Here is a 57,671-nt window from a genome sequence, read left to right on the forward strand (position 1 = left end):
ACCCGCTCCCCCGGCAACACCGGATCCAACGGCACAAACCCCGCCCCAGCCCGCCACACCCCCAACAACGCCACCACCAGATCAACCGAACGATCCAGCAACACCGCCACCGACGAACCCACACCAACCCCCCGCGAACGCAACACGCCCGCCAGACGATCAGCCCGATCCACCAACTCACCGAACGACAACGACCGCCCCGCCGCCTCCACCGCCACCACACCCGGCGACTCCACCCCACGCACAGCCACCAACTCCGGCACCGACAACCCCGGCACCACAACCCCCGTGTCATTCCACGCCTTGAGCAGCCGGCGTTCCTGGACGGAGCTGATGTCGACGGCGGACAGGGCGGTGTCCGCGTCGGCGGCCACGGCTTCGAGGAGCTGGACGAAGTGGTGGGCCAGACGCTCGACCGTCTCGCGGTCGAAGAGCGAGGTGGCGTATTCGAAGGCGCCGATCAGAGAGCCGTCGTGCTGTCGCCAGACGAAGAGAGTGAGGTCCGTCTTGGCGACCCGCCAGGCGCCCTGGAAGGCGTCCATCAGGACGTCGTCGGCGGCGACCGAGGTCGCCCCTTCGTCCTGGAGGTCGAAGGCGACCTGGTAGAGCGGGGTGCGTGAGAGGTCGCGGGTGGGCTGGAGCTCGTCCACGAGGCGTTCGAAGGGCAGCTCCTGATGTGCGAATCCGGCCATCACGGTGGCACGGACCCGCTGGAGCAGCTCGGCGAACGTGGGGTCACCGGTCAGGTCGCAGCGCATCACGAGCGAGTTGAGGAAGAAGCCGACCGTGTCCTGGGTCTCCGGACGGGTCCGGCCGGTGACGGGGCTGCCGATGCCGAAGTCGTCCTGCCCGCTGTAGCGGCCGAGCAGCGCGCCGAAGGCCGCGAGCAGGGTGACGTACGGGGTCGCGCCGTGCCGGCGTCCGATGCCGGTGAGGGTGTCGGCGAGGGAGGCCGGCACGGAGAATCTGACGCCGGAGCCGTGCGCGTCGCGCCGGGCGGGCCGGGGCCGGTCGGTGGGGAGCCGGAGCTCGGGCAGTCCCGCGAGGGCCTGCTTCCAGTGGTCGAGTTCGCGCGACGAGGAGACGTCGGCGGCGTGGGACGCCTGCCAGGCCGCGAAGTCGGCGTACTGCACCTGGGGTTCGCCGAGCTCGGGGGGACGGCTCTCGGTCGCCGCGGCGCACAGTTCGCGCAGTTCGCGGTCGAGCAGGACGGTCGACCAGCCGTCGGTGGCGATGTGATGGGCCGTCACCAACAGGACCGGGCCGCCCTTCGGCACGCGGACCATCAGGGCGCGCCACAGCGGGCCCTCCGTGAGGTCGAAGCCGCGGGAGAACTGCTCCGCGAACAGGCCCTCCAGGTGGGCCTCCGAGGCCTCCTCGACGCGCAGTTCGACGGTGCCGGGCGCGGCGATCACCTGGCGGGGCTCCTCACCCCGGACCACGTACCGGGTGCGCAGGGACTCGTGGCGGGCCTCCAGCGCGTCGAGGGCGGACTGCACGACGTCACGCGTGGTGCCGGCGGGCAGCCGCAGGAAGAACGGGGCCACCCATTCGGGGCTGCCCGGGTGCATGCGGTCCAGGAACCACAGCCGGTGCTGGCCGAAGGAGAGCGGCAGCGGCTCGTCGCGGCCGACGGCCGTCACCCCGGGGACGGCGGGCCGCGCGTCCTCCAGCAGCCTCGCCTGCGCCTCGACGGTGAACGCGCCGAAGAGACCGCGCAGTTGGATGTCGTCGCCGGATGCCCTGCGCAGCGCGTCCGCCAACCGGGTCAGGACCAGGGAGGAGCCGCCGAGCGAGAAGAAGTCGTCGTGGGCGCCGACGCGTTCGACCTGGAGGAGCTGTTCCCACACCTGCGCCACGAGGCGCTCGGCGGGGGTACGGGGTTCGACGTGCTCGGCGGAGTCCTTCGCCGGCTCCAGGGCCGGGTCGGGCAGGGCTGCACGGTCCACCTTGCCGCTGCTGGTGAGCGGGAAGGCGTCCAGCGGCACGAACAGCGAGGGGATCATCGGTTCGGGCAGCCTGCCGCGCAGGAAGGTGCGCAGTTCGTCGCGGGGGATGCGGCGGGACGTGGTCAGGTAGGCGACGAGCCGCTTGCCGTCGCCCAGGACGCGGGCGTCGACGACGGCTCCGCGGACGTCGGGATGCGCGTTCAGTGCGGCCTCGACCTCGGCGGGTTCGATGCGGACGCCGTTGACCTTGACCTGGTGGTCGGCGCGGCCGAGGAAATCCAGGGCGCCGTCGGACCGCCAGCGCACCAGGTCGCCGGTGCGGTACATGCGGCTGCCGGCGGGGCCGTGGGGGTCGGGCAGGAAACGCTCGGCGGTCTGCGCGGGCCGGCCCGCGTAGCCGCGCGCCGTGCCGTCGCCGGCGGCGTACAGCTCGCCCACGACCCCGACGGGCACCGGGTCGAACTCGGCGTCGAGGACGTACACCCGCATGTGGTCCAGGGGCCGCCCGATGGGAACGGCCTCGGCGTGCCGCTCCGGGTCGTAGAGCTGGGCGGTGACGTCGATGGAGCACTCGGTGGGGCCGTAGGTGTTCCAGACGCGGGCGGCGCCCGGTTCGGCGAGCGCCCGGCACAGTTCGCCGTCGAGGGGTTCGCCCGCCGAGCACACCAGTCGCAGGTCGGCGCAGTCCGTCCAGCGCGGCTCGGCGACAAGCAGCCGCAGCACGGACGGCACACCCTGGAGGACGGTGATGTGCTCGTCGGCGACCGTCGCCACGAGCAGGGTGGGGTCGGCCTGGGCGCCGGGCGGTGCCATGACGACGGTGGCACCCGCGGCGAGCGGGGTGAACACTTCCCAGCCGGCGGCGTCGAAGGTGAGGACGGTCTTCTGGAGCACGCGGTCCGTGCCGGTCACTCCCTGGTTGTCGAGGGACCAGGCGACCCGGTCGGCGATGCCGCCGTGCTGCACGAGGACGCCCTTGGGACGTCCGGTCGAGCCCGAGGTGTAGGTGAGGTAGGCGGCGTGGTCGGCGGTGACCTCGGTCTCGGGTGCCGTGTCGGGCAGTGCGGCCAGGGCGTCGCACTCCCGGTCGAGGTCCACGACTTCGCCGGGCAGGAGTTCCGCGAAGGTGTCGGCGTCGTCCCCGCTCGTCAGCACCGTGCGCGCACCGCTGTCCCCGACGACCCAGGCCGTGCGCTCCTGCGGGTGCCCCGTGTCCAGCGGCACGTAGGCGGCGCCCGCCTTCCATACGCCGAGCAGGGCGGCGACGAGGTCGTGGCCGCGCGGCAGGCAGACGACGACCCGGTCCTCTGCGCCGACGCCTCGGGACGCGAGGAGCCGCGCGATCCGGTTGGCGCGCCGGTCGAGCGCTTCGTAGCTCAGTGGCCCCTCGGCGCCGTCGACCGCGACGGCGAGCGGAGTCGACACGGCCTGGTGGGCGATGAGTCGGTGCAGCGGGACTGTCATCTCTTCTCTTCTCCAGGGAAGTGAGCGCGTACGGCGGTGCGACGGTCCTCGGCGGCGCCGCCGGCGATCCGGCGGTTCGCGGCGGCGCGGCCGGCGGTGTACGGGAGGGCGGGCGGCCTACGCGGCGGGCGGCGGCAGGAAGTCCGCGACGTCGGTGCCGAGTCCGCCGGCGCGGGCCCGGTCCCGTACGAAGCGGGCGAGCGCGAGGTCGAGGACACCGAGCCCGAACGGCGAGTACACGAGCCGTCTGCCGGGGCGCGCGTCGAGCGTCGCGGTGCCGCGCAGCAGAGCGCCGATACTCGCGTCGATGAAGTCCCGTGCGCCGGAGGCGAGTTCGGCGAGGTGGACCGAGGTGTTCTCGCGGCACACGTGGTCGGGGTCGTCGACGACGTTGTGGGAGTCGAGGACGGCCGGGACGGTGACGTCGCGCAGCGAGAGGTGCAGCACCACCGCGCCGGGCGGGCAGGCGTCGAGAGAGGTGTGCGGGGTCGCGGCGGTGGTGGCGAAGGACACCAGGTCGTGGGCGGCCAGGGCCTCGTCGAGGGTGTCGCAGTGGCGGACGCCGGCCGACGGCAGCAGCCGCGCGTTGTCCAGGGTGAACCGCCTGGCACGCTCGGGGTCGGTGTCGTACACGGTGAGCCGGTCGAGGCCGGGGTGTTCGGCGGCGAGGAAGCGCAGCACCTCGCGGTTGATGACGCCGCAGCCGATGAGTGTGATCCCGGAGGGCCTGCGGCCCGCGAGCAGTACGCGCGCGCCCACCGCGGCGGACGCGGCGGTGCGCCGGGCGGAGATCAGGGAGCCCTCGATGAGCGCTTCGGGCTGTCCGTCGCGCAGCGAGTTGAGCAGGATCGCCGCGCTGGCGCGCGGCACTCCGGAGGCGATGTTGCCGGGGAAGGAGGCGATCCACTTCATTCCGGCTATGTCGTCGTCGCCGGTTTCGGTGCTGCCTCCGAGATAGGCGGGCAGTCCGATGATGCGGTCCCTGGGGCGGTCGGGGAAGCGGAGGAAGACGGAGTGCGGCAGGCTGGTGCGGCCCTCGTCGTGGCGCCGGTAGGCCTCGGCGACGAGGTCGACGACTTCCTTCTCGCGGCCTTCGAGAAGGCCCGCCACCGTCTGGTGGCCGATGATCAGCATGTTCCCACCGCCATGGTGTGCTCCGGTTCCTTCCACAGGTGGCTCACTTCGCCGAAGTGGCGGCGCACCCATTCGTCGTCGTAGATCGTGTCGAGGTAGCGGTCGCCGCGGTCCGGGAAGACCAGCACGCAGGTGCTGCCGGCGGGGATGCGGTCGGCGAACCGGCCCAGGGCGGCGGTGACGGCGCCGGACGAGCCGCCCGCGAGGATGGCCTCGCGCTGGGTCAGGGTCCGGCAGCCGACCACGCAGTCGAGGTCCGAGACGAGCACCACTTCGTCGGCGCGTGCCGGATCGAAGAGGGCCGGCTGGACGGCCGCGCCGTGCCCGGGGAGCAGCCTGAGCCCGGCCGGGCCGCCGAACAGCACGCTGCCGAGCGCGTCGACGCCGACCAGCGTCGTGGACAGACCGTGGTCACGGATGTAGTCGGCGCATCCGGTGAGGGTGCCGCCGGTTCCGGTGGCGCAGAACAGGTAGTCGACCCGGCCGTCCAGCGCCTCGGCGATCTCCCGCATGGTCCGGGTGTGGGCCCGCGGGTTGAGCGGGTTGGCGTACTGGTTGGGCCAGTACGCGCCGGGGAGTGCGGCCACCAGCTCGCGGACCCGGGCGAGCCGGGCGGGGAGGTAGGCGCCGGTGTCGGGGTCGGGTTCGGTGACCATGTCGACCGTGACCTGGTAGGCCCGCAGAATCTTCAGGTTCTGCCGGGTGGTCTTGGGGTCGACGACGCAGATGAAGTCGATCCCGTAGTAGCGGCAGATCTGGGCGATGCCGATGGCCAGGTTGCCGGAGCTGGACTCCACGACCGTGGAGCGGCCGGGGACGAGTTCGCCGCCTCTGATCCGGCCCAGCAGCATCGACAGCGCGGACCTGTCCTTGACGCTGCCTCCGGGATTGGACCCTTCGAGCTTGGCGAGGACCCGGGAGGGGAAACGGGGCAGCAGGCCGCCCAGTTCCACCAGATGTGTGTCGCCGACGGCGTCGAGGATGCCGTCGAGCACCGGTCGTGGCGTCATGGACGCGGACTCCTGCCGGATTCGTGGACGGTCACGGGATGTGCCCGCGCGGCGGTCACGGGGCCGGGCGCCGTGACCGCCGCGGGCCGCCCGGCCCCGGCGTGCGCGGGGCGCGGGGACATGACGGTCACGGCGTGCCGCCTGAGCCCGCGCCGCCAAGGGCGAGCAGGGCCCGGCGTTCGGCGGCGTCGGTCAGCGGGATGCGGGAGACGCGCTGGTCGGGGTCGTCCGCCGCCGCCTCGACGAACCGCAGGAAGACGTCGAACAGCCGCTCCACCGTGGCCCGTTCGAAGAGGTCGGTGTCGAAGCGCAGGGCCATCGTCAACCCGTAGACATCACGGGTGATCTCCAGCGAGAGGTCGCACTGGCCTTCCAGGTGCGGGATCTCCAGGTACGTCGTCTCGATGCCCGCCACGGTCATCGGCTCGCCGGAGGCGGCGCCGCCCATGCCCGGTCCGAACCGGTCGGTGGCGACCATCGTCACCGAGATCCGGTAGAGCGGGCCCGTGGTGCCGGCGTCGCGGGCGACGAGCGGGTACGGGTAGGAGACGCGTGCGGTGGCCTGCCGGACCCGCTCGGCGGCCTGGGTCATGGCGTCCGCGAGGGTGGTGTCGCGGCCGAAACGGCCCCGGATGAGGACCGGGTTGACGAAGTAGCCGACCACCTGGGCCGCGGAGGAGCGGCGGGTCGACGCCGGGCAGGCGAGGAGGAAGTCCCGCTGGCCGCCCCAGCGGTGGAGCAGCGACTGGAAGGCGCCGAGCGTGAGGGCGAACGGGGAGACTCCGCGCTGCACGGCGGTGCGCAGCACCTTGTCGGAGAGCCGGTCGGGCAGCCTGCGCACCAGGCTCGCGCCGGTCTGTGAGGACACGGCGGGGCGGGGCCGGTCGGTGGGCAGTTCGGCGGCCTGCGCGCCGGCGGCCTCCTCCTGCCAGAACTCGGCCTGGCGCTTGCCGCGCGAGGAGTCGAGCAGCATCCGCTCACGCTCGACGAAGTCGTCGTAGGCCACGGGCAGCGGTTCCCAGCCGGGATCGTCCTGGCCGGCCGCGAACGCCTCGTAGGCCTGAAGCAGGTCGCGCCACAGCAGCCACTGGGAGAAGGCGTCGGTGGCGATGTGGTGAGTGACGACGAGGGCGACGGCGTCGTCGCGGCGGCGCAGCAGGACGGCCCGGAAGGGGCCCTCGGTGTCGAGGTGGAAGGGGCGGCGGACCTCCGCCCGCACCAGTGCGTCGAGCTCCTCGTCCGTCGCGTCCGGCACCTCGCGGGCCGTCAGTTCGGCGAGCGCGCCGACCGCTTCGACGACGCGGCAGGGCTGTCCGTCGCTCTCGGTGTAGCGCGAGCGAAGCATCGGATGACGATCCGTCAGGGCGCGTACGGCGCGGCCGAGGATCTCCGGGTCCGGCGCGGGCGTCATGCGGGCCCCGCCGGCGAGGTTGTACGTCGCGCTGTCGGGGGCCAGGCGCTGGAGGAGCCACAGCCCCTCCTGGCCCACCGACAGCGGCAGCGGTGTGTCGAGGACGGTGTCCACCGTCGGCCCCCCGTGGTGGCGATCCACCGTCAGACCTCGGCCTTCGCGGTCGCGAGGAAGGCGACGACGTCCCGCACGCGCAGCAGTTCGGCGACCGTCTCGTCGGGCACGGACAGGCGGTAGGTCTTCTCCACGGCGGCCAGCAGGTCGACCCGGGTGAGCGAGTCCATGCCGAGCTCCTCGAAGCTGGAGTCCGCGTCGATGTCGCCCTCCAGGTCGGGGGCGGTGCGCTGGACCAGGGCGATGACCTCGGCGGTCAGAACGTCGGTGGTCGTCTCGTGCGTCGTCATGTGTGGATCCGTCTCTTGAGTGGTGAGCTGGGAAGGGTGGCGGTGGCCCTGGTCAGGGCATGCGGACGACCTGTCCGGCGTAGGTGAGGCCGGCACCGAAGCCGAGCAGCAGCACGTGGTCGCCGGGCGTGGAGCGGCCGCTGTCGTGGAGGCGGCTGAGTGCGAGGGGCACCGAGGCGGCGGAGGTGTTGCCGGTGTCGACGACGTCGTTGACGACGCGCTCGGGCGGCAGTTCCAGCTCCCGGGTGAGGGTCTTGATGATGCGGTTGTTGGCCTGGTGCGGCACGAACCAGTCGATGTCCGCCATGGTGATTCCGGCGGCGGCGCAGGCCCGGTGCGCGACGTCGGGCATGGTGGCCGTGGACCACTTGTAGACGAGCGGGCCGTTCATGGCGACGTACTCGCGTCCGTCGGGCCTCTCGGTGAGGCCGAGGACGTTGTGCCGGGCGCCGTCGCTGCCCCACACGGCGGGTCCGATCCCGGTGTGCTCGGAGCGCGACACCACGGCCGCACCGGCTCCGTCGCCGAAGATGACGAAGGTGTCGGGGTCGTCCGGGTCGATCCAGTCGCTGGTGCGCTCGGCGCCGACCACGAGGACGTGCCGTGCCTCGCCGAGCCGTACGGCACCGGAGGCCATGGCCATCGAGTAGGTGAAGCCCGCGCACACCGCGTTGAGGTCGTACGCGCCCGAGTTGGGCAGGCCGATGCGGCTGGCGACCTCAGGTGCGATGCCCGGCATGCGGCGCTTGCGGGTCGCGGTGGCCACGATGGTGAGGTCCACCTCGGTCGGGTCGATGTCGGCCATCACCAGGGCCTTCTCGCCGGCGGCGACGGACATGGTGACCAGGTCCTCGGCCTCGCTCGCGTGGTGCCGGGTCCTGATGCCGGTGCGCTGTTCGATCCACTGCGGGGAGACGGTGGTGCGCGGGGACAGCTCCTCGTTGGACAGCAGCTTCGCGGGCCGGTAGGCGGCGATGCCGGTGATGCGGGATCCGTGGGTCGGCGGGGTCAGATAGGTCTCCAACGGAGCTCCCGCTGACTTGGGTTGTGCCATGTCGCCCTCAACTCCTCCCATCCGACGGGGCGTCGGACGGCTCGGCCATGGCCACGGCGATACGCCGGGGCCCGGTGAACGGCTCGCGCGCGTGCGCGGTGAGCATGTTGTCGACGATCAGCACGTCGTCGCGCTGCCAGTCGAAGCGGACGGAGTTGGCCCGGTAGACGGAACGCAGATGGTCCGTCACCGCGTCCGGGATGGCTCCGCCGTCGCCGTAGTACGTGTTGGTGGGCAGGTCCTCGTCGGGGAAGATCGCCCGCAGGCCCGCTCCGACCTCCTCGGCCACGGTGGTGACGTGGAAGAAGGTGGCGTGGTTGAACCAGACGCGCTCGCCGGTGACGGGATGGCGGTGCACGGCCGCACGGACGGCGGTGGTGCGCAGCCCCCCGTCGGGCCGCCATTCGGCGACGATGTCGCGCTCCGCGCAGTAGGCGGTCACCGCCTCCCGGTCAGTGGTGGCGAACGCCTCCTGCCAGGGCACTCCGAAGCCGGTGTGGAAGTTGCGCACCACCTGCCAGCCGCGCCGCTCGAACTCCTCGCGCACCTCGGGGTCGAGGGCGGCGAGCACACGCCGTGTGTCGGCGAGCGGGGTGGCACCCTGGCTGGTGGGCGGTTCGGCGCAGTGGAAGTAGAGGGTGCCGGGCCACACGGCCTGGTAGGAGTTCTCGTTGTGCAGGAAGATCTCCTCGGCCGCCGGGTAGTCGGTCGAGGTGTAGACCTGGCCCTTGATGGTGGAGCGGGGCGAGGAGCGCTCCGCGTAGGCCAGTGGCGGTGTGCCGGAGAAGGCACGGACCACGGCGTCGAAGCCGTCGACCCCGCCGATGGCGTAGCCGCGCAGCAGGACGGCTCCCTGTCGTGCGAGGCAGCGGCGGAGCTCGTCGCGGTGCCGGTCGATGTCGGCGAGGACGGCGGCGTCCTCGGTGCGGACCCGGTGCAGGTGGGGCGCCGTGCCGGTGCCGGCCCAGCCGGGCAGTGCGCCGGTCCCGGCGCGGGTCACGTCGTGGGTGCTGGTCATGTCGTCCGTTCCCGGTTCAGTCGGACATCGCGACGAGGACGCGGCGGTCACCGGTGAACGGCCGTCGCCCGTGGGCCAGCAGCACGTTGTCGATGAGGAGCAGGTCGCCGCGGACCCAGTCGACGTCGACGGCGGCCTCCAGACCCCGGTCCCGGATCTGGGTGACGTACTCGGCGGGGATGGCGCCGCCGTCGGCGAACGTCACCATCTGCGGCAGCTCGTCCTCGGGGAGGATCGCGGCGAGTTCGGCGGCGGTGTCGTCGCCGAGTCCGGCGGGGTGCCACTGGTCGGCCTGGTTGAACCAGACCTCGGCACCGGTGACCGGGTGCCGGGTGGTGGAGGGGCGGACCGATTCGACGCGCAGGCTGCCGTCGCGCCGCCAGGTCCACTCGGCGCCGGTGCCGGTCAGGAACTCCTCGACGTCGCCGCGTTCCTTGGTCTCGAAGGTGTCCTGCCAGCTCTTGCCGAGGCCGTACCCGTCGTGCAGGTTCTGCACGTAACGCACGCCGCCCGCGAAGGCCTCACGCACCTCGTCGTCGAGCTCGGCCAGCCAGCGGGCGGCGTCGGTGACGGGGGTCGCGCCACCGCCGCCGGGTGTCACCTCGCAGTAGAAGGCGAGCCGGGTGGGCCAGGTGTGCGCGTAACTCATCTCGTTGTGCATCGAGATGGTGTACTCCTGCGGGTACTCCGTCGAGGTGTAGACGTTGCCGCCGACCTTGGTGCGCGGCGAGTTGCCGTGGACGTAGGCGAGCCGGTGCGGCAGCAGCCGGTCGAGCGCCGTGTCGAGCGTGTCGGGCGTGATGCCGAACCCGCGGAGGACCAGGGCCTTCTCGCGGACGAGGAGTTCGTCCAGGCCGGGGTCCAGGGTGTCGAGGCGGTCGAGCAGTTCGCCGGCACCGCCACCGTCCTCGGCCTTGATCTCCAGCGGTGCCCAGGTCTCGGTGTGGGTCATGGAGCTGTCCTCGCAGTCGTGGCGGCCGGTTGCGCGGCCTGGATGGCGGTTGCGGTGGGCGCCCCGGTCGGCCGGGCGAGCCGGGCGGCGATGTCCGCGGTCAGCTCGGCCTCCTGCGGGGCGAGGTAGAAGTGGTCGCCGGGGAACACCCGCAGGTCGAAGCGGCCCGTGGTCAACTCGGCCCAGGCCGACACGCGTTCGACGTCGCAGCCGGGGTCGGCGGCACCGGCGTACGCGGTGATCGGGGCGCGCAGCACGGGCGGGTTCTCGGGCGCGTGGGTCTCGATGAGCCGGTAGTCGCTGCGCAGCACGGGCAGCAGCAGTTCGCGCAGTTCCGGTATGCCGTAGGGGTCACCGCCGAGGCTGCCCAGGCGCCGTACGGAGGCCAGCAGCACATCGTCGGCGGCCCGGTGCAGCACGGTGCGGGTCGCGCGGTGCGGGGCGTTGCGCGCGGACAGGAACACCTGGACGGGGTCCGGGCCGGTCGCTTCGAGGCGGGCCGCGACCTCGTGGGCCACGGCGGCGCCCATGCTGTGCCCGAACAGCGCGAGCGGGACGTCCCGGTACGCGTCCAGGGCCCGGGCGACCTCGTGGGCGAGCTCGTCCATGGACTCGACGCACGGCTCGGTCATGCGCTCCTGGCGTCCGGGGTAGCGCACGGCGAGCACCTCGGCATCGCCGGGCAGCCGGCCCGGCCAGCCGTGGAAGAGCTGTGCGTTGCCGCCCGCGTGCGGGAAGCACACCAGCCGCACCCGCGGCGGGCGGGCCGCGGGATAGCGGCGGAACCACAGGCCGTCGCCGGTCACAGCGCCATGCCCCCGTCGACGCGGAGCACCTGGCCGGTGATGTACGCGGACTGCGGGGAGACCAGGAAGGAGGCGAGCGAGGCGACCTCGTCGGCCTGTCCGAAGCGCCCGAGCGGGATACGGGTCAGGGCTCCCTCGACGACGTTCTCGGGCAGGTCGGCGACCATCTCGGTCTCGATGAACCCGGGGGCGATGGCGTTGGCCCGGATCCCGTAGCGCCCGGCCTCCTTGGCCAGCGACTGGGTGAGGCCGACGATGCCCGCCTTGGAGGCCGCGTAGTTGGCCTGGCCAGCGTTGCCGGCGACTCCGGCGACCGAGGAGAGAGTGACGACGGCGCCCGCGCGCTCACGGATCATCGGACGGATCACGCAGCGCAGCAGGTGGTAGGTGCCGTTCAGGTTGGTGCCGACGACGGAGTGCCAGTCCTCGTCCCCCATGAGGGCGAGCGGCCGGTCTCGCGTGATGCCCGCGGACGTCACCACGGCATCCGGTGTGCCGAGCTCGTCCTCCACGGCCGTCACGAACTGCTGCACGTCCTCCCGGACCCCCACGTCCACACGCCGGGTCAGCGCCCGGCTCCCCCTGTCCTCGATCTCCTTCCGCACGAGCTGCGCCGCCGCCTCGTCCGACCGGTAGCAGATCGCGACGTCGAAGCCGTCCTGCGCCAGTCGCACGGCGACGGCACGGCCGATGCCCCGCGATCCACCGGTCACGACCGCCACCCGAGCCGCGCTGCCGTCCCGCCCCATGTCCGAGCCCCCTCATCCGTTCGAATGAGTCGAGCGTGGGTTCGGTCGCTATATGGGGCCTATACGGTGTCCAGCACGGCCCGCGAGCAGCCGGTGGGGAGGTCCGGGCGGCGCCCGGTGGCCGGGGTCCCGGGGCGGGCATAGCGTGCTGAAGGGGTGTCGCTGCGGAAGGAACCTCATGAAGCTGGACAGGCCGGTGACCGGTGGTCCCTGCTGGACCGAGCTCGGAACCAGCGATCTGGAGGGGGCCAAGCGCTTCTACGCCGACCTGTTCGGATGGCGGCCGGAGACGGACCCGCGCCATGAGGCGGGCGGTTACACCGTCGCGCACCTGGGCGACGCCGCCGTGGCGGCGATCTCGCCCCGGTACCAGGACTCCCAGCCCGTCGCCTGGAACGTGTCCTTCGCCGTGGCGGACGCGGACGCGGCCGCCGAGGCGGTGCGAGCGGCGGGCGGCACGATCGTCCTCGGGCCGATGGACGTGTTCGACGTGGGCCGTTTCGCCGTCGCGGTCGATCCGGGCGGTGCCTTCTTCCAGCTGTGGCAGGCACGTGCCTTCCCCGGCGCGGGACTGTTCAACGCGCCGGGCGCGCTGGGCTGGGTCGAGCTGCTGACCCGCGCGCCGGGGCCGGTCACGGACTTCTACACGCGGGTGTTCGGCTGGACCGTGACCCCCTCGGAGCAGTACACGCAATGGGGCATCGACGGCGACGACTTCGGCGGCATGCTGACGCTGGACGAGAAGTTCCCGCCGGAGGTGCCCTCGCACTGGCTGCCGTACTTCGCCGTCGAGGACGTGGACGCCACGGCGCACGCGGCCGTGGCGGCGGGCGGCAGCATGCTGATGGAGCCCACGACCGTGCCGGAGGGCCCGCGCATCGCGGTGCTGAAGGACCCTCAGGGGGCGCCGTTCGGAATCCACGCGGCGGGCGAGGAAGGCTAGCGGCGGGGCCACCGCGACCGGGACGGTCCAAAGGCACAGCTCCCGCTCCCCCTGAGGGCGGGCACGGCTCCCGCTCCCTCCCCCGGACGGCTTCAGGCCCGCGGCAGCCCGAGCCGGCCCTCCAGCTGGCCCAGCAACTCGCCGAGCAGTCCGGCCAGTTCACGTCGGCGCTCGGGGTCGACGCCGGACAGGACCGAGGTCTCGTAGGCCAGTTGCTCGGGCAGGATGCCGTCGACGAGATCGCGCCCCTCGTCGGTCAGCCGCACATGTGCGACCCGGCGGTCACGAGTGTCCCCCCGGCGCTCGACCAGCCCGCGTTCGGTGAGCTGCTTGAGCCGCTTGGTGACGGCGGCGCCCGAGGAGAACGTCTCGCGGGCGATCTCGCTGGGGGTCAGTTCGTGTCCGGTGCGCCGCAGGGTTCCGAGGACGTCGAATTCGGGACGGGTGAGCCCGGCCCGGCGCAGCGGAGCGTCCTCGGCCTGCTGGAGGAGCGCGGCACAGCGATTGACGCGGCCGATCACCTCCATGGGCCCGGTGTCGAGGTCGGGGCGCACGGTCCGCCACTGCCGGACGACGGCCGCGACGGTGTCCGCGGGGGCACCCGTGCGGGTTCCCCTCTCCGAGGGGGTGCCTGCGGAGGTTCTGTCTCCGGAGGGCGCGCCCGTGGAGGTTTCGCTTCCGGAGGGCACGCCCGTGGAGGCTTCGCTTGCGGAGGGCACGCCCGTGGAGGCTTCGCTTGCGGAGATGGCGTCCACACCGGCGGGACCTCCCCCGGAGGCCCGCGGTGCCGCGGCCCACCCGTCGGGGGCGGCCTCCTCGTCCGCCGGACCGGCGGGACCGACGCGGCCGTCCGGCCGCCCCGGGCGATCCCGGCGATCCCCGCGCTCCTCGCTCTCCCCGTGACCGACGGGCGCCGTCGCAGCGAGGCGTTCGCTCCCGGCACCCGCGGACCCGGCGGGCACGGCCGCGCCGTCCGCCCGGCCGACGGGCACTCCCCCGGTGGCCTCCCGCTCGGCGGCGGCCTCCGAGTGGCCCCGCCCCCCGGGAGTGGCCTCCGCGTGCGCCCGCCCGTCCGCTGTCGTCATGCCTGTGCGCCCTCCAAGCAGTGCAGTCCCTGCCGTCGTACCGTCGCCGCGAGCGTACGGTGTCCGCGCTGCTCGGCCCCCACGACCCGCTCCTCCGGCAGGGCGCGCTGCCACCATTCGCCCGCCGCGGCGTCCGCGGCGGCGCGCAGGGCGACCACTGCCGCGGACAGATCCCGCCGGGCCGACTCCAGGGCACCGGGCCCGGGGTCTTCCGCGGCCAGCAGTGCGGCGGCGCGCTCCCGGGCACTCTCGACGGCGGCGAGCGCGTGCTCGATGCGGTCGCCGGCCCTGCGGTTCGTCACCGCGATCGCGGCGACGAAGCCGACCAGCGCACCCACGAGGGTGTCCACGACACGGTCGGTGATCAGCTCGCCGGGCTGCTGGACCCGCGCGAACTCGGTGATCAGCAGGGCCATCGGGGTCACGCAGATGCTGCCGAGCCAGTAGTTGCGGCCGATCAGCGCCTCGGCGCCGAAGTTGAGGGCGAGGCAGCACAGGACGAGGGCCGCCTGGCCGAGGTGGGCGAGGGGGGCGATCGCCGCGAAGGCGAGCACGCCGACGAGGTTGCCGACGACGCGCTGCACGCCCCGGCTCCAGGTCAGGGTGACGTTGGCCTGGTAGAGCGAGGCGGCGGTGACCAGCGCCCAGTAGGGGCGGCCGACGCCGAGGGCGAGCGAGACGTACCCGGCGAGCGCGCAGCCGAGCGCGGTGCGCAGGGCGATGGGCGCGAGCGGGCCGAGGCGGCGCAACAGCGGCGGTTCCCCGAAGGTCAGCGCGGCCTCGACACCGAGGAGTTCGTCGGCGGTGCCGGAGAGGTCGCCAGGACGCGGCACGGGGTGGTTGCCGCGCAGTTCGCGGGCCCAGTCGTGCAGCCGCCCGGAGTCCGTGTCGGCGGGCGCGGCCAGTGCGACCTCGGCGCGCACGACCAGTCGTTCCAGGGAGCGCCGGGGTGCGGAGCGGGCTCCTGTGGACAGCAGGCACTGCCAGGCGCCGTGCACGGCGGCGGCCGCCGCGGCCCGGGCCCGTGCGCCGTCGGCGCCGGCCTCCCTGGCCTCGACGTACGCGGCGGTCGCGTCCAGCGCGTGCGCGGTGGCGCGGCGCTCGGGGCCGTGCGGGCGGACGAGGCCCGGGGCCATGCAGACGATCCAGGCCCACACACCGGCCGCCGCGCCGAGCGCGAGATGGCCGGGCACCTGGCCGAGGGACTGCGGCGCGAACAGGGCCGCCGAGGAGATGAAGGCGAGAACGACGTGTCCGGGCGGCCCGATGCGCGTGGCGTCGCAGAGCACCTTCTGCGCGGCGGCGAGCAGGGCGCCGACGGTGACCAGCACGACGGCGCTCGTAGTGAGCGAGGCCGTGACGAGGGAGACGGCGAGGCCGCCGAGCATGCCGAGCACCACCCAGGCGACGGCGCGGGCCCGCGCCGCATAGGGGCGGTTGTGGGCGTACAGGGCGCACAGCGATCCAGCCATCGTGTACATGGCGAGGTCGAGGCGGCCGAGCGCCAGGAGCGTCAGGTTGGGCAGGGCGACGGCCACGACGGCGCTCAGCGCGGGCTTGAACCAGATGTCGGACGGTCTGCCGAGCCGCAGCACTCCGGCCAGCGGCAGGCGCCGTACGCGGGGGGCCCTGGGGGCGGTCGCACTACTCATGCGCACAATATTAGCAGGTGTTTTACTTGTAAAACATATCCTCCACCCCACCCCTCACCAGCGCACACTCCCGCACACTCCCGCACGCTCCCCCACGTACACCCTTGCGCTCGCTTGCGCACCGGACGCTCGGGGCATGTCCAGACCGACTGCCCGATGTCCGACATCGGAGAGCGGGGAGGTACACGGTGCACGGACCGGCTTCGCCCGGCTGGCTGCTCGTCGCGCTGTGCGCGGCAACCGGCGCCTACTGCCTGCTGCGCATGCGCAGCCGTGTCGAGGAACAGCGCCGAACCGCGGGCGGCGAGGCGCTCATGGGCTTCGGCATGGCCGCGATGGCGGTCCCGGCCGCCGTGGCCGCCCCGCCGCGCTGGGCTTGGCTCGTCTACACCGCCGTGTTCGGCGCCGCCGCCGTGCGCGCCCTGTGGACGGCCCGGTCGGACCCGCACCACCTGCACCATCTGATGGGCGCCCTGGCGATGGTCTACATGGCGGTCACGATGGCCGTCTCCCCCGTCCACCACGGCCACCACGGCGGCTCCGGCATCCCCCTGGTCACCGGAGCCCTCCTGCTGTACTTCACCGCGTACGTCCTGCGCTCCGGTGCCCGACTGCTGCCCGTGGGGAGCGCCACCGCGGGGAGCACGCGCGCCGTCGGCTGGGGCGACCGGCCCGAACTGTCGCGGGCCTGCCGCCTGTCCATGGGGATCGCCATGCTGGCGATGCTGGTCACGCTCTGAGGCCGGCCCGCCGGACGCGACTCCCGGGAGGGACCGTCGAGCGCGGGGCCGGACACGCGACGTTAGAGCGCCGTACGAAACCGTGGCGTGCGTCACTTGCCCTCGCGGCCCGTATCCAGCGCCGACACCCCGCTCATAGGCTTCGGCCCATGATGGTCCCCGCGGCACTGTTGCTGCTCGGCGCCGTGGTCGCCGTGGTGGCTCCGCGACTGCTCGCCCGGGCCGACTGGCCGGACCGTGAACCGGTGGTCGCCCTGTGGGTCTGGCAGTGCGTGGTGGTGGCCGTCCTGCTGTGCTGCGTCCTGTCGATGACACTCAGCGCGGCCGCCGCGTGGGTGGCGGTGCGGGGCCATGTGTTCGGTCCGGCTCCGCGCTCCGTCGTGGACGCGTACGCGCTGAGCACGGGCGGCGCGTGGGCCGCGACGACCGCCGTGGCACTCGCCTGCGGTGGCGTGTGGACCGCGGCGATGCTGGCCCGGGAGATTCTGCGGGCCCGTGCGCGGCGCCGGCAGAGCCGCGTCGAACTGCGCCTGCGTGCCCCGTTGTTGCCCGGCGAGGAGCCGAGCGCCGACCGGATGGTGGTGCTGGAGGGCGAGCGCCCCGACACCTGGTGGCTGCCCGGCGCCACGCCCCAACTCGTCATCACCACAGCCGCGTTGCGCCGCCTCAAGGGACAGCAGCTGGATGCGGTGCTCGCCCATGAGCAGGGTCACGCGCGGGCCCGGCACGACTGGCTGCTGCACTCCTCGGCGGCGCTGGCCACCGGCTTCCCCCAGGTGCCGGTGTTCGCCGCCTGCCGCGACGAGATGCACCGGCTCGTCGAACTCGCCGCCGACGACATGGCCTCGCGCCGCTTCGGCCGCCTCACGATCGCCCTGGCCCTGGTGGAACTCAACGAGGACCGGGGCGTGTTCGGCCCCTGCCCCACCCCGGAGGCCCACGTCCCACAGCGCGTGAACCGCCTCCTCACTCCCCCCGACCGGCTCACGGCGGCCCGGCGCCTGCGCCTGACGGCCACCGCCGCACTGGTCCCGGTGGTCCCGGTCCTGGTGGCGTTCGTGCCCGGACTGCGAGCGCTGGGCTAGGTCTGGACCACGAATCCCGGCGCCACGCCGAGGGCAGCCCGGCGGGTTCCTCCCGGCAGCCCGGGGTGTCCCTCGGTGACGGGTTCCTTCCGGCAGTCCAGGGTCTCCCTCGCCCACCGGGCGCGTGCGGTGCGTCGCGGAACGGGTGTTGGCCCGGCGCCCCGGGCGTCGGCGAGGATCACTCCATGCACTCCCCGGCTGCCGCCCCTCCCCCAGACGCACCCGACCCTCGTGCCCCCGCCCCGCGCGGCCCGCGCCTCCGCGGCGTCGTGCCGGTCGCCATGATCCTGGCCGTGCTGTCCCTCGCGCTCGTCCTGATGGTCGCGCTCTCCTGGCACCCGCTGACCGCCCTCGACGGTCACATCGCGCGCACCACGCACACCTGGGCCGTCGACGAGCCCGGCCTCACCCGCGTGTTCCGGGTGCTGACGGACTGGGTGTGGGACCCGTGGACGATGCGCGCGGTATGCGCCGTCGCGGTGATCTGGCTGGTGTGGAAGCACGGGGACCGGTGGCTCGCCTTGTGGGTGGCGGCTGCGTGCGCGCTGGGCACGGTGGTGCAGCAGACCCTGAAATGGGCTGTCGGCCGCGAGCGCCCCGTCTGGCGGGACCCCGTCGACCGGGCCCACTACGCGGCCTTCCCCTCCGGCCACGCCCTCACGGCCACGGTGGTGTGCGGGCTGCTCCTGTGGCTGCTGTACCGGTGCGGCGCGGGACGCGGGCTGCGGCGCACGGCGCTGGCCCTGACCGTCGTCACCGTCGTGGGCGTCGGCTGGACCCGGATCTGGCTCGGTGTGCACTGGCCCTCCGACGTCCTGGGCGGCTGGCTGATCGGCGCGCTGGTGGTCGCCCTCGCCGTGGCCTCGTACGAGCGATGGCGCGACCCCGGGCACCCTTGACCTCCGTGGACGGCGCCACGAAGGATCTCTGCCATGAGGATCAAAGGTGTGCTCTTCGACTTCTCCGGAACCCTCTTCCGCGTCGAATCGACGGATTCGTGGCTGCGCGCGGTGCTCCGCGACGCCGGACTCGCCCTGCCGGAAGACGAGTTGACGGCGGCGGCACAGGCCCTGGACGCGGTGGGCGCGATGCCGGGCGGCGGACGCCCGGGGTGCGTGCCCGACGGCCTCGACGAGGTGTGGCGCACCCGCGACCGGAGCGCCGAGCTGCATCGTGCCGCGTACACGGCGGTCTCCCGCCAGGTGCCCCTGCCCGGTCCCGGTCTGCACGACGCGCTGTACGAGCGGCACATGATGCCGGACGCCTGGGATCCCTACCCGGACGCCGCCGAGGTCCTGGCCGCGCTTCGCGAGAGCGGGGTCGCGGTCGGTGTGGTCAGCAACATCGGCTGGGACCTGCGCCCCGTCTTCCGGGAGCACGGTCTCGACCCGTACGTCGGCACGTACGTGCTCTCGTACGAGCACGGCATCCAGAAGCCCGATCCACGGCTGTTCGGGGTCGCGTGCGACGCGCTGGGCGTCGCGCCCGAGAACACCTTGATGGTGGGCGACGACCGAGGGGCCGACGGGGGCGCGGCGGCACTGGGTTGTGAGGTGTTCTTCGTCGACCATCTGCCGGTGGCCGGGCGCCCGGAGGGACTGCGGCCCGTGCTCGGTCTGATCGGCTGAGGGCAACGTCGCCCGTTCGCCCGCCAGTCCGCCTCGGATGATCCCCCGTGTCACCCGAGGCAGACGGCAGGCCGGAGTGGACCCGCGAAGGGTCTGCTCCGGACGCGTTGAGTATAGTTGGCTGGCAGCCAGTCAACGCAGGAGTTACAGCATGTCCCCGCGCAGCGCCTCGGTCAATGAAGAGTTGCGGCGGCGTTCCCGGGAGCGGCTGTTGCAGGCAGCCGTGGAGTTGGTGAGCGAGCGCGGCTACGAGGCGACGACGCTCGGGGACATCGCGGACCGCGCGGGATCGGCGCGCGGCCTGGTGTCGTACTACTTCCCCGGGAAGCGCCAGCTCCTGCAGTCCGCCGTGCACCGGCTGATGCACCGCACGCTGGAGGAGCGGCTGGAGAGCGAGCCGCGTACCGAGGACGGCCGGGAGCGGATGGCACGGGCCATCGACGCGATCCTCGGCCTCGCCCGCGACCAGCCCGTCCTGATGCGCCAGCACATGGCCGGCCTGTTGCAGGCCGAGGGCTTCGTGCAGTGTCCGGAGCAGCAGCGGCTCGCCCAATTGCTGCGGGACACGATGGCCGGGTACGGCTCGCCGGATGCCGGGACCGACTACCCGATGCTGCGGGCGCTGCTGATGGGCGCGGTGTACTCGGCCCTGGTGCCGGGTGTTCCGATGCCGATACCGACGCTTCGGGCCGAGCTGTTCAAGCGGTACCGCCTCGACTGGGAGATGGGTGTCCCGCCGGAGACCGAAGTGCCCGGCGGGACGTGTGAGACGGATCTGTCACGGTTCTTCGCGACCGGCCGGCAGCCCGAGGACCAAGCCGCGGACCGGCCGGAGGACAGGACCGGCGGCCGCCCGGACCGCCTGACGGACGAACAGCCGGCAGGCCGTTCGGACCGCCCGGCGGACGCCCGGGCGGACGGTCAGTCGAAGTAGTCCGGCTGCGTCTGGACGTTGAGCTCGCTCAGACGGACCCGCTTGGCCGGGTCCGTGCGCCGGTCGTCGAGCTTCAGGACGTCGAAGCCCTTGGCGATGTCGTTCGAGTAGATGTAGCCGTTGTAGTAGTAGGCCGACCACGAGCCGCCGACCTGGAGCGTGTCGGTGGACAGCGGGCCGCGCTCGAAGTAGGCGATCTCCTTCGGGGCCGACGAGTCGGTGAAGTCCCAGACCGAGACGCCGCCCTGGTACCAGGCCTGGACCATGAGGTCCTTGCCCTTGACCGGAATCAGCGAGCCGTTGTGGGCCACGCAGTTCTCGGTGTCCGCCTGGTGACGGGGGATCTTGTAGTAGCTCCGGAAGACGAGCTTGCGCTTGTCGCCCTTGCCGACGATGTCGTAGATGCCGTCGGCTCCGCGGTTCGGGCCGATCGCCGCGTTGCAGGTGGCCGCGCCGCCGCCGCCCAGCTCGTCGGTGAACACGACCTTGTCGGCCTTCTGGTTGAAGGTCGCCGAGTGCCAGAACGCGAAGTTCACGTTGTCCTCGACCTGGTCGATGACCTTCGGGTGCTCCGGGTCCTTGATGGAGAACAGGATGCCGTCACCCATGCAGGCGCCCGCGGCGAGGTCCTTGGAGGGCAGGACCGTGATGTCGTGGCAGCCGGTGGTCTTGGAGACACCCGGGTTGGTGGGCCCGCCCGGGTTGCCGCCGCCGTCCGGTCCCTCGCCCGGGAACAGCACCGGGAAGTTGACGACCGCCGCCTTCTCGGGAGCGTTCCGCGGCACCTTGATGACCGATATGCCGTCGTGCGGCGGCTGGCAGTCGGGGAAGGTGGCGCTCGGCGAGTACGAGGAGACGTAGAGGTAGACGTTCTTGCCGTCGGGCACGAGCGAGTGGGTGTGCGAACCGCACGCGGTCTCGACGGCGGCGACGTACTTGGGGTTCGCCTTGTCGCTGATGTCGAAGACCTTCATGCCCTCCCACGACGACTTCTCGGTCGCGGGCTGCGTCGTGCTGTTGCAGGAGTTGTCGCTGCGAGAGGAGTCGGTGGACAGGAAGAGCAGGTTGCCGGAGACGGACACGTCGTTCTGCGAGCCGGGGCAGAGCACCTGCGCGACGGTCCGGGGCGCCTTCGGGTTGCTGATGTCGAAGATGCGGAAGCCGTCGTAGTTGCCGGCGAAGGCGTACTTGCCCTGGAAGGCGAGGTCCGAATTGAGGCCGGTGAAGGCCTCCTTGGGGATGTTGGCGAGATGTTGGATGTTGTCGGAGTGGACGATCTCGTCCTGGCCGGGTATCTCCCCGCTCGCCACCGCGGCCCTCGCCTCGGCGGCGTCGCTCCGGGAGACCTTCTCCCGTGCCGCGGGGCCGTCCCCGGGGTCGGGGGTGGCGGCCGCCGGCCCGGCTGTGAGCAGCGCGGCCAGGAGTCCCACCGCGGCGGCGGCAACTCCCAGGCGTCTGTGCCGCGTTCGGGGATCGTTCAACAGGGTCACTGTTTCCTCCCTTGTGCCGTTCAAGGTCGAACGGTTCACGGACCCCTGAAGTATCGTCCGTCCCATGCAGAGATCAACAGACGGCAACGTACTCGTAATGAATGTTTTTGATCAGCCACGTTCGGAAGCGTGCTAGGACGGACATCAACATCCCTGATGCATCCATCGCTCCATGACCCTTCATGAGCCGCAGGAGGTCGCCGTGTTCGCTCGCCGTACGTCCAGCGCGTCCCCGAGACCCACGCCCCGTGCGCTGCTGGCCGCGGCGTCGCTGTCCGTGGCCGCACTCGCGCTCACCGGCTGCGACTCGGACTCCGGCGCCAAGTCCGCCGCCTCGCCGGGCCCTTCGGTCATCGCGCCCGGCAAGCCCGGAGAGGCGGCCGAGACATTGTCCGCCGCGGAGGCCGCGAAGCAGCGGAACGACGACGACTCCCCCAACTCGGCCGACTTCGCCTATGCCCGGATGATGATCGTCCACCACACCCAGGCGCTGGAGATGACCGAACTCGCCCCGAAGCAGGCGGAGTCCGGCAAGGTGAAGCGGCTCGCCGCACGGATCGCCGCCGCGCAGGGCCCGGAGATCTCCACCATGAAGAGCTGGCTCAAGACGCACGGCGGCAAGCGGGCGGTCACGGGGCACGAGCACGCGACGATGCCCGGGATGGCGACGCAGGACCAGCTCAAGGCGTTGCGCGCGGCGAAGGGGAAGGCGTTCGACGAGCTCTTCCTGAAGCTGATGATCACACATCACGACGGGGCGGTCACCATGGCCACGGACGTGAAGTCCGAGGGCAACAACATCCAGATCGAGGAGATGGCCGACGACGTGATCGCGCAGCAGACCAGCGAGATCGGCAAGATGCGCGCGCTTCAGTGACCGGGTCCGGACGGGCGTCGCTCGACTCGCCCGCTCAGCGCCGTGCGTGACGAGGACTCAGGAATCCGGCCTCCCGCGCTCCCGCGATGAGCCGCAGCGACTTGCGCCGGCTGTGGCCGGTGGCGCACATGACCGCCAGCACCGGGTCCACGCCGTCCTGCTGGGCGGCGCGGTACTCCTCCGCCGCCAGCCTGCGGCCCTCGGTGCCACGGGGCCAGGCACGCCGGGCCCGGCGCGTCGGCCCCGTCCGCCCACCCTCGTCCTCGTCGCCCTGCGTGCCCTCCTGCTCGTCGCCGTGCGCGCCCTCACCCTCACCCGCGGGCCGGGCCGCGGCACCGCACGCCTCGAAGAGCGGCGCCTCGATCCAGTCGGAGAGCACCGCCAGGTCGCCGAGGGAGAGCGGCGGCTGAGCCCGTACGTCCTCGATCGTCACCGCGGCCCCGGACAGCACGGCGAGGACCTCGACCTGGGCACCGTCGGCGAAGACCAGCCGGACGTCGAACCACGAGGTACCGGTCCGGTGGTCACGCACCTGCCAGGCGGGCCACACCGACACCACGCCGTCCGCGCGGCAGCGGCCGTTCAGATCGAGAAAGGATGCTTCCAGCACATGCGGAACGTAACCGCATGATCACATTCCATTCGAACGGACACGCACGGACGCGACACGCGCCGCACCCTGTCAGCCGAGCATCGGCGGTGCGATCCTGGAACCGTCAGCGATCTCCTGTCAGCGTTCTTCCAGAACCCTCGGTTAAGGAGTTCCGCCGTGCTGCATGTCGCCGTCGTCGGCTCGGGGCCCAGCGGGGTCTACACCGCCCAGAGCCTCGTCCAGCAGAGCCAGGTGCCCGATGTCCGGGTGGACGTCCTGGACCGGCTGCCGTGCCCCTACGGCCTGGTGCGCTACGGGGTGGCCCCCGACCACGAGAAGATCAAGTCGCTCCAGAACAACCTGCGGGCCGTGCTGGAGGACGAGCGGGTGCGGTTCCTGGGCGGCGTCCAGGTCGGTCCGGACGGGGTGCCGGTCGCCCGCCTGCGGGACCTCTACCACGCGGTCGTCTACTGCGTGGGCGCCGCCACCGACCGTCATCTCGGCGTGCCCGGCGAGGACCTGCCCGGCAGTTGGTCGGCCACCGAGTTCGTCTCCTGGTACAGCGCGCACCCCGACGCCGCCGCGGAGGAGTTCGTGCTCGGTGTGCGCTCGGCCGTGGTCATCGGCGTCGGGAACGTGGCCGTGGACGTGACCCGGATCCTGGCCCGGGGCGCGGCCGATCTGAGCCCCACGGACATGCCGCAGGCGGCGCTCGCCGCACTGGCCGCCAGCAAGGTGACGGAGATCAGCATGGTGGGGCGACGGGGCCCCTCCCAGGCCCGCTTCACCACCAAGGAACTGCGTGAGCTGGGATCCCTGCCCGACACCGAAATCGTGGTGGATCCGCACGAGTTGGTACTCGACCCGGCCTACCTCGATCCGTCGGGCCTGCCGGCCGCGCAGCGACGCAACGTGGAGGTGCTGCGGGGCTGGGCCGACGCGCCGGCGCAGGGCCGCCCACGGCGGATCCGGCCGCGGTTCTTCCTGCGCCCCGTCGAACTGCTCGCCGACGGCGGGCGGGTGGGAGCGGTGCGCTTCGAGCGGACCGTGCCGGACGGGCAGGGCGGTGTGACGGGCACGGGGCGGTTCGAGGACATCGAGGCTCAGCTGGTGCTGCGTTCGGTGGGCTATCGCGGGGTGCCTCTCGACGGGCTCCCCTTCGACGCCGGACTGGGCACGGTGCCGCACCGGGCGGGACGGATCCTGCGGGACGACGCGATCGCTCCGGGCGAGTACGTGGCGGGCTGGATCAAGCGCGGCCCCACGGGCGTCATCGGCACCAACCGGCCGTGCGCCAAGGAGACGGTGACCTCACTGCTTGAGGACGCGGACACCCTCGTACGGCGCGACGTGGCCGGGGATCCTCTCGCGGCGCTGCGGGCGGAGGGCGTACGGCCGGTCGAGTGGGCCGGGTGGCAGGCGATCGAACAAGCCGAGGCGGAACTCGGCGCGTCGCTCGGCCGGGGCGTGGTGAAGCTGCCCGACTGGCCGTCACTGCTGGCGGCGGCGCGTACGGCGGGTTCGTGACGGGTGCGTCGGCGCGTACGGCGGGGCGCGGTGGAGTCGACACGGCTTTCGTGGGCATGACACACATCGGCAACAGCCCGGAAATCAACAAACTGTTCAAGCCGCTTACGGTCGGGAGCTGTTCACCCTTCTTCGCCCTCGCCCGCTTCCCGCCGCTCCTGGAGTGCCCATGGCCACCACCGCTGCTCCCGTGCATCCCGTCGACGAGGTTCCACCCGTACGCCAACTCGCGGCCTTCGGGCTCCAGCACGTGCTCGCGATGTATGCGGGCGCGGTGGCCGTCCCGCTGATCGTCGGTGGCGCGCTGAAGCTGTCGCCCGCGGATCTGGCGTATCTGATCACCGCCGATCTGCTGGTGTGCGGCATCGCCACGCTCATCCAGTGCGTGGGTTTCTGGCGCTTCGGGGTACGCCTGCCGATCATGCAGGGGTGCACCTTCGCCGCGGTGTCGCCGATGGTGCTGATCGGGACGACCGGCGGCGGCCTGCGCGCGATCTACGGGTCGGTGATCGTGGCGGGCCTCGCCATAGTCCTGCTCGCCCCGGTCTTCGGCAGACTCCTGCGGTTCTTCCCTCCCCTGGTCACGGGCACGGTCATCCTGATCATCGGTGTCTCCTTGCTGCCGGTCGCCGGGAACTGGGCGGCCGGCGGAGTGGGCGCGGAGGACTTCGGCGCGCCGAAGAACCTGGCGCTCGCGGGCTTCGTGCTGGCCGTGGTGCTGGCCGTGCAACGGTTCGCGCCGGCCTTCCTCGGCCGCATCGCGGTACTGATCGGCATCGCCGTGGGCCTCGCGGTCGCCGTCCCCTTCGGATTCACGGACTTCGACGGGGTCGGGGACGCCGACTGGGTCGGGGTCAGCACGCCGTTCCACTTCGGCACGCCGACGTTCCACGTCTCCGCGATCGTCTCGATGCTGGTCGTCGCCCTCGTCACGATGACCGAGACCACCGGTGACTTCATCGCGGTGGGCCAGATGACCGACCGTCCCGTCGAGCCGCGCACGCTCTCCGACGGCCTGCGCGCGGACGGCCTGTCGACGGTTCTGGGCGGCGTGTTCAACACCTTCCCCTACACGGCGTTCGCGCAGAACGTCGGCCTGGTCGGGATGACGCGCGTGCGCAGCCGCTGGGTGGTCGCCGCCGCGGGCGGCATCCTGGTGCTGCTCGGCCTGCTGCCCAAGCTGGGCGCGATCGTCGCGGCGATCCCGGCGCCCGTGCTGGGCGGCGCGGGCCTGGTGATGTTCGGAACGGTCGCCGCGAGCGGCCTGCGCACCCTCGCGCAGGTGGACTTCAAGGGCAACGACAACCTGACGGTGGTGGCCGTCTCGGTCGCCGTGGGCATGCTGCCGGTCGGCGTGCCGACGGTCTACGAGAAGTTCCCGGACTGGTTCCAGACAGTGATGAACAGCGGGATCAGCGCGGGCTGCCTGACCGCGATCGCCCTGAACCTCCTCTTCAACCACCTGCCGGGCAAGGCGGATTCGGCCGGGGACGCCGCCGGGCCCACGCCTCCTTCGGTGGCGGCGGAGGCATAGCAGCCGACACAGGCCAGGCCGTCGGACGACTGGGGATGCGGGGCCGCGGCCGTCAAGGCGACCGGGCAGGTCGGCCCGCGCGGTCAGGGGCCCGGCGCCTCAGCGGCCGAGCCGGGCGGCCTGACGGGCCGCTGCCGCGAGGATGCCGTCGAGGAGCCCGGGGAAGAGGTCGTCCAGATCGTCCCGGCGCAGGCCGTTCATCTTCGCCGTGCCCCGGTAGACCTGCCGGATGACCCCGCTCTCGCGCAGCACACGGAAGTGGTGCGTGGTCGTGGACTTGGTGACCGGCAGGTCGAAATGCGAACAGGAGAGCTCGTCGGCGTCGGCGGCGAGCTCTCGCACGACCTGGAGCCGCATGGGGTCGGAGAGCGCGTGCAGCACCGACTCCAGGCGGATCTCCTCGAGTGCGGGGTGCGGCAGGTCACGGCTGCCGTTGGCGCGGGCGGCGGTCGTCACGGCGGCTCCACTTCGTCCGGATCTTCCTCCGGGGCTGTCGTCCCGCACACATTGTACGAGATCTCTCGTAGTTTGACATCTCCCGTACTACGACGCCTATCGTACGAGGCGTACACCGGCCCCGTGACGAATGGAGTCCGCCGTGAGCGCTCTCTTCGAGCCCTACGTCCTGCGCGAGCTCACCATCCCCAACCGGGTGTGGATGCCACCCATGTGCCAGTACTCCGCCGCGCCCGAAGGAGCCGCGGCGGGCGTCCCCCGCGACTGGCACTTCGCCCACTACGCGGCGCGGGCCACCGGCGGCACCGGGCTCATCATCGTCGAGGCGACCGCCGTCTCCCCCGAGGGCCGGATCTCGCCGTACGACCTCGGCATCTGGAACGACGCGCAGGTCGAGGCGTTCCGCCGCATCACCGGCTTCCTGTCCGCACAAGGCACCGTGCCGGCCGTCCAGCTCGCCCACGCCGGGCGCAAGGCGGCCACCGAGCGGCCGTGGAAGGGCGGCGCCCCGATCGCCCCCGGCGCCCTCGCCTGGCAGCCGCTCGCCCCCAGCCCCCTCCCCTACGACGAAGGCCACCCGGTCCCGGCCGAGCTGACCGTCGCCGAGATCCAGGACATCGTCGGGCAGTTCGCCGACGCGGCCCGCCGCGCCCTGGACGCCGGTTTCGAGGTCGTCGAGATCCACGGCGCCCACGGCTACCTGCTGAACGAGTTCCTGTCCCCGCACTCCAACCACCGCACCGACGCGTACGGCGGCTCGTACGAGAACCGCACCCGCTTCGCCCTCGACGTCGTGGACGCCGTGCGCGAGGTCTGGCCCGACAGCAAGCCCCTGTTCTTCCGCATCTCCGCCACCGACTGGCTGGAGGCGGACGGCTGGAGCGCCGACGACACCGTCCGCTTCGCCGCCCGACTGCACGAGCACGGCGTGGACCTGCTCGACGTGTCGACCGGCGGCAACGCCTCCGGCGTGCGCATCCCCGTGGAACCCGGCTACCAGGTTCCTTTCGCCGCCCGCGTGAAGAACGAGACCTCCCTGCCCGTCGCCGCCGTCGGTCTGATCACCGGGATCGAGCAGGCCGAGAAGATCCTCACCAACGGGGAGGCCGACGCGGTGCTGCTGGGCCGCGAGCTGCTGCGCAACCCGTCCTTCGCGCGGCTCGCCGCGCGGGAGCTGGGGGGCGACGTGCACGTGCCGGACCAGTACCACCGGTCCGTGTAGGCCCCGCCCCGGAGTGCGGCCGGCGCCGGCCGCACCCCTACCCGGCCGGGCACCGATGAGTCTGTGACCCAGGACACCCGCCCCTGAAGGGAACTGAGGACCTGTTCCCACCGGTCAATGAGAGGGAAGACGTCACTCCAGGATCGGTCGGACCCTACGTGAAGTAGGGTCCCGGTGGTGAACCGGATCATACGCGACGGGGGACCCCTTGAAGGAACGCCACGACGGGCGCGCGGGCCGCGGGCCGATGTCCGTGCTGGCCCTGCTGATACCGAGTCTCGGGATCGCCGCGGTGGGCGTGTACCACCTGTGCGGATTCGATCTGCACGCCCTCCACGGACGCCCGCACCTCGACGACGGGCTGACCATGGCGGGTGTCATCCTGGCCGTGGTCACGGCGGGCGCCGCCGTGGGTGACCTCCTATGGTGGGCGACGACACGCAACCGCCGTGCCGGCGAGAGTGCGAAGCCGTGCCCGCCCCGGGCCCTGGGCCGCCCGCGGCCGGGCCGCTCCGACTTGCTGCGAGCACCGGGCAGGACGAAGAAGTAGCAGCACCGCAGGGACCGGGGGCCGCGCCCCCGCGGGGACGCGCGAGAGGCAGTCCGCCGGGAGAGGCAGTCCGCCCGGAGGGGCGACGGGCCGACGGGCCGACGGGCCGACGGGGCGACGGGGCGACGGGGCGACGGGGCGACGGGGCGACGGGGCGACGGGGCGACGGGGCGATTCTCACCGCCTCCTTACCCCTTCACCTCTCCATAACCGAACTTTTCCCTACACCATGTAGGGTTCCCGGCCGCAGCCCCCACTGCGCTCCCCCGGCCACAGTCCGCACCGGTTCGCCCCGGCCTCTCCCCAAGGTGTTGCTCCACGGTGTCCGTACAACAGTCAGTGCTCGTCCCGGAACAGCGGAACACGCGCTCACGCCCGACCCACCCGCCAGGACGGCAGGCCACCGCCGCACGGCTGCGGGCCGCCACCCTCACCGTCTGGTATCTGCGCCTGCTCGCCACGCTCAACCTGGTCGCCGTGGTGTCGCTGACCTTCCGCCAGGAAGTCATCGAGCACAACGGAGGCCCCTACTTCACCCCGTACCTCGCCACCGCGGGACTGGTCTCGGCGGCACTGGCCCTGTTCCTCGCCGTGGTGATGCGGCGCCGCAAACGGGCGGCCTGGATCTTCAACCTGCTGCTGGCCGGCCCGCTCTTCGTGCTCTACACCGCCGCACTGACCCAGGACCGGTACCAGCGGCACGGCTTCAACTGGCTCTCCACCGTGCTCACCGGACTCTTCGTCGCCGCCCTGCTGGTGGGACGCAAGGAGTTCCACGCCGTCGGCGACCGCTCCAACCCCAGGCTGGCCGTGGCCGTCGGCACCGGCGGCCTGCTCATCGGCGCCACCCTCGGCACCCTGCTGGTGAGCGTCACCAACCAGGTCACCGGGACGCCGCTGAGCGACCGCGTCGCGTACACCCTGCTGCGCGGCGTCAGCGTCGGCCCACTCGCCGACCGCTTCGACAGCGTCGCGGCGCCCCGCTGGGTGGACGTCCTCATCAACGCCATGATGGCCGCGACCTTCCTCCTCGTGCTCTACGCCTGCTTCCGCTCGCCGCGCGGCCGTGAGCTCCTCGGCGCGCCCGACGAGGACCGCCTGCGGGAGCTGCTCGTCAGGCACGGCGAGCGGGACTCACTGGGGTACTTCGCGCTGCGCCGCGACAAGGCGGTCGTGTGGTCGCCGACCGGCAAGGCGGCGATCGCCTACCGGGTCGTCGGCGGTGTGACGCTGGCATCCGGTGACCCGATCGGGGATCCCGAGGCCTGGCCCGGCGCGATCGACGCCTGGCTGCGCGAGGCGCGCCGTCATGCATGGACGCCCGCGGTGATGGGGGCGAGCGAGGAAGCCGGCACCATCTACGCCCGGCACGGTCTGGACGCCCTGGAACTCGGCGACGAGGCGATCGTGGACCGCGCCGACTTCACCCTGGAAGGGCGCGCGATGCGGGGCGTCCGGCAGGCACACAACCGCGTCCGCCGCGCCGGCCACACCGTCCGCATCCGCCGGCACGCCGAGATCCCCCGAGCCGAGATGGACGCCCTGACCGACCTGGCGGACCGCTGGCGCGACGGCGAGACCGAGCGCGGGTTCTCCATGGCACTCGGCAGACTGGGCGATCCGGCCGACGGGCGCTGCGTCATGCTGGAGTGCCACGACGGCGACGGCGAGCCCAGGGCCGTACTGAGCTTCGTGCCGTGGGGAGAGCGGGGGCTGTCGCTGGATCTGATGCGCCGCGACCGGAACTCCGAGAACGGGCTCATGGAGTTCATGGTCATCGAACTCCTGCTGCGTGCCGAGGACATCGGCGTCAGCAGGGTGTCCCTGAACTTCGCCATGTTCCGGTCCGTCTTCGAGCGCGGCGGCCGGCTGGGCGCCGGACCCGTGCTGCGACTGTGGTGTTCGCTGCTGACGTTCCTCTCGCGCTGGTGGCAGCTCGAATCCCTCTACCGTGCCAACGCCAAGTACCGGCCCGTATGGGAACCGCGCTACCTGCTGTTCGAGAAGAGCGGCGACCTTCCGCGCATCGGCGTCGCCGCCGCCCGCGCGGAAGGCTTTCTCGCCCCGCCCGCGCTGCCGCGGCCCGGTTTCGGTCCGCTGCGCCGGACGCCTCCGGCGCCTGACGGGGCATGGCCGGACCGTCGGCGGCCCGGGCGGCTTCCGGCACCGCCTGCCGAGCCGCGGGCTGCGCGTTCTCGTCCTTCATCGCTTTCGCCTCGTTCTTGAGGATGCGCATCCACCTGCCGTGAGCACGGACGGTGTCGGGCGGCTTCTTCGAGCCGAACGACACGACGACCACGATCGCCACGACGAGCAGGTGCCGACGGGCAGCATCTCGGGGGTGAGCCCGACCGCCACCGCGCCGGCGAAGGGCAAGGTCTCCGCTCCCCGCCCCCGCAGCACCGCGTTCGTCATGGGCCCCAGCGGCGGCGTGAGCAGCATGAACCGGATGAGCTGGAGCGACGTCAGCGCGGCGAGGCCGTCCGACGCGTACGCCCCCGCGGCGGGCGGCACACCGGCTCGCGGGCGGTCCTGCCGCGTCGACGTCGCGGTCGTGCCGGGTGCCGAGACGGTCTCAGGCGCCGCCGCCGCGGACGCGTCGCAGCGCTCCGCGCGCGGTGCGATCGATGGCGCCAGTCCGATCGGTGGCGCCGGTCCGATCGGTGGCGCCGGTGCGATCGGCCAGGGCGGCCCGGTCGGTCGACTGACCCACCACGAGGCGTACGACGGTCACGACGTCCGGGTCGTCGACGAAGTAGACCTCCCGACGGCCCTCGCGTCGGGACCGTACGAGACCGGCCAATTTCAGCTCGGTCGGATGCCGGCCCACCGCGGGCAGCGCGCCGCCGGCCCACTCGGCGAGACCGGTCACGTCGCTCGCGCCCTGCGACGGCGCCCAGACGATGTACGGCCGCGCCGGCGACAGCGAGCAGCCCGAACGCCGCGGTCGCCTCCTCCGGCACCTCGGCGGAGGGTCCTCGACGCCCACGACCTCTGCCGCCACCGCCGTGTCCTCCCGTCCTGCCGACCCGCCGGCCCGCCCGTGCGAATCGCCCCAGTCCAGGACTCCGGCCATGGCGCCCGCGGTCGTCGCCCGGCACGCTTCCCGACGTCACTGTCAGTGCCGTGGTGCACACTCTCGATCAGTTGCCGGATGCCTGGGGAGGATGCCGTGTTCTGGGGGATCGACGAGGTCGGCTGGGCTTCGATGGAGCATGCGTACGGAAGCGCCGAGGACGTGCCGGGGCTGTTGCGCGGGCTCGCCGCGGTGGACCCCGAGGAGCGCGAGCGGGCGCTCGACGGGATGTACGGGGCGGTGCACCACCAGGGCGACGTGTACGACTCGACACTGGCCTGCATCCCCTACTTGTTCGAGCTCGTCACCCATACGGAAGTCCCCGACCGCGGCGGCATCGTGGAACTGCTCGTCAGCATCGGCGGAGGGGACGACGATGCCGAGGACGACGAGGAGGACGTCAGCGCGCCGGTCCGCGGCAAGGACGGCGAGGACAATCGGGCGATGGCCCGTGCGGCGATACGGGCGGGGGCAGCGGCCTTCGTCGGCCTGGTCGCGGACGAGGACCCGGAGGTACGGCGCGCGGTGCCGGCCGCGCTCGCCCGCTTCCTCGACGAACCGGAGCGCGTGCTCGGCCTGCTGAGGGAGCGGCTCGGCGCCGAGGAGGAGGGCGGCGTCCGGCTGGCGCTCGCCGAGGGCATCGGACTGCTCGCGCGACTGCACGCCGGCGTCACCGCACCGGCGGTGGACTGCCTGACCGCGCTGTGCGCCACCCCGCACGACCCGGGACTGCGGCTCGCCGCGCTCGGACAACTCGCGGGGTGCGCACCCGACCACCTCCCCGCAGACCTGGTGCCCACCGTCATCGCCCTGCTCCGCGCCCGGTCGCGATGCGCCCGCGGGTCGGAGGAGCCCGAGCGGACCGGCACGGACACGCTCATCGGACATCTGCGCCGCATGCGGCCCGCGGACGAGGAGGGCTCCCAGCTGCTGCGCACGCTCCACACGGCACTCGGTTCCCGCACCGCCGACCGGATCGCCCTGCTCGAAGGGCAGTTGACCGGCGAGGACGCCGCCGACCGGTGCAACGCGGTGTGGATGTCCGCGGGCCTGTTCCGTGAGTGGCGCGCCTCGTACGAGGAACCGATCGCCCTGATCGGTGAGCAACTCGCCTCGGACGAGGAACGTCTGCGCTACGCCGCGGTGTCGGTCCTGGAGTCCCTCTTCACCCTCGCGGCACCCGCCGCCGACCGGCTCGCCGCTCTGGTGGAGTCGGACCCGCAGGCCTGGGGTTCCGGCACGCCGACCCTGGGCCGCCCGCTGAAGGCCCTGGCCAGGGCCGGGGATCCCCGGGCCGTTCCCGCCCTGGCGCAGGTGCTGACCCAGCCGGTCGTCCCGAACGAGGTCGGTCACGCGATCGAGTACCTGGGCCCGGCCGCCGCACCCCTGGCGCCGCTGCTGCGGCAGCGCCTCGGCGAGGTGCCCCTGGACTCCCGGGAGACGTACGGCCGGGCCGCACCGTTGCTGTCCGCGCTCGGCAGACTGCGGCACGACGCCGCGGTGCCCGAAGTGCTTCGGCTGCTGCACGGCGCGCCCCGCACGCTGTCGCTGCGGGACTCGCTCGTGAGCGCGCTCGCGAGGACGCTCGGGACGTTCGGGGCCGGCGCGCGGACGGCGACACCGGTGCTGCGCGAGCTGTTGGACGGTCCGAGCGCCGTCCCGGCGGCCGCCGCGCTCTGGGCGGTCGAGGGGGACCTGACAGCGGTGCTTCCGCCGCTGATGCGGGGGCTGGCCGAGGAGGGCACGGGCCACGCGCGGCCGGCGGCGGACGCCCTCGGCCGCGTGGGGCCGCCCGCCGCGGCCGCCCTTCCGAAGCTGCGGCGGCTCGCGGAGTCGGCCGAGGTCTGGGAGCGGACGGCCGCCGCCTGCGCGCTCTGGGACATCGCAGGCGATCCGGAACCCGTGCTGCGAGTGTTCCGCACCGCCTGGCACGAGAACGCCTGCACGCGCGGCACGATCGCCGCGTGTCTCGTCCGGATGGGCGGCGCGGCGGAGCCCGTCCACGATCTGGTCGACGCGGAGCTGGCCGCTCCGCGGCGGCACCGGGCGCGGTCCGGTGGCTACGGCAGTCACGACATCCTGGAGGACGAACGACTGCTGCGGGACTGCCGCACGGTGCTGGACGCGGCGTAGCGCCGTGGGGCCCCGGTGGGCCCGTGCGGCGTGCGGCGCCGAGACAGCGGGCGACATCCGACGAGCCACCCGCAGGACCGAGGGAACCGCCCACGACGCCCGAGGAGCGACCCATTAGCGGCCGCGCCGCCGGGGGAAGCCACCCACCACGCCCGACCAGCGACCCGCGCCGCCGAGGGAACCGTTCACGAGGCCCGGGAGCGGCTCACGGCGTCCGAGGAGCGGTCCGCGAGGTCGGCGGGGACGCTCGTCCGGCGCTCAGCTCGTCGTCCGGCCCCATCTGGGTCCTATCCGCGCCCACTCCTGGTCCCACTGGTCCATGCGGCGCCTCTCGAGACGGCCCCGTGCCAGTCGGCCGCCCACGAAGGGCACGGCCGCCGCGCTCACGCCCACGAGGACACCGACCATGGCGGACCGGGTCTGTGCTTGCGAGGCGGTGGCGGGTTTGGTGACAAGGCGCCCCTGCCGGTCGGTCCACACGGTGACCGGGGTGCCCGCCTCCGTCCCGGCGTAGACCCGCGCCTGGCCCGTGTGGGCCGAGCCGTCGGGCGCGGTCCAGCGCACCTTCGCCCAGACGAGGCCGCTCGCGGACTCCGTGGCGCCGGTCCCGACCGCGTCCTCGGTGAGCTGGGCCGCGACGGAGCGCCATTGGGCGCGTTCCACGGCGAGACCCCGCTCGACGGTCCGCGCGGTCAGCAGACCGGCGAAGACGCCGCTGAGCACGATGAGCACCCAGGCGGCGAGCATGATCCAGGCCTCCAGGGCGTCACTGCGACGCCGCAACGGATTACGTCGCCACCGCCACAGCAAGACCTTCGGACCTCGGAATGCCGCCATCGATGGCATCCTCCTCACAGCCGCACGGAAACGCCCCGTCCCCCTCCCATACGCGCTCGGCCCGCTGGATGCTCAGGCCGGGTCGGCCGACTCGTCCGTCCCTGGAATCACGGTACGCCGCATGTGTGCGGCGAGGCAGCTCGAAGGGATCGCCCTCAGGTCCCGACACGGCGTCCGCGACCTGCGCGGACGACGAGTTCAGGGGTGACTGTCAGTGGCGGGGTGCAGACTGGCCGGTGGCTGGGACAACGACGTCGCGGAGGTGGTCGGCATGGCCGAGGTTCTGCTCACGGTAGGCACGCGCAAGGGACTGTTCATCGGACGACGGCGCGGCGGCGCCTGGGAGTTCGACGAAAGTCCGTACTTCAACGCACAGGCGGTGTACTCGGTCGCGATCGACACCCGGGGCGAGCGTCCCCGGCTGCTGGTCGGCGGGGACAGCGCGCACTGGGGCCCGTCCGTGTTCCACTCGGACGACCTGGGCCGGACGTGGACCGAGCCGGCGCAGCCCGCCGTCAAGTTCCCCAAGGACACGGGCGCCTCGCTGGAGCGGGTCTGGCAGTTGCACCCGGCGGCCGCCGAACCGGACGTGGTGTACGCGGGCACGGAGCCCGCCGCGCTGTACCGCTCCGAGGACCGTGGCGAGTCCTTCGAGCTCGTCCGTCCGCTGTGGGAGCACCCCACCCGCTCGAAGTGGGTGCCCGGCGGTGGTGGCGAGGGGCTGCACACCATCCTCACCGACGCCCGCGATCCGCGCGCCGTGACGGTCGCCGTCTCCACGGCGGGCGTCTTCCGTACCGAGGACGGCGGCGCGAGCTGGACCCCTTCCAACTCCGGTGTCTCCGCGGTGTTCCTGCCGGACCCGAACCCGGAGTTCGGCCAGTGCGTGCACAAGGTCGCGCGGGACGCCGCGAATCCCGACCGGCTGTATCTCCAGAACCACTGGGGCGTGTACCGCAGTGACGACGCGGGCGCGAACTGGACGGACATCGGCGACGCTCTGCCGTCGACATTCGGGTTCGCGGTCGCCGCGCATCCGCACCGCGGCGACACGGCGTACAACTTCCCGATCACCGCCGACTCGGACCGCGTCCCCGCCGGCCGGCGCTGTCGCGTCTTCCGTACGTCGGACGCGGGCAAGAGCTGGGAGCCGCTGACCGCCGGCCTGCCCGCCGAGGACCACTACGGCACGGTGCTGCGCGACGCCCTGTGCACGGACGACGCCGACCCGGCCGGCGTGTACTTCGGCAACCGCAACGGCGAGGTGTTCGCCTCGGCCGACGACGGCGACAGCTGGAAGCAACTGGCCTCGCACCTGCCGGACGTGCTGTGCGTGCGGGCAGCTGTCATCGGCTGAGGCGACTGGGGGGAGACGCTGGTGGGTATCCCGGGAGAGACAACACCGAAGTGCCGTGCGGGGGAAGGCCTCCGGGCCGGTCCCGGGATGCCCGTCGCGACGGCGGGTGAGCCGGAACGGAGCGCGCGGAGGAACCCGTCGGGCCCGCCGACGCTACCGCACTGTTCCCGGTCAGCCGCCCGCGGAATGCCACGTTCCCACCCTGCGGCACGCGGGTCGGCGGCGACCGGTCGGCAGTCCCGTGGACGGTCCGCGTCACAGCGCGGTCAGCGTCTGCCAGGTCGTGGACGCGACGACCCCGTCTGCCGGCAGGCTGTGCGCGGACTGGAAGGAGCGCACCGCGCTGTCGGTGGCCGAACCGAAGGAGCCGTCCACGCTCAGCGCGGACCCGTGGGCGTTGAGCCGGCGCTGCAACGCCGTCACCGCGGGCCCGCTGCTGCCCTGCTGCACCACGACGGCGAGGGCCCGCCAGGTCGAAGGTCCGACGATCCCGTCGGCGGACAGGCCGCGGCTGGACTGGAAGGACCGCACCGAGCTGCCGGTGGACGGGCCGAAGGAGCCGTCCACGCTGAGCGTGGCCCCCCGGGCGTTGAGCAGATACTGCGCGGTCCTGACCCGCTCACCGCTCGCCCCCTGCTGAACCACCGGCCACTCGGTGCTCGGAAGCGGCGTGCCGCGTCCGGCGGGCAGGGAGAAGGGAGCGGGGAGAAGCAGCTGCGTGTTGCGGGCGTCGGCTGTTCCACGGCGCTTGTCGATGCCGGCCGCCACGGCCTGAAGGTCGTTGGCCGCCAGCTCGCGTCCCAGCGAGGCGAGTGCGGCGGGGGTGCTCGTGTCCCCGTTGCACGACAGCGGTGCGTCGGAGTCGACCATGGTCGTGAAGATCGACAGGATGCCATCGCCTTCGGCGATCTCGAAGACCCGGCTCTGGATGGGCCAGTCGATGTGCGAGGCCGTGTTCACCTCCCAGAAGCCGTTGCCGATGACGGACGGCCAGGAAGTCTTGTGGGCCCAGATGTTGTTCGTGTGCGTGTGGCCGTCGACCATGAGTATCACGTTCGGGAAGCGCAGCAGCAGGTTGCGGAGTTCCGTGCCGCCGTACGGGGATCCGCTGTCCGTGTTGTCCATGGAGTCGAGCGTGTGATGGCAGCAGATGACGATGAACTTGTCGGTCACGCCGGGCTGGTTGACGACCGTCCTGGCCCGGGTGCCGTCGGAGTCGTCGAGTTCGTAGCGTGAGCTGTTGCCCTTGAGCTGGGCGTTCAGCCAGTTCCACTGGTCCTTGTCGATGGCGCCGTCGGCACCGCCGCTGGTGTTGGTCGTGTCCAGCACCAGGAACTGGAATATGTCGTCCGGCCCCGAGGGAATCGCGTAGTAGGCCCGGTCGCTGCCGGACGTGAACCCGTGCCCGCGAGGGGCACCGGTGGTGTTGAAGTGCTCGGCAATGAAGTCGCTCCGCGCGAGCAGCCGCCGGGACGGGTCCTCCGTCACGTGTGCCGTACGGAGAGTGAATTCTCCCGTCAATATGTCCTTCAGCAGGTCCAGGTAGTACGTCGTGGTGTTGTCGAAGACGTCCGGGACTCCCTCGATCTCCGTCAGTTTGGTGGAGCCGGTGGCAATCCTCTTGAGCGGGTCGAAGGGGAGAGTGTCGATAGGCACGTTGCCCTGGACGAGCGCATCGTGGTTGCCGTAGGCCGCATACCAGGGCATGCCCAACCCGGTCGCCGTGAACGGTCTGCGGGCGCCCTTCAGCAGACCGCTCACGACCGGAAAGCCGTGCAGGGCGTTGTTGTCGGGCGGAGTCTGCCGTGCTTCCGGATGCCAGTAGTGGGTTTCCGTCCCGAACTGACCGCTCGCCACGCTCTCGTCCTTGGTGAGGTCACCGGAGTCCGGGTGCACCGTGTTGCCGTCGAGGAGGTCGATGTACCACCGCGACTCGTTGTACTGGCAGTTGTCGACCGCGTCGCCCGTGACGACGGTGAAGGCCAGCGGTGTGCTCGTCCGCGGGCTCCGGAGGACCTGCCGGACGGCGCGGCACATCGCGTCGGTCGTCTGTGTCGAAAGGAATTCGTGTGCGCGGTACGCCGATTCGGTCGGGTACGAGTGGTAATGCGGAGGTCCGTAGTCCGCGAGCCGGTCGAGGCACTCGATGCGCAGCGGGGACTGGTCGTCGACGATGTGCAGGTCGGACATCTGGGCGAAGGCGATCAGCGACCGGGTGACCTGCGGCGAGGTGGCGAGGGTGAAGTCGTTGCGGGTGATGTGCGGTTCGCCGGGGCCGGCGGCCAGACCGTGGTACCCCATGCCCAGGTCGGGGCCGATCTGCACCGTCTGGTCCACGGTGGTGAGCCCGAGCGCGGCACCCGTGCCGAGAGGTGGCGATGCGGCACTGGCAACGGCGCGCAGGCTTCCGACATCGATGGCCGCGGCCACCACAGCCACTCCGGCAGCTGTCAGGATCCTGCGACGGGAGATCGCCATGTCGATTCCTTCGGTGTTGGACTTCGGATGCCGCGAAGTCGTCGGGGGTGTCTTGCTCGTAGAGGTACGGCGTGCCCGTGTTGTCGACGGCGACCAGCTCGATCCCCCGGCCTCCGCTTCGCTCGGCGCAGACGTGGCGCATCCTCAGCGTGGTGGTACCGGCCTGCGCCGGTGTCTGCGCCGAGGGCCGCCGCGTCCCGCTGCCGACCCACAGGCCCGTCAGCGGCCGGGCAGCGGAACGTCGCGGCGGAGCGCGACCCCGGCGACGGCGGCACTGGCGGCGATCGTGGCGACGGCGCGTTCGGCAAGGGCCGCGATGGTCAGTGACGGATTGACGGTGAGGGAGGTGGGGACGGCGGCGCCGTCGGTGACGAACAGTCCGCTGTGGCCGCGTAGTTCGTGGCCGTCGGTGAGCGCGCTGGTGGCGGGATCGTCGCCGATCCGTGCCGAGCCGAGCGGATGGGCCGTGACGGTGCCGGCCACGTCCTCGCTCCACGGGCGGACCCGGGAGAGGCCGTCCTTCTCCAGGATGTCCCGCAGTGCGGTGTCGGCCCGGTCCCATGCCTGCCGGGTACGGGAGGTGGGCTGGTAGGTCATCGTGCCCAGTCCGAGCCCTGGCGCCAGCCGGGTGAAGCTGCCGGTGAGCGGGACGGCCCCGAAGGTGCCCTCGTTGTCGTCCTCGGTCATGGCCAGCAGGGTGAGCCAGGAGCGCCACCGGGCCCGCATGTTCCGCTTCTCGACGCCGAACCAGGCCGGTGCCCCGGTGCTCTGCGCCAGGACGTTGGTCAGCGGGGGGAAGTAGATCTGCTGGAGGGTGAAGCGGCTGTACTCCGGGGCGGTCGGGTCCAGGTGGTCGTAGGTGGCGGCGGTGATGGGCCGGCCCACGGGCAGCCCCTGGTAGGCGGAACCGTCGGGACGTGACAGCCCCAGCAGGGAGCGCGCCTTGTCCTCGGCGATGTCGGCGACGCTCACGCGGTCGCCGTTGCCGGAGAAGTAGCGCCCCACGGCGGCCGGGATCCCCCCGAGGAGCAGCGCGGAGCGCTGGAGGATCACCGGTGTGCCCACGGCGCCGGCGGCGAGGACGACGACCTTGGCGTGGATGACCCCGGTCTGCGCGGTGCAGCTGTAGTCGTCGGGGTCCAGGACGGTGTAGCCGACGGCGTAGCGATAGCCGGACAGCGGCGACGGGGTGACGGTCTGCACTTCGTGCAGCGGGCGGACGTCCGCGCCGTGGGCCTCCGCGGCCGGCAGGTAGTTGAGCAGCATGGAGCGTTTGGCGTCGAAGCGGCAGCCGGAGAGCATCCAGTTGCAGTTGGTGCAGGCGGTGGTGTCGACGGCCACCGGCACGGGATTGCAGGTGTGTCCGGCCCGCCGGCAGGCGGCGGCCAGGACCCCGCCGGCATAGGACACGTCCGGCCAGTCGGTCCGGGTGACCGGCAGAGCCTCCTCGACCCGGTCGTACCAGGGGTCGAGGGCGGCTCGCGTCAGGGTGGCCGGCCACAGGCGGTGGCCGATGCTGCCGTGGCGCTCGAAGACGAAGGACGGTGCGCGCAGTGAGGCGGCGAAGTAGACGACGCTCCCGCCGCCGACGCAGTTGCCGGCGACCACCGCGACTCCGTCACCGCGGATCACGTCCACGATCTTGTTGTAGGTGCCCAGGCGCATCGAGTGGGTGAAGTCGGCGGCGGCCAGACGGGGGCCGCGCTCCAGAACGGTGACGCGGGCTCCGCCCGCCGCGAGGTAGTAGGCCGGGATCGCGCCGCCGAAGCCGCTGCCGATCACCAGGACGTCCGTGGTCTGCGCCGTCATGCCGGGCTCCCCGAAGCGGTCGTGTTCGGATGCAGTGCCGCGAGAGGGCGGCCGTAGGAGAAATCGGGGAAGCGCCAGAGGCCGTCCGGGTCCGGCTCGGGGAAGCGCAGCCACGTCAGTCCGGGATGGCCCTGGCCGAGGGCCTCGACGGTGTCCTGCTGTCCGGCTGTGTCGAACGCCAGCCCCACCAACAGGCTCATCACCTGCCAGATCGGCCTGTCCAGGTCGTCGGGGTCGAACAGGCCGCCGACCAGGGCGGTCCGGTCGGAGAAGGACAGGCCCACGAAGGGCGGATGCGTGGGTGGCAGCCAGATCAGCCGGAGGGCGGCATAGGTGACGGCGCGGGCGTCCAGCAGCGCCGCGATCTCCGGCAGCAACGGCGCCACCGGCAGTTCGGGCGAGCGGAGGAGGTCGACGACACCGGCCTGTACCGCGCCGGGGCCGGTGACCGCCCCGGCGACCGCCACGTCACCGGCAAAGCGGCGCCGGCCCGGGATCAGGGTGTCGGCGAACGCCTCGAGCGTCTGTGTCGTCCAACTCTCGGACGCGTCGGCCGAGGCGGCCGCAGGGGTGCTCACACCACCGACGGACAGCCCTGCGAGCGTCGCGACCAGGGCCTTGAGGAGGGATCTCCGGTCGGGTCCGGTCATGGTGACTCACCCGGCCAGCGCGCAGCGCAGGTCGTAGGGCAGGGACACGGTCATTCCGGTCTCACCCGCGGCGTGGCCGTAGTCGCTCAACGCGCGGGCGACGTCGGGGAAGACCGGTTCGAGAGCGGCGACCGCGTCTCCGACGCCCACGGTGCGGCCGTCGACGCGGAAGTTGGTCAGCCGGGCTCCGGCCCGCCTCGCGGCCTTGTCCCACCAGTACTGACCGTCCCACGTCACCCAAGGCGTCGCGCCGTGAGTGGGCTGCACGCTCCAGTGGTCCTTCTGGTAGTAGTGGCAGGTCACCATGGCGATGGCGAACCGGGAGGGTTCGGCCACCAGGAACCGCAGGGCCCCTCCGTCGTCGACGGTGATGTCCCGCTTGCTGTACTCCACGCACAGCGGGTCGACGAACGTCAGCCACAACGGCGGCTGCTCCCCCTCCCCGAACTCGTGCCAGGTGCACCCGGCGGCGAACCCCGGTTCGGCGAACGGACCGACGGACGTGTCGGCGGCCCCCGCGGAGCGGGGCGCCTGCCGGACCGGGCTCTCACGGACGACCGGCTTCGCCGGTGCCGCGACGGCGGTGCTGCTCGCGAGCAGTGCCGCGGACGCTCCCAGAACCAGCGCGCAACCGGCTGCGGAGACACGAAGGCGCAAGGCAAACACGGGGCCTCCCGTAAGCGGGGCAGGGTGAATGTCACTCAGGACTGACTGCCGTCGCGGCGCGCTGGGCGGGGCGACCGGCGTACCGAGGATGGGGCACACCTACCGGTCAGTACAAGAGGTGGGTCACTGACTGAGCCACTGAGCCTGTAACAAAAACTGCTGTCAACTGCGCCTCGAACCAGGGGTGTTGGGCGTCCGACCAGGCAAGGGACCCTGACGCGACCGCTTCCGTCGGCGCGCCGCCACCCACGTTCCGCATCACCGACCCGCCGAAGGCGGTTGTCATGGGCAGAACGAAACTATTACGCTCCTGCCTTCGGGGGACCAACCCTGCACTGGGTCGTCGCCGCCCGCGCGATGGTGGCGTTGCCCGGGGTGGCGTGACAGCCTGCCCAGGCGTCAATCTCGGCGGCTCGGCCGGGGTGGACGCAGCTGACGTGCGCCCACCAGCCGTGGATGCCGGCGATGATCACGTCGGGGACCAGGATCCGGACAGCTGCGGGCCACCGTCCCACCGCCCTCTCGGAATCTGCAGTTCCAGCTGGTCGACGACGTGCAAGACCAGTACCACCAGCAGACCGAGAACCTGCTGGTACTCAGCCAAGGAGGCTCGGACGCAGTGGAGGCCGTGGCTACGGCAGGCGCCAGTCCACCGGCTGGGCCCCCTGGCGGACCAGCATGTCGTTGGCGCGGCTGAACGGTCGCGAGCCGAAGAACCCGCGGTCCGCCGACATCGGCGACGGATGCGCGGACTCAATCGCCGGCAGATCCCCCAGCAACGGCCGCAGATTGCGCGCGTCACGCCCCCACAGAACCGACACCAGCGGCTTGCCGCGCCCGGCCAACGCCCTGATCGCCTGCTCGGTGACCTCCTCCCAGCCCTTGCCGCGGTGGGCGCCCGGCTTGCGCGGGGCCGTCGTCAGCGCCCTGTTGAGCAGCAGGACGCCCTGCTGCGTCCACGGCGTCAGATCGCCGTTCGACGGCCTGGGCGACCCGAGGTCGGAGTGCATCTCCCGGAAGATGTTCTCCAGACTCCCCGGCAACGAACGCACCTCTGGGGAGACGGCGAAACTCAACCCGATGGCCATTCCCGGCGTGGGGTACGGATCCTGCCCCACGATCAGAACACGGACGTCGTCGAAGGGCTGCTGGAAGGCCCGCAGGACATTAGCCCCGGACGGAAGATAGGTCCGGCCGGCCGCTATCTCGGCCCGCAGGAAGTCCCCCATGGCCGCGATGCGTTCAGCCACAGGTTCAAGAGCCTTCGCCCAGCCTGCTTCAACAAGTTCATACAAGGGTCGTGGTGCCACAGCGCCTCACTCTACTGGTGGGCGCCGTGCCCCGGCACAACACAGAAGCCCTCACGCACGGCCGCCGCTCCTGGCGCTACTCTTCCTCCTCGTCGAGGTCTTCGAACCGGTCGAGCAGATCACGCAGCCGGCCACCGGGAAGGAGGGGAGCCTGTTGCATCCAGTGGTCAAGCCACTCCGCCACAGTCGTCACGCCTGGCCGGTCCCTCATGCCCGACACGTACATCCTGGAACTACCGCACACGCGGTGGGGCCGCCGTTCTCGGTAGCCCCGGACGCGCGTCCGCTGCCGGGCGGCCTGATCAACATCTTCCGCGAGCTCAACACCGACCTGGGCCTGCCCCAGCCGTCCAACGGCGACCTCACCCCCTGGACGCGGCAGGGCGTGCTCCTGCTCAACAGGGCGCTCAGCACGGCCCCTCGCACCCCGGCCGCACACCGCGGCAAGGGCTGGGAGGAGGTCACCGAGCAGGCGATACGGGCGCTCGCCGCGCGGGGGCGGCCACTCGTGTCGATGCTGTGGGGCCGCGACGCCAGGAATCTGCGCCCGCTCCTCGGTGATCTGCCCGCGGTGGAGTCGGCGCATCCGTCCCCCATGTCGGCGGACCGCGGCTTCTTCGGATCCCGGCCCTTCAGCCGGGCGAACGAGCTGTTGGCCGGCCAGGGGGCCCAGCCGGTGAACTGGTGCCCGCCGTGACGGCCGGCTCCGCACCGGCACCGACCGCCGTACTCGCCGTCGACTCGGGCGGCTCGGGACTGCGCGCGGTGCTGGCGGCGCACGGTCGGGACCCGCTCGCTCCCCCCGAACGACTCGGCGCGCCCCTGACCTCCCGGGAGCCGGTCCGGACGGGACGGCGCGGCATCGACGCGGCTCATCTGGCCGCACAACTGGTGCCGATGGCACGCCGGTTGCTGGCGGCGGCGGGGGCCGACGGTATCGCGGCCGTCGCCGTCGGGGCCGCGGGACTCGCCACGCTCGGTGACGAGTTGCGCGCCGACCTTCCGTCCGCGCTCGAGCGCGAACTGGGCGTGCGGCGGCTCGCGTTGGTCGCCGACGCGGTGACGGCGTACACCGGCGCCCTCGGCCTGCGTGCGGGCGCCGTGATCGCCGCGGGCACCGGGCTGATCGCGGTCGGCACCGATCTGACCCGCTGGCGACGGGCCGACGGATGGGGCCATCTGCTCGGGGACTGCGGCGGCGGGGCCTGGATCGGTCGCGCCGGCCTGGAGGCGGCCGTACGGGCCTTCGACGGTCGCCGGGGCGGCTCCGCGGCCCTGCTGGAGCGGGCGGAGGAGATGTTCGGGCCGGTGCCGGGGCTGCCGGCCCAGCTGTACCCGCGCACGGATCGGCCCGCCGCCCTCGCGTCCTTCGCCCCCGAGGTCGCGGCCTGCGCCGCGGCCGATCCGGTGGCGGCCGAGATCCTGCGCTCGGCGGCGGCACACATGGCCGAGTCCGCGGCGGCTGTCTGCCCGGACAGCGACGAGGCCCGAGTCGCCCTGACCGGTGGCCTGTTCAAGATGGGTGAGCCACTGCTCGGGCCGCTGCGCGAGGAGTTGGCACAACAGCTGCCGCACGCCCGGCAGGTACCGGCCGCGGGCGACCCGCTGGACGGCGCCGTGCGCATCGCCGCCGACCTGGCCGACGACCGGCTGTCACTGCCCAGGGACGAGCGGATGCTGTACGTGGTGACCGAAAAGCCCTAGCGGAGCGCCCGCGACGGGGCGGGCGACGACCCACAGCCGGAAACAGACGCCGGCAGACGAACTGCCGGAAACGGATGCAGGCGGACGAACTCCCGGAAACGGACGGCCGGAGCCGGGCGGCCGGCCGCGTCCGACGACGGTTCACGCCCCGGCACGGCACGCACATCCGACCGGCGCCAACCCGTGACGCACGGGCGAATTCGCCGCGCCGCACCCATTCCGTCGGGCGCTCTCCCTGGTCAGCGCCTCGCGGCTGAATTGCGTGACCGACATAGGGGATTGTTCCGCCGTGTCGGACACCTGAGGGTGACACGTGTGCCGAACACCCTCGCATCTCACCCGGCCCACAAGTGGGTTGGTACCGATCAGTTCCGATCCGTACGTAACTCATCAGACAAAAGCGGACGGATACCGCTCACCTGCACCCTCCCCGAACAGGGGAGCACAAGAAGCCAGTAACATGCGGCGCCATGAGCTCCCCCACTGGGCCCGCGTCCGGCCTGCCAGTACGAATGCCGCGACCCCGCCAGCCCGGCCGGCACCGCCGTCCGGAACCCCTGGCGGCTCCCGAGGGCGCGCCCGCGCTCGTCCTCGCGGTGCCGGGCACCCCCAGCGCCGCCACGCGCAGCCTCGCCGAGGAGGTCGTGAGCATCGCGCGCTCCGAGCTCCCCGGCCTCGACGCCCGTATCGGGTACCTGGACGGGGACGACGAGTTCCCCACGCTGCAGTCCGTGCTGTCCCACGCCGCCGAGGAGCGCACCGCGCGCTTCGAGCAGGCCCGCGCCGCCGGTGCGGACGTGGCCGAGCCCGACGGACCGGTCGCCGTCGTGGTGCCGCTGCTCGCCGGTCCGGACAACGCGCTGCTCCGCCGCGTCCGCCAGGCCGTCATGGAGAGCCGGGTCGCGGCCGACCTGACGGATGTCCTCGGCCCGCACCCGCTGCTCGCCGAGGCGCTGCACGTACGCCTGTCCGAGGCGGGTCTGGCCCGTGCCGACCGCGCCCGGCTGTTCACCGTCGCGACCGCCGCGGACGGCATCATCCTGGCCTCCGTCGGCGGCGAGGAGGCCGTGCAGGCGGCCGGGATCACCGGCATGCTGCTCGCGGCCCGGCTCGCCGTCCCGGTGATGGCGGCGGCGCTCGACGTGGAGGGCGCGATCGCGGCCACTGCCGAGCAGCTGCGCGGCTCGGGTTCGCAGCAGTTGGCGCTCGCGCCGTACCTGATCGGGCCGGAGCTCGACGCGGGTCTGCTCGACGCGGCCGCCAAGGAGGCGGGCTGCGCCGCCGCCGAGGCGCTCGGCCCGTACCCGGCGATCGGCAAGCTGGCGCTGGCCAAGTACACGACTGCGCTGGGCATCGCCCCGCAGCAGCCGCAGGGCACTCCGACCCACTAGCCGTCCGGCACACCAGCACCCCGAAGGGGCCCGCTCCGTTCCTGGAGCGGGCCCCTTCGCATGGGGGGGTCGTTTCATGACACGCACCGGTCACTTCATGAGCGGGAGCTCATGGACCTCATGACCGGGAGGCCCCGGACCTCACGGACTGGAGGGCCCGGACCTCATGGCCCGGAGGCCCCGCACGGGCTCGTCCAGGCCCGCGGCGGGCCGAGACGCAGGTCAGTCGAAGACGACGCAGGACGCGGCCGGTGCCGCGAGCGAGCCGCCTCGTCGCGGCACGCCGGTGTCCGGGTCGACCACGAACCAGGTCACGTCACCGGAGCGCTCGTTCGCGCAGTACAGGAACCGGCCGGTGGGGTCGAGGGCCAGCGCTCGCGGCCACACGCCGCCGCAGGGCACCGTCGCCACCAGCCGCAGCCCCTCGCCGACCGCGTCCGGGGCGAGCACGGAGACGACGTCCTGACCCCGCGTCGCGGTCCACACGAACCGGCCGTCGGGCGACACCACGATCCCCGAGGGGTACGCGTCTCCGCTCGGGACGCCCGACAGCACCGGGGTCTCGCCGACCGGCCGCAGCCCGCCGCCGACGGCGTCCCAGCGGCAGACGGTGACGGTGGGTGAGAGTTCGTTGAGCACGTACGCGTGTTCGCCTCGCGGGTGGAAGGCCAGGTGGCGGGGGCCCGAACCGGGCCGCAGGGCGATCTCGCGGTGGAGGGTGAGCGTTCCGCCGTCCAGGGCGCACACGCGTACGGAGTCCGTGCCGAGGTCGACGCTCACCACCCACCGGCCGCACGGGTCGGGCTGCACCTGATGCGCGTGCGGGCCCTGCTGACGCGGGGTGTGCGGACCGGAGCCGGAGTGCTGGAGCACGCCGGAGGCGCCTGCCGCCAGCCCGCCGACGGGGTCGACCGGCACGGCCGTGACGCTGCCGGAGCCGTAGTTGGCGGTCAGGACGTGTCCGGAGAACACGCTGAGGTGCGTGGGACCGCTGCCGCCGACCGGCACGGGCGGCCCCGTCAGCTCCGGCTTGTCCTCGTGGACCCGGTAGGCGGCCACGCCGCCGTCGGCCGTCTCGCTCACCGCGTACAGCATGTCGCCCGCGGGCGACAGCGCGAGGTAGGAGGGATCGGGGACGCCGTCGACCGCGCTCAGGACGGTCAGGGCGCCACTGTCCGGGTCCACGGCCGTCGTGAGGACGCCGAGCCCTCCCGCCGCCGTGAACGAGCCGATGAACGCCCGCTGTCGCCGCCTGCCGCCGTCTGCCACTGCCGTCCCCTCTCGGTCCGCGTAGTCCGGGGCGACGGTAGCAGCAGTGGCGCTGCGGTCTAGACCAGGAGCGTGCCCTTGGCCCGTTCCAGGGCCTCGGGATGGTGCACGTAGGCGGGGCGGCGTTCGACGGTCTCGTAGGTGCGGTGGAAGACCGGGGTGGCGCTCCCGGAGATCGGCGGCACGATCCACGACCAGTCCGCGCCCACCCGCCGCCCCCTGCGCTCCTCGCGCCCCAGGTGGGTGAGGAAGCGCCGGGACTCGGTGCTGGACCGTCCGCCGCGCGGCCCGGACGCCGGAAGGGCTCAGGCACCCATGAGCCGGGAACCGCGCAGCGGCGCGGCGAGCGCCAGGAGCGCGCACTCGAGACCGTGGAGGTGGGCGAGGGCCTGCTCGGCTCCGGGGTGGTGCCCCGGAGCGGCCGGACGGGCCGTCGCGGGGCGCCCCGGCACGGCGCCGACCAGGGTCTCCATCGCGGTCTCGACCCGCCCGCACGCGGCCGTCAGACGTGCGTCGTGCGAGGCGTCCGGGTCCGCGGCCACGGCCGCGAGTCCTCGCACCTCGCGGGCGCAGTCGTCGAGCAGGGCGAGGATCTGGCGGGCCCGCTCCTTGCGCGCACGCATCGGGTTGAGCGGATGCACCAGGGGCGCGAGCGCCAGGCGTACGCGCCCCAGAAGTGCTTCGAGCTCCCCCGCGCGCGGCGCCGGGTCGGCCTGATCGTCGCCCGCCAGCCGGTCGGCCGCCGCGGCGGTACAGCCGTGCACCGCGTGCAGGGCCCGCTCGACCCATCGGTCGGTGACGGCGTGCGTCGTGATGGGCAGGACCAGCGCGACGGCGAGCGCGGCACCCAGAGCGCCCGCTCCGGTCTCGGCCAGCCGGAGACCGAGGAGTCCGGGGTGCAGCACCCCGAGGAGCCCGTACAGCAGCCCGGCCATCACGGTGACGAAGAACATCATCCAGCTGTACGAGGGTGCCGCCGTGTAGAAGATCCCGAAGACGCAGACGGCGACGAGCGCGGCGGTGGGTGCCGGGGCGCCGTGCAGCGGCACGGCGATGAGCAGACCGGCGACGATGCCGGTGACCGTGCCGACGACGCGCCGGAATCCGCGGACGAGCGTCTCACCGCGCGAGGCGGTGTTGACGAAGATCCACCAGGCGGTGCCTACGGCCCAGTACCAGCGGTCGTGGGAGATCAGCTGGCCCGCGGTGAGCGCGAACGCACAGGCGGCGGTCGCCTGGAAGGCCTGGCGCGTGGCGGGGCGTGCGAGTCCGCGCCCGTCGAGCGGCGCGGGCGCGGCGGGCAGCGGGGTGCGCCGCTCGACGCACCAGGCGCCGAAACGCACGGTGGACGACGCGGCGAGCGCCAGCGCCACGGCGCCGAACAGCTGGGGAAGCTGGCCGGGAACGGCGTGCAGGAACTGCGTGGTGAAGAACATCATGAACGCGAAGATGCCGAGCGCGTGGCCGCGCGGACCCCAGCGGCGGGCGTACACACCGGCGAAGATCACGGCGAGCCAGCTCGCGTCGCGCAGCGCGGGCGTCCCGTGCAGGGCGGTCGCCAGCGCGAGGACCGGGAAGCCGGCCAGTGGCAGCAGGGCGGTGGTGACGGCCTGGCCGCGCACGGTCGGGTCGCCCACAGTGAACAGCGCGAGGAGCGCCGCGAGACCGCTCGTGATGGACGCGGGCAGGGAGAGCCCGGCCAGTTCGCACACGGTCACCGCGAGACCGATACCGAGGACGGCCCGCAGGGAGACCCGCAGCCGGAACAGCCCCGGGTCCGGAGCCATGAACATCTTCTTCACCTTCGGCGGCCCGCCCCCACTTCGCATCGACACCTTCCGCGCACGGGTCCGTGAGGGACTCGGCCCTCAGGACATGGGAATGGCGCCGCGGGTCCGGTCCGGTGTCCTTGCCGTCCGGCGCTGCGCAGCGCCATGAATACAGACAAGGTAAGCAACAGCCGGGAACTGGCTCAACACGCCGAGCTCAGGGAGAGCCATTGGTACAGTCGAGGGAGATCTCGTAGGACAAAAGGAAGACCAACGGACCAATGGCCGTGGACGAACTCGACACCCGCATCCTGCGGTTGCTGCTCGAACAACCGCGCACCAGCGTGCGTGAGTACGCGCGCATCCTCGGCATCGCCCGCGGCACGCTCCAGGCGCGCCTCGACCGGCTGGAGCGCGACGGCGTGATCACCGGCGCGGCCCCGTCGCTCTCCCCCGCCGCCCTCGGACACCCGGTCCTGGCCTTCGTACACATCGAGGTCACGCAGGGCCACCTCGACGAGGTCGGCGACGCCCTGGCCGCCGTGCCGGAGATCGTCGAGGCGTTCTCGATCACCGGCGGCGGCGATCTGCTCACCCGTGTGGTGGCCCGGGACAACGCACATCTGGAGGATGTGATCCAGGCCCTGATCAGCCTGCCGGGCGTCGTCCGCACCCGCACCGAAGTGGCGCTGCGCGAGCGCGTTCCGCACCGGTTGTTGCCCCTCGTGGAGTCGATCGGGCGCAGTACGAGGAGCTGACCACCGGACGCCCCGGAGGCGCCACCGGTCGGCCGTGGGCCGGGGCCGCGCTCAATCGCCGGCCGGGCCCCGGTGGCCCCGGGCGGTTCCGCCCACCGCGCACTCGGCATCCTGCGTCGACACCGCGCACGCCGCCTGGACGCGGTGCATCGCGGTCCCCTACCGTCGCCGCGCGGGCCGACGCCCTTCGGCCTTCGCGACGGCCGGACTGCTGCTGCGCGGCGGCCAGTGCGAGCTCACCGCGCGCGGCGCGTACGACTGGCCCGCGCCGCGCACATCCGGCTGACGGCCGACGGGCCGACGGGCCGGCCCGCACTCGTCCCGCCACCGGCCGGTCAGGACGCCCGGACCACCGGTGCGGTCACCCGGTCGTGGTGGATCGGCAGCCCGTTGCCGGTGAGCGGGACGCCCGATCCGCCACGCCGCGACGCGACGATCTCGGCGGCGATGGACAAGGCCGTCTCCTCAGGGGTGCGGGCGCCGAGGTCGAGACCGATGGGCGAGCGCAGCCGCGCGAGTTCCCGGTCGGTGAGGCCCGCCTCGCGCAGGCGCCGCTCGCGGTCCTCGTGGGTGCGGCGTGACCCCATGGCGCCGACGTACGCGACGGGCAGGCGCAGTGCCGCCTCCAGCAGGGGGATGTCGAACTTGGCGTCGTGGGTGAGGACGCACAGGACCGTGCGGTGGTCGGTCGCGGTGTTCCGCAGGTAGCGGTGCGGCCAGTCGACCACGACCTCGTCGGCCTCGGGGAAGCGGTTCCGGGTCGCGAAGACGGGGCGGGCGTCGCACACGGTCACGTGGTGGCCGAGGAACTTGCCCGCCCGGACGAGTGCCGCCGCGAAGTCCACGGCGCCGAAGACGATCATCCGCGGCGGGGGCACGCTCGACTCCACGAACAGCGTCACCCCGCCCGGGCAGTTCGCCCCGTCCTCGGAGATCTCGACGGTGCCGGTGCGTCCCCCGTCGAGCATGGCCCGGGCCTCGGCTGCCGCGGTCGCTTCCAGCGCGGCACCGACGCCCCCTTCCCGTGGCCACGAGGCCCCGGCGACCGTGTCTCGCTCCGAACCGGCCTCCAGCGCGTCCCGCTCCGGCTCGGCCTGCACCACATACCGGTTCACCTCGACCGCCGTCGCGTCCCGGTTCAGCTCGGTCTCCGTCGCGTCCGGCTTCGGCCCGGTCGGCGTCGCGGAGCGCGGCGACCCGGCCCCCAGCGCGTCCCGCTCCGGCCCGGTCCCCGGCGCGGAGCCCGACAGCCCGCCCGCCGCGGCGGAACCGGACCGTAGCGAGCCGTCCGTCAGGGTTCCCGCGTACGACCCGTCGGCGTGCACGAGCAGCGCGCCGCCCAGGAGCTCGGCCGGCCCCTTGGTCATCCGGGCGAGCGCCACCGCCTCGCCCCGCGCGGCGGCGGCCAGCCAGCCCGCGAGGGCCGGTGTGTCCGCGCGTACCGGCATGACGAGGACGTCGAGCACCCCGCCGCAGGTAAGGCCCACCGCGAAGGCGTCCTCGTCGCTGTAGCCGAAGCGTTCGAGAGCCACCCGCCCGTCCTGGAGGGCCTCGACGCACAGGTCGTACACGGCCCCCTCGACACAGCCGCCGGAGACGGACCCGATGGCGGTGCCGTCGCTGTCCACGGCGAGGGCGGCGCCGGGACCGCGCGGTGCGCTGCCGCCGACCGCCACGACGGTGGCGACGGCGAAGTCCCGGCCCTCCTCGACCCACCGGTGCAACTCCTCGGCGAGGTCAAGCACCGTGCGCTCCCCCGGCGGCGTTCAGGACGCGGTCCGGCCGGATCGGCAGGTTCCGGTGGCGCACGCCGGTCGCGTGCCAGACCGCGTTGGCGACGGCCGCCGCGGCTCCGACGACGCCGATCTCGCCGATGCCCTTGATCCCGACCGGATCGTCCGGGTCCGGATCGTCCACCCAGTCCGCCTCGATGGCCGGCACGTCGGCGTGCGCGGCGAAGTGATAGCCGGACAGGTCGGCGCCGACGTGACCGCCCAAGGCCTGGTCGCGGGTCGCCTCCTCGTGGAGGGCCATGGACAGGCCCCAGGTCATACCGCCGACGAACTGTCCGCGCGCGGTCAGCGGATTGACGATCCGGCCCGCCGCGAAGATCCCCAGCATGCGGCGCACCCGTACCTCGCCCGTGCCGGCGTCCACCCCGACCTCGGCGAACTGCGCCCCGAAGGCGTGCCGTTCCTTCTCCGTGAGCGCGCCGACCGCGGCGGAGGTGTCGGACCGCTCGGTGATCCCCTCCGGCGGAAGGGCCACGCCCGGGACCAGCCGCTCCCGCAGGGCGCGCGCCGCGACGGTGATCGCCCAGGCCCAGGAGCGCGTCCCCATCGAGCCGCCGGCCATGATCGCGGCGCCGAAGTCGCTGTCCGCGATCCGCATCCGGATGCGTCCGGGTGTCGTCTCCAGCGCGTCGGCCGCGATCTGCGTCAGCGCCGTCCGTGCACCGGTGCCGATGTCGGCGGCGGTGATCCGGACGGTGAACGTGCCGTCGGCCTCCGCCGTCACAGCGGCCGTGGAGGGCGCGGAGAGCGTGGGGAAGGCGGCGGCGGCCGTGCCGGTGCCGAGCAGCCACCGTCCCTCGCGGCGGACGCCGGGGCGCGGGTCGCGGTCCGCCCAGCCGAACCGGCGGGCGCCCTCCTCGAAGCAGGCGAGGAGGTTGCGGCTGCTGAACGGCAGCCCGGTCATGGGCCCCACGGACGGCTCGTTGCGCACCCGCAGCTCGATCGGGTCGATGCCGCACTTCTCTGCGAGCTCGTCGAGCGCCGACTCCAGGGCGAACGAGCCGGGGGCCTCGCCCGGGGCCCGCATCCAGGTCGGTGTGGGCACGTCGAGCCGTACGACCCGGCTGGCCGTGTGGTGCGCGTTCGCGGCGTACAGCGGATGCCCGAAGTCCGCGGCCCGCTCCACGAATTCGTGGACGGTCGAGGTCTGGCACTCCGACACGTGGTCGACGGCGCGCAGCCGGCCGTCGTGGTCGGCGCCGAGCCTGACCCGCTGCACCGTGGGGCTGCGGTAGCCCACGAGCGAGAACATCTGACGTCGAGTCAGCGCGACGCGGACGGGACGGTGCAGGACCGTCGCGGCCATCGCCGCCGAGACCAGGTGCGGGCGGGTCCCCTTGGAGCCGAAGCCGCCGCCGACGTGCTCGGAGCGCACCCGCACCGATTCCGCGTCGAGCGAGAAGAGCTTCGCGAGCTCGTCCGCCACGAACCTGCTTCCCTGGTTGGAGTCGACGACCTCCAGGCGGCCGCCGTCCCAGCGGGCGGTCGCCGCGTGCGGTTCCATCGGGCTGTGGTGCTCCTCGGGGGTGGTGTACTCCGCGTCCAGCACGACGGCGGAGGAGGCGAGTTCGGCCTCCAGGTCGCCCCTGCTCTCCTCCGCGCCCTCAGGGGTGTACATGCCGGGGTGCCCGCCGAAGAAGGCCACGTCGTGAGGCTCCGCGTCGTACCGCACCGTGAGGACCTCCGCCGCCTCCCGGGCCTGCTCGGGCATCTCGGCGACGACCAGGGCGACCGGCCAGCCGACGTACGGCACGCGGTCGTGCTGGAACAGCTGGAGCACCGGGTCGGGCGGTCCGAACACGCCCATGTAGCCGGCTTCGAGCCGTGGGGCGTTGCCATGGTGGAGCACGGCGAGGACGCCGGGCATGCCGAGGACGGGCTCCTCCTCGACCGAGCGGACCCGCCCGCGTGCCACGGTCGCCGACACGAGCCAGCCGTGGGCCAGTTCGGGGTGCGGGATCTCTCCGGCGTAGCGTGCGGCACCCGTGACCTTGGCGAGGCCCTCGACTCGGGTGTGCGCGGTGCCGACGGCCCGGTTCGCCGCGGCGGTCGGGGTGGTCGTGGTCATCGGGCGGCCTCCTCGGCGAGTTCGCTCAGCACGGCCACGACGAGATTGCGCATCAGGGTCACCTTGTAGCCGTTGTGGGGCAGAGGGCGGGCGGACGCCAGTTCGGCGTCCGCGGCGGCGGCGAACGCCTCCGCGCTCACCGGGCCTCCGGTCAGCAGCCGTTCGGCCTTCGTGGCCCGCCAGGGCCGGGACGCCACCGCGCCGAAGGCGAGCCGCACATCCCGGACGACGTCGCCCTGGACGTCGAGGGCCGCGGCGACCGAGCCGATCGCGAACGCGTACGAGGCGCGTTCGCGCACCTTCCGGTACCGCGAGGTTGCGGCGACGGGGACGGCGGGCAGGGTGACGGAGGTGATCAGCGCGCCGGCCGGCAGGGCCGTCTCCAGATGCGGGGTGTCACCGACGGGCAGATAGAGATCGGAGAGGGGCAACTCGCCCGGTCCGTCAGCCGTTTCGTACGCGACGACGGCGTCGAGGGCGGTGAGGGCCACCGCCATGTCGGAGGGGTGCGTGGCCACGCAGTGCTCGGAGGCCCCGAGGACGGCGTGGTTGTGGTGTTCGCCCTCGACGGCGGGACAACCGCTGCCGGGAGCACGCTTGTTGCACGGCTTGGTCAGGTCGATGAAGTAGCCGCAGCGGGTGCGCTGGAGCAGGTTCCCGCCGACCGTGGCCATGTTGCGCAGCTGCCCGGAGGCTCCGGCGAGCACCGCCTGCGCCAACGCGGGGTAGTGCCTGCGCACTTCGGGGTGGGCGGCGAGTTCGCTGTTGGTGACGGTGGCACCGATGCGCAGCCCGTCCTCGGGCGAGCACTCGATCCGGCCGAGGGGCAGTTCGCGGACGTCGATGAGCCGGGTGGGCCTTTCCACACCGGCCTTCATCAGGTCGACGAGGTTGGTGCCGCCGCCGAGGAAGCGGGCCTCGGGGTCGCCGCCGAGCAACGCCACGGCGCCCTGGACGTCGTGGGCCCGGTCGTATCCGAACTCCTTCATGCCGCGACCTCCTCGGCGTCGGAACCGGTCCCGGACCTCTGCGCCCCGGAGCGCTCCGGCCCGGAGTCCGGCTCCTGCGGGACTTGTGCACCGGCAGCCCGTGCGACCGCCTGGACGATCGACACGTAGGCGCCGCAGCGGCACAGGTTGCCGCTCATCCGCTCCCGGATCTCCTCGGCGGTGAGCGGTGGCGGGCCCGCTTCGGGGCGGACGTCGTCGGTCACCGCGCTCGGCCAGCCCGCCGCGTGCTCCTCGATCACCGCGATCGCCGAGCAGATCTGGCCGGGCGTGCAGTAACCGCACTGGTAGCCGTCGAGGTCGAGGAACGCCTGCTGGACCGGATGCAGCCGCTCACCGTCGGCCACGCCCTCGATGGTGGTGATCTCGCGGCCCTCGGCGGCGACCGCCAGTTGCAGGCAGGAGACGGCCCTGCGACCGTCGACGAGCACCGTGCAGGCACCACACTGTCCCTGGTCACAGCCCTTCTTGGTACCGGTGAGGTCGAGCTGCTCGCGCAGCGCGTCGAGCAGGGTGGTGCGGTGGTCGACGGGCAGCGTGTACTTCTCGCCGTTGATGTTCAGGGTGATGGCGCTGGACGTCGATGGGGCCATGATCAGCCTTCTTTCGCGTGTGTCGTGCGCGTCGAAGTCGAACGGGGGCGGTCCGTGGCGGCTCGTCGTACCGCCGGGTGCGCCAGAATGCCTGTCGGCGATCGGTTCCGGCCATCCACACGGAGCGGGTCAGCCACTAGAGTGAGCTCCAAGCGGACAGCTGTCCGCTATCCGCAAAAGCTAACGGACAGCTGTCCGCTTAGCAAGGTCGACCGGTCGACGACCACGTTCGGCCACACCTTGACTCCGGAGGGAGTCCGGCCGAGGTTCCGGGAGATCCCCGGCACGGGGCCCGGACGGAGTCCGGCCGGCATCCCGGAAGGCCGACATCCCGGAAGGAGGACGAGTGCGCCCCGAGAAGGACACGCCGACCCGTTCGAGCACGCCACTGCGCTCGGACGCGCAGCGGAATCGCGAGCGCATCCTCGAAGTGGCCCTGACGGAGCTGACCCGCTCGGCGGACGCTCCCCTGAGCGCGATCGCGAAGAAGGCGGGCGTCGGGCAGGGGACCTTCTACCGCAACTTCCCCAACCGCGAGGCCCTCGTCCTGGAGGTCTACCGCTACGAGGTGCAGCAGGTCGCCGACGCGGCGGCCAAGCTCCTCGCAACCCACCCGCCGGACCAGGCGCTGCGGGAGTGGATGGACCGCCTCGCCCAGTACGCGATGGCCAAGGCGGGCCTGGCCGACGCGCTGCGGACGGCCACCAGCGTGGCGCGCGGCACCCTGACGCGCCTGGGGCACGGGCCCGTGGCCCAGGCCGTCACGCTCCTGCTGAAGGCCAACGAGGAGGCCGGCACCATCCGCCCGGGGGTGACTCCCGACGACTTCATCCTCGCCATCGCGGGGCTGTGGCAGATCGACCCGCACGGGGACTGGCAGCCGCGCGCCGAGCGTCTCCTCGACCTGGTCATGGACGGCCTGCGCGCGGGCGCCCCCGTCCCGGGCGCACGGCCCGCACCACCCCGGCCCGCGCCTGCTCCCTCCGCACCGGCCTCGTCCGCGCCTGACACGGCCCCACGGCGGTCGGGTACCGCCGGAGACGAATGAGCCGGCCGGTGGCGTGACCGCCGAGCACGACCGGCCTGTGGCGACGGCGACCGGCCTGTGGCGACGGCGGCCGATTCCCGCCACCGGTGCCCGTCGAGGGTGTCCGGCGGCGGACGCCGTGCCGGTCGCGCCGCCTCAGCGACGTACCAGCACGGCGTGCGTCACGGCCGGCGAGCTCGCCAGCTCGCAGACCCGGTAGCCGTCGACCCCGTCACCCAGATTGTCCAACAGGCGCTCGCCGCTGCCGAGGAGCTTCGGGAAGACGGCCAGATGCAGCTCGTCGATCAGCCCTGCCCGCAGGTACTGCCGTACGGTCTCCGCTCCCCCGCCGATCCGCACGTCCTTGCCCGCCGCCGCGTCGAACGCCCGCGCCAGCACCGTCTCGACGGGCTCGTCCGTGAAGTGGAACGTGGTGCCGCCCTCCATCGGGACCGAGGGCCGAAGGTGGTGGGTGTGGACGAACACGTCGTTGTGGTACGGCGGGTTGGTGCCCCACCATCCCTTCCACGACTCGTCCTGCCACGGTCCGCGGTAGGGTCCGAACATGTTGCGTCCCATGATGGTGGCGCCGATGTTCTCCTCGGAACGGGCCACATGGTCGACGTCGAGCCCCGTCTTGCCGTCCGCGTGGTCCCGCATCGCGGCGAACATCCAGTCGTGCATCTCTTCGACGCCCTCACCGAGCGGGTGTTCCAGGCTCTGGTTGGGGCCTGCGGCGTAGCCGTCCAGCGAGATCGTGATGTTGTGTACGCGCAGCTTGGGCATGACCGTTCTCCTCGGGTCGGTGGATTCCCGCTCTCACCCATGCGTCGAACGGGACCCGACCGGATCGACGGACTCTCCCGAGAATTTCCGCACTCACCTCTTGGGGTACGCCGCGGCCAGGGGGAAGGACGCGCTCCGCTCAGGAGTAGAAGTTGCGATGCCAGCGGTGCCCGGCCAGCACGGCGAGCCGGTCTGCGGTGAGGGCCCGCCCGTCGCTCAGGGCGGTGTTGCGTTCGACGTTGCGCACGCTGCGCATCCCCGGGATGACCGTGGAGACGGCGGGCGCGCTCAGGACGAACCGCAGCGCGGTCTCGGCGATCTCGTCGGGTTCGATGCCGAGGTCCGCGACGATCGCGGCCACCCGGCGTTCGACCTGGGCGGGACGGTCGCCGCGGAAGTAGCGGTTGCGCCAGTCGCCCTCGGGGAATGTCGTGCCGGCGGTGATCCTGCCGGTCAGGCCACCCTCGTCCAGTGCCACCCGCACGATGACGCCGACGCCGTGCTCGGCGCACGCCGGCAGCAGTGCGTCCGCGGGTGCCTGGTCGAAGACGTTGTAGATGACCTGGACACTGTCCACCGCGCCGCTGCGCACGAGGGCGAGGGCGTTGTCGGGCTCGTGGTCGTTGATGGAGACGCCGAACAGACGGATCTTCCCCTCCTGCTTCAGCTGGGCGATCGTCTCCAGCCAGTCGCCGCGTCCGACCCATTCGTCGGACCAGACGTGGAACTGCAGGACGTCGTAGTGGTCGAGGCCGGCCACCCGCAGACTGGTCTCCAGGCTGTCGCGGATGTGCGCGCCCGGGAAGGTCTCGGCCGGGTCCAGCCCGTCGGGCGCCGGCCATGTGCCGTTCTTCGGAGGCACCTTGGTCGCGACGAGAACCTCGTCGGCGCCGCGCTCACGCACCACCCGGCCGACGATCCGCT

The 57,671-nt window shown here is 72.6% G+C and carries 47 protein-coding genes and 4 pseudogenes (1 of these 51 running past the window's edge); 19 read left to right on the plus strand and 32 right to left on the minus strand.

What is annotated here, in order from left to right; all coding sequences use genetic code 11:
- The 10 genes from H305_RS0109860 to fabG form a co-directional block, all read right to left on the minus strand.
- On the minus strand, positions 1–3,413 hold a 3,413-nt coding region (locus H305_RS0109860; protein WP_028800238.1), incomplete at its 3' end, for a non-ribosomal peptide synthetase.
- Positions 3,414–3,530: 117 nt separating this feature from the next.
- A complete protein-coding gene (gene sbnB / locus H305_RS0109865; protein WP_028800239.1) occupies positions 3,531–4,547 on the minus strand; it encodes a 2,3-diaminopropionate biosynthesis protein SbnB in 1,017 nt (338 codons plus the stop codon).
- Positions 4,541–5,557, minus strand: a complete 1,017-nt coding sequence (gene sbnA / locus H305_RS0109870; RefSeq protein WP_028800240.1) for a 2,3-diaminopropionate biosynthesis protein SbnA — start codon at positions 5,555–5,557, stop codon at positions 4,541–4,543. Before sbnA ends, sbnB begins: the two co-directional genes overlap by 7 nt.
- 127 nt (positions 5,558–5,684) lie before the next feature.
- A complete protein-coding gene (locus H305_RS45260; protein WP_158690508.1) occupies positions 5,685–7,109 on the minus strand; it encodes a condensation domain-containing protein in 1,425 nt (474 codons plus the stop codon).
- A gap of 2 nt (positions 7,110–7,111) precedes the next feature.
- Complete coding sequence (locus H305_RS0109880) at positions 7,112–7,372, minus strand: acyl carrier protein (protein WP_037763331.1); 261 nt, start codon at positions 7,370–7,372, stop codon at positions 7,112–7,114.
- A 52-nt stretch (positions 7,373–7,424) separates the two neighbouring features.
- On the minus strand, positions 7,425–8,426 hold the full coding sequence (locus H305_RS0109885) for a beta-ketoacyl-ACP synthase III (RefSeq protein ID WP_051370503.1): 1,002 nt from the start codon (positions 8,424–8,426) through the stop codon (positions 7,425–7,427).
- 7 nt (positions 8,427–8,433) lie between these two features.
- Complete coding sequence (locus tag H305_RS45265) at positions 8,434–9,444, minus strand: TauD/TfdA family dioxygenase (RefSeq protein WP_078628972.1); 1,011 nt, start codon at positions 9,442–9,444, stop codon at positions 8,434–8,436.
- 16 nt (positions 9,445–9,460) lie between these two features.
- Entirely contained in the window at positions 9,461–10,396 is a 936-nt protein-coding gene (locus H305_RS0109895; RefSeq protein WP_028800243.1) for a TauD/TfdA family dioxygenase, read from the minus strand.
- The gene (locus tag H305_RS45270) at positions 10,393–11,202 is read right to left on the minus strand and encodes a thioesterase II family protein (protein WP_063611308.1); all 810 of its coding nucleotides are present in this window, start codon (positions 11,200–11,202) and stop codon (positions 10,393–10,395) included. The genes H305_RS0109895 and H305_RS45270 overlap by 4 nt, the downstream gene beginning before the upstream one ends.
- Positions 11,199–11,951, minus strand: a complete 753-nt coding sequence (fabG, locus tag H305_RS0109905) for a 3-oxoacyl-[acyl-carrier-protein] reductase (protein ID WP_028800244.1) — start codon at positions 11,949–11,951, stop codon at positions 11,199–11,201. Before fabG ends, H305_RS45270 begins: the two co-directional genes overlap by 4 nt.
- 178 nt (positions 11,952–12,129) lie before the next feature.
- On the opposite strand from fabG, the gene H305_RS0109910 reads away from it, so the two are divergent.
- On the plus strand, positions 12,130–12,894 hold the full coding sequence (locus H305_RS0109910; RefSeq protein ID WP_028800245.1) for a VOC family protein: 765 nt from the start codon (positions 12,130–12,132) through the stop codon (positions 12,892–12,894).
- Between the two features lie 92 nt (positions 12,895–12,986).
- On the opposite strand, the gene H305_RS0109915 is transcribed toward H305_RS0109910, so the two are convergent.
- Positions 12,987–13,613, minus strand: coding sequence for a MarR family winged helix-turn-helix transcriptional regulator (locus tag H305_RS0109915; protein WP_420708048.1), 627 nt, complete (start codon positions 13,611–13,613; stop codon positions 12,987–12,989).
- A gap of 362 nt (positions 13,614–13,975) precedes the next feature.
- The gene (locus H305_RS0109920; RefSeq protein ID WP_028800247.1) at positions 13,976–15,631 is read right to left on the minus strand and encodes an FUSC family protein; all 1,656 of its coding nucleotides are present in this window, start codon (positions 15,629–15,631) and stop codon (positions 13,976–13,978) included.
- Between the two features lie 188 nt (positions 15,632–15,819).
- On the opposite strand from H305_RS0109920, the gene H305_RS0109925 reads away from it, so the two are divergent.
- From H305_RS0109925 to H305_RS45275, 5 genes are all read left to right on the plus strand, one after another.
- A complete protein-coding gene (locus H305_RS0109925) occupies positions 15,820–16,371 on the plus strand; it encodes a DUF5134 domain-containing protein (protein WP_028800248.1) in 552 nt (183 codons plus the stop codon).
- Positions 16,372–16,520: 149 nt separating this feature from the next.
- Positions 16,521–17,456: a M56 family metallopeptidase gene (locus tag H305_RS0109930; RefSeq protein ID WP_028800249.1), complete on the plus strand. Its 936-nt coding sequence runs from the start codon at positions 16,521–16,523 to the stop codon at positions 17,454–17,456.
- A gap of 185 nt (positions 17,457–17,641) precedes the next feature.
- Complete coding sequence (locus H305_RS0109935; RefSeq protein ID WP_028800250.1) at positions 17,642–18,355, plus strand: phosphatase PAP2 family protein; 714 nt, start codon at positions 17,642–17,644, stop codon at positions 18,353–18,355.
- 33 nt (positions 18,356–18,388) lie between these two features.
- Positions 18,389–19,084: an HAD-IA family hydrolase gene (locus tag H305_RS0109940; protein ID WP_028800251.1), complete on the plus strand. Its 696-nt coding sequence runs from the start codon at positions 18,389–18,391 to the stop codon at positions 19,082–19,084.
- A gap of 151 nt (positions 19,085–19,235) precedes the next feature.
- Complete coding sequence (locus H305_RS45275; protein WP_037763334.1) at positions 19,236–20,018, plus strand: TetR/AcrR family transcriptional regulator; 783 nt, start codon at positions 19,236–19,238, stop codon at positions 20,016–20,018.
- On the opposite strand, the gene H305_RS0109950 is transcribed toward H305_RS45275, so the two are convergent.
- Positions 20,006–21,508: an LVIVD repeat-containing protein gene (locus tag H305_RS0109950; protein WP_028800252.1), complete on the minus strand. Its 1,503-nt coding sequence runs from the start codon at positions 21,506–21,508 to the stop codon at positions 20,006–20,008. The two genes, H305_RS45275 and H305_RS0109950, sit on opposite strands and share 13 nt — an antisense overlap.
- Before the next feature lie 172 nt (positions 21,509–21,680).
- Between H305_RS0109950 and H305_RS0109955 the strand changes: the two genes are divergently transcribed.
- Positions 21,681–22,385 carry a DUF305 domain-containing protein gene (locus H305_RS0109955; RefSeq protein WP_078628973.1) on the plus strand — a complete coding sequence of 235 codons (705 nt, stop codon included), beginning with the start codon at positions 21,681–21,683 and terminating at the stop codon, positions 22,383–22,385.
- Positions 22,386–22,419: 34 nt separating this feature from the next.
- Here H305_RS0109955 and H305_RS0109960 read toward each other — a convergent pair whose 3' ends face one another.
- Positions 22,420–22,941, minus strand: a complete 522-nt coding sequence (locus H305_RS0109960) for a DUF6214 family protein (RefSeq protein ID WP_028800254.1) — start codon at positions 22,939–22,941, stop codon at positions 22,420–22,422.
- 213 nt (positions 22,942–23,154) lie between these two features.
- Between H305_RS0109960 and H305_RS0109965 the strand changes: the two genes are divergently transcribed.
- On the plus strand, positions 23,155–24,504 hold the full coding sequence (locus H305_RS0109965; protein ID WP_028800255.1) for an FAD-dependent oxidoreductase: 1,350 nt from the start codon (positions 23,155–23,157) through the stop codon (positions 24,502–24,504).
- A gap of 169 nt (positions 24,505–24,673) precedes the next feature.
- Positions 24,674–26,038 carry a nucleobase:cation symporter-2 family protein gene (locus H305_RS45280; protein WP_037763336.1) on the plus strand — a complete coding sequence of 455 codons (1,365 nt, stop codon included), beginning with the start codon at positions 24,674–24,676 and terminating at the stop codon, positions 26,036–26,038.
- A gap of 99 nt (positions 26,039–26,137) precedes the next feature.
- Here H305_RS45280 and H305_RS0109975 read toward each other — a convergent pair whose 3' ends face one another.
- Positions 26,138–26,494, minus strand: a complete 357-nt coding sequence (locus tag H305_RS0109975; RefSeq protein ID WP_028800256.1) for an ArsR/SmtB family transcription factor — start codon at positions 26,492–26,494, stop codon at positions 26,138–26,140.
- Between the two features lie 142 nt (positions 26,495–26,636).
- On the opposite strand from H305_RS0109975, the gene H305_RS0109980 reads away from it, so the two are divergent.
- The 3 genes from H305_RS0109980 to H305_RS45290 all read left to right on the plus strand — a co-directional run bounded on the left by H305_RS0109980 (position 26,637) and on the right by H305_RS45290 (position 30,492).
- Positions 26,637–27,716, plus strand: coding sequence for an NADH:flavin oxidoreductase/NADH oxidase (locus H305_RS0109980; protein WP_028800257.1), 1,080 nt, complete (start codon positions 26,637–26,639; stop codon positions 27,714–27,716).
- 208 nt (positions 27,717–27,924) lie between these two features.
- The gene (locus H305_RS45285; RefSeq protein WP_158690509.1) at positions 27,925–28,266 is read left to right on the plus strand and encodes a hypothetical protein; all 342 of its coding nucleotides are present in this window, start codon (positions 27,925–27,927) and stop codon (positions 28,264–28,266) included.
- Positions 28,267–28,587: 321 nt separating this feature from the next.
- Positions 28,588–30,492 (plus strand): phosphatidylglycerol lysyltransferase domain-containing protein, encoded by a 1,905-nt coding sequence (locus H305_RS45290; protein WP_078628974.1) that lies wholly within the window; start codon positions 28,588–28,590, stop codon positions 30,490–30,492.
- A gap of 13 nt (positions 30,493–30,505) precedes the next feature.
- Here H305_RS45290 and H305_RS55995 read toward each other — a convergent pair.
- Together H305_RS55995 and H305_RS45295 are read right to left on the minus strand one after the other, a co-directional pair.
- Positions 30,506–30,574 (minus strand): annotated as a pseudogene (locus H305_RS55995) (twin-arginine translocase TatA/TatE family subunit); the annotation flags it as partial.
- A 381-nt stretch (positions 30,575–30,955) separates the two neighbouring features.
- Positions 30,956–31,229: pseudogene (locus H305_RS45295) on the minus strand (transcriptional regulator); the annotation flags it as partial.
- A gap of 209 nt (positions 31,230–31,438) precedes the next feature.
- Here H305_RS45295 and H305_RS0110000 point away from each other — a divergent pair.
- Positions 31,439–33,475: a HEAT repeat domain-containing protein gene (locus tag H305_RS0110000; RefSeq protein WP_028800258.1), complete on the plus strand. Its 2,037-nt coding sequence runs from the start codon at positions 31,439–31,441 to the stop codon at positions 33,473–33,475.
- 258 nt (positions 33,476–33,733) lie between these two features.
- Here H305_RS0110000 and H305_RS0110005 read toward each other — a convergent pair whose 3' ends face one another.
- Positions 33,734–34,312 carry a hypothetical protein gene (locus tag H305_RS0110005; protein ID WP_028800259.1) on the minus strand — a complete coding sequence of 193 codons (579 nt, stop codon included), beginning with the start codon at positions 34,310–34,312 and terminating at the stop codon, positions 33,734–33,736.
- Positions 34,313–34,583: 271 nt separating this feature from the next.
- On the opposite strand from H305_RS0110005, the gene H305_RS0110010 reads away from it, so the two are divergent.
- Positions 34,584–35,669, plus strand: coding sequence for a WD40/YVTN/BNR-like repeat-containing protein (locus tag H305_RS0110010; protein ID WP_078628990.1), 1,086 nt, complete (start codon positions 34,584–34,586; stop codon positions 35,667–35,669).
- A gap of 255 nt (positions 35,670–35,924) precedes the next feature.
- Here H305_RS0110010 and H305_RS45300 read toward each other — a convergent pair whose 3' ends face one another.
- The 5 genes from H305_RS45300 to H305_RS0110040 all read right to left on the minus strand — a co-directional run bounded on the left by H305_RS45300 (position 35,925) and on the right by H305_RS0110040 (position 42,582).
- On the minus strand, positions 35,925–38,147 hold the full coding sequence (locus H305_RS45300; RefSeq protein WP_078628975.1) for a TIGR03767 family metallophosphoesterase: 2,223 nt from the start codon (positions 38,145–38,147) through the stop codon (positions 35,925–35,927).
- Positions 38,148–38,366: 219 nt separating this feature from the next.
- Entirely contained in the window at positions 38,367–39,956 is a 1,590-nt protein-coding gene (locus H305_RS0110020; protein ID WP_028800261.1) for a GMC family oxidoreductase N-terminal domain-containing protein, read from the minus strand.
- Entirely contained in the window at positions 39,953–40,606 is a 654-nt protein-coding gene (locus H305_RS0110025; RefSeq protein WP_199791375.1) for a DUF5987 family protein, read from the minus strand. The genes H305_RS0110020 and H305_RS0110025 overlap by 4 nt, the downstream gene beginning before the upstream one ends.
- A 6-nt stretch (positions 40,607–40,612) precedes the next feature.
- Complete coding sequence (locus H305_RS0110030; RefSeq protein ID WP_158690510.1) at positions 40,613–41,272, minus strand: hypothetical protein; 660 nt, start codon at positions 41,270–41,272, stop codon at positions 40,613–40,615.
- Between the two features lie 632 nt (positions 41,273–41,904).
- Entirely contained in the window at positions 41,905–42,582 is a 678-nt protein-coding gene (locus tag H305_RS0110040; protein WP_028800264.1) for a uracil-DNA glycosylase, read from the minus strand.
- Positions 42,583–42,814: 232 nt separating this feature from the next.
- Between H305_RS0110040 and H305_RS45305 the strand changes: the two are divergent.
- The 3 genes and pseudogenes from H305_RS45305 to H305_RS0110060 form a co-directional block, all read left to right on the plus strand.
- Positions 42,815–43,279, plus strand: a pseudogene (locus tag H305_RS45305) (uracil-DNA glycosylase); the annotation flags it as partial.
- Complete coding sequence (locus H305_RS0110055) at positions 43,276–44,286, plus strand: N-acetylglucosamine kinase (RefSeq protein ID WP_028800265.1); 1,011 nt, start codon at positions 43,276–43,278, stop codon at positions 44,284–44,286. The pseudogene H305_RS45305 and the gene H305_RS0110055, both read left to right, overlap by 4 nt.
- Positions 44,287–44,756: 470 nt before the next feature.
- Positions 44,757–45,677, plus strand: coding sequence for a sirohydrochlorin chelatase (locus H305_RS0110060; RefSeq protein WP_028800266.1), 921 nt, complete (start codon positions 44,757–44,759; stop codon positions 45,675–45,677).
- Positions 45,678–45,899: 222 nt separating this feature from the next.
- Here H305_RS0110060 and H305_RS0110065 read toward each other — a convergent pair whose 3' ends face one another.
- The 3 genes and pseudogenes from H305_RS0110065 to H305_RS0110075 all read right to left on the minus strand — a co-directional run bounded on the left by H305_RS0110065 (position 45,900) and on the right by H305_RS0110075 (position 48,739).
- Positions 45,900–46,946: a lactonase family protein gene (locus H305_RS0110065; RefSeq protein ID WP_028800267.1), complete on the minus strand. Its 1,047-nt coding sequence runs from the start codon at positions 46,944–46,946 to the stop codon at positions 45,900–45,902.
- 59 nt (positions 46,947–47,005) lie between these two features.
- A pseudogene (locus H305_RS50430) lies at positions 47,006–47,212 on the minus strand (nitric oxide synthase oxygenase); the annotation flags it as partial.
- A 39-nt stretch (positions 47,213–47,251) separates the two neighbouring features.
- A complete protein-coding gene (locus H305_RS0110075) occupies positions 47,252–48,739 on the minus strand; it encodes an FUSC family protein (RefSeq protein WP_028800268.1) in 1,488 nt (495 codons plus the stop codon).
- 257 nt (positions 48,740–48,996) lie between these two features.
- Here H305_RS0110075 and H305_RS0110080 point away from each other — a divergent pair, with 257 nt between their 5' ends.
- Entirely contained in the window at positions 48,997–49,473 is a 477-nt protein-coding gene (locus tag H305_RS0110080) for an Lrp/AsnC family transcriptional regulator (RefSeq protein ID WP_028800269.1), read from the plus strand.
- Positions 49,474–49,808: 335 nt separating this feature from the next.
- Here the strand turns inward: H305_RS0110080 and H305_RS0110085 are convergent, their stop codons facing one another.
- From H305_RS0110085 to H305_RS0110100, 4 genes are read right to left on the minus strand one after another with little or no spacing between them, the layout of a single operon-like run.
- Positions 49,809–51,218, minus strand: coding sequence for an XdhC family protein (locus tag H305_RS0110085; RefSeq protein ID WP_028800270.1), 1,410 nt, complete (start codon positions 51,216–51,218; stop codon positions 49,809–49,811).
- Positions 51,211–53,334, minus strand: coding sequence for a xanthine dehydrogenase family protein molybdopterin-binding subunit (locus tag H305_RS0110090; protein ID WP_028800271.1), 2,124 nt, complete (start codon positions 53,332–53,334; stop codon positions 51,211–51,213). The genes H305_RS0110085 and H305_RS0110090 overlap by 8 nt, the downstream gene beginning before the upstream one ends.
- Positions 53,331–54,323 carry an FAD binding domain-containing protein gene (locus H305_RS0110095; RefSeq protein WP_028800272.1) on the minus strand — a complete coding sequence of 331 codons (993 nt, stop codon included), beginning with the start codon at positions 54,321–54,323 and terminating at the stop codon, positions 53,331–53,333. The genes H305_RS0110090 and H305_RS0110095 overlap by 4 nt, the downstream gene beginning before the upstream one ends.
- On the minus strand, positions 54,320–54,934 hold the full coding sequence (locus H305_RS0110100) for a (2Fe-2S)-binding protein (protein WP_028800273.1): 615 nt from the start codon (positions 54,932–54,934) through the stop codon (positions 54,320–54,322). Before H305_RS0110100 ends, H305_RS0110095 begins: the two co-directional genes overlap by 4 nt.
- A 328-nt stretch (positions 54,935–55,262) precedes the next feature.
- On the opposite strand from H305_RS0110100, the gene H305_RS45310 reads away from it, so the two are divergent.
- Positions 55,263–55,982, plus strand: coding sequence for a TetR/AcrR family transcriptional regulator (locus H305_RS45310; protein ID WP_078628976.1), 720 nt, complete (start codon positions 55,263–55,265; stop codon positions 55,980–55,982).
- Between the two features lie 135 nt (positions 55,983–56,117).
- Here the strand turns inward: H305_RS45310 and H305_RS0110110 are convergent, their stop codons facing one another.
- Together H305_RS0110110 and H305_RS0110115 are read right to left on the minus strand one after the other, a co-directional pair.
- Complete coding sequence (locus H305_RS0110110; protein ID WP_028800274.1) at positions 56,118–56,747, minus strand: dihydrofolate reductase family protein; 630 nt, start codon at positions 56,745–56,747, stop codon at positions 56,118–56,120.
- Between the two features lie 139 nt (positions 56,748–56,886).
- Positions 56,887–57,671 carry the 3' portion of an aldo/keto reductase gene (locus H305_RS0110115; protein ID WP_028800275.1) on the minus strand. Its footprint extends 181 nt past the window's final position, so 785 of the gene's 966 nt are visible here — the last part of the coding sequence; its start codon lies off the right edge, out of view; the stop codon is at positions 56,887–56,889.

This window comes from Streptomyces sp. 142MFCol3.1, assembly GCF_000424945.1.
Classification (GTDB): domain Bacteria; phylum Actinomycetota; class Actinomycetes; order Streptomycetales; family Streptomycetaceae; genus Streptomyces; species Streptomyces siamensis.

Coding starts and splice junctions, on each gene's coding strand:
- sbnA (WP_028800240.1), bottom strand. CDS start 5,557: ATGACGCCACGACCGGTGCTCGACGGCATCCTCGACGCCGTCGGCGAC.
- H305_RS0110080 (WP_028800269.1), top strand. CDS start 48,997: ATGGCCGTGGACGAACTCGACACCCGCATCCTGCGGTTGCTGCTCGAA.
- H305_RS0110020 (WP_028800261.1), bottom strand. CDS start 39,956: ATGACGGCGCAGACCACGGACGTCCTGGTGATCGGCAGCGGCTTCGGC.
- sbnB (WP_028800239.1), bottom strand. CDS start 4,547: ATGCTGATCATCGGCCACCAGACGGTGGCGGGCCTTCTCGAAGGCCGC.
- H305_RS45275 (WP_037763334.1), top strand. CDS start 19,236: ATGTCCCCGCGCAGCGCCTCGGTCAATGAAGAGTTGCGGCGGCGTTCC.
- H305_RS0110090 (WP_028800271.1), bottom strand. CDS start 53,334: ATGACCACGACCACCCCGACCGCCGCGGCGAACCGGGCCGTCGGCACC.
- H305_RS0109885 (WP_051370503.1), bottom strand. CDS start 8,426: ATGGCACAACCCAAGTCAGCGGGAGCTCCGTTGGAGACCTATCTGACC.
- H305_RS0110060 (WP_028800266.1), top strand. CDS start 44,757: ATGAGCTCCCCCACTGGGCCCGCGTCCGGCCTGCCAGTACGAATGCCG.
- H305_RS45300 (WP_078628975.1), bottom strand. CDS start 38,147: ATGGCGATCTCCCGTCGCAGGATCCTGACAGCTGCCGGAGTGGCTGTG.
- fabG (WP_028800244.1), bottom strand. CDS start 11,951: ATGGGGCGGGACGGCAGCGCGGCTCGGGTGGCGGTCGTGACCGGTGGA.
- H305_RS45265 (WP_078628972.1), bottom strand. CDS start 9,444: ATGACCAGCACCCACGACGTGACCCGCGCCGGGACCGGCGCACTGCCC.
- H305_RS0110025 (WP_199791375.1), bottom strand. CDS start 40,606: ATGACCGGACCCGACCGGAGATCCCTCCTCAAGGCCCTGGTCGCGACG.
- H305_RS0110110 (WP_028800274.1), bottom strand. CDS start 56,747: ATGCCCAAGCTGCGCGTACACAACATCACGATCTCGCTGGACGGCTAC.
- H305_RS0109955 (WP_078628973.1), top strand. CDS start 21,681: ATGACCCTTCATGAGCCGCAGGAGGTCGCCGTGTTCGCTCGCCGTACG.
- H305_RS45280 (WP_037763336.1), top strand. CDS start 24,674: ATGGCCACCACCGCTGCTCCCGTGCATCCCGTCGACGAGGTTCCACCC.
- H305_RS0109880 (WP_037763331.1), bottom strand. CDS start 7,372: ATGACGACGCACGAGACGACCACCGACGTTCTGACCGCCGAGGTCATC.
- H305_RS0109920 (WP_028800247.1), bottom strand. CDS start 15,631: ATGAGTAGTGCGACCGCCCCCAGGGCCCCCCGCGTACGGCGCCTGCCG.
- H305_RS0110100 (WP_028800273.1), bottom strand. CDS start 54,934: ATGGCCCCATCGACGTCCAGCGCCATCACCCTGAACATCAACGGCGAG.
- H305_RS0109940 (WP_028800251.1), top strand. CDS start 18,389: ATGAGGATCAAAGGTGTGCTCTTCGACTTCTCCGGAACCCTCTTCCGC.
- H305_RS0109930 (WP_028800249.1), top strand. CDS start 16,521: ATGATGGTCCCCGCGGCACTGTTGCTGCTCGGCGCCGTGGTCGCCGTG.
- H305_RS0110095 (WP_028800272.1), bottom strand. CDS start 54,323: ATGAAGGAGTTCGGATACGACCGGGCCCACGACGTCCAGGGCGCCGTG.
- H305_RS0110075 (WP_028800268.1), bottom strand. CDS start 48,739: ATGTTCATGGCTCCGGACCCGGGGCTGTTCCGGCTGCGGGTCTCCCTG.
- H305_RS0109910 (WP_028800245.1), top strand. CDS start 12,130: ATGAAGCTGGACAGGCCGGTGACCGGTGGTCCCTGCTGGACCGAGCTC.
- H305_RS0110010 (WP_078628990.1), top strand. CDS start 34,584: ATGGCCGAGGTTCTGCTCACGGTAGGCACGCGCAAGGGACTGTTCATC.
- H305_RS0109895 (WP_028800243.1), bottom strand. CDS start 10,396: ATGACCCACACCGAGACCTGGGCACCGCTGGAGATCAAGGCCGAGGAC.
- H305_RS0110005 (WP_028800259.1), bottom strand. CDS start 34,312: ATGGCGGCATTCCGAGGTCCGAAGGTCTTGCTGTGGCGGTGGCGACGT.
- H305_RS0109935 (WP_028800250.1), top strand. CDS start 17,642: ATGCACTCCCCGGCTGCCGCCCCTCCCCCAGACGCACCCGACCCTCGT.